We start from the raw sequence: 57,671 nt of genomic DNA on the forward strand, positions 1-57,671 counted from the left end.
GACGAGACATTTGCTGCAGGTAAGCTCGCGACCATCCTGCTGTTCGATCTCGACCGCTTCAAGGAGGTCAATGATACCCTTGGTCACTCAGCCGGCGTTGGCAGCCCTTCGACAACCGTCATCCTGGCATTATATTTGCCCTCGGCTGCGGTTTCAGAACCCAGGTAAAGGCCTTGGCCTTTGAAAGCATAGGATGTCGGCCTAGCTCACGCCCCTTGGAGGAAGCGCCATGTCCAGTAGGCCAGTTCAAGAAATCGATTTCGACGCGATATCGCGAGTCCTAGTCGCCTGGTTTCGGTTTTACGATGCCGAGCCAGAAGACAAGATGCTCGATACATTAACGCGTGCCGCCGGCGAACTCTATGCCGATGGGTATCAATCTCGAGACGACCTGGCGACATCGCTGATCGGCAGTTATGTGGGACCTTGGTCGCTGATGATTGACGCTGCGACGTCAGCCTCGATCCATTGAGTAAAGGTTCGACGGATTCGCATTAGAGATGCTCCGCGCCTCCTGTGGTGCCGTCCGGCTGACGAGGGGAGGGCAGGGGCCGGCAGTCCTGCTTCTTTATGGCCACAATTACACGCACATGAACTTTGTCTTATATATTGCCGAGGGGCGCCACTGCGATTCTGGCGGCGTTTTTCAATACGAAACCGAACTCTGCTCGCAATTTGGAAATTGCGTAACTTTGCATGGTGATTTCTCACGCGATCCCATTATATTTTCGTTAAATCTCATACATGACCATCGATCGTATTCGGGCGTATGTCGCTCTATTAATACAAGGATGCCGTCGTGCGCTTTTTCAGAAATTTGAACATAAGATTTTTATTACCGCTCCTGTTTTCGCTCGTTACTGCGATCGCGATCGCGCAAGGATTGGTGGCTCTTCTGTCTTTGAGCATGCTGAAAGAGCAGATCGATCTTGTCGGCCGTGACAGAATGCCTCGTGTCCAGCTGATTAGCAAATTGGACCACACGATCACGACCATTCGCCGAAATTATGCGGACGTGCTTTTGGCCTCGACTCAAGACGAGATCCAGGCAGGAGAAGAAAGTCTCAAGACACAGATTGCAACTCGCAACGAGCTGATGAAACAATATGGTTCGCGATTTTTATCCACCGGGACAAATATCCAGTTCGACGCTGTCAGAACGGCGCTTGAGGCTTTTGATCGCGCAGGGGATGCCCTTGTAACACAAGTCCGTGGCAATGAAGCCAATGCGGCGATGGCGACGTATCGCGGCCCGATGCGTAATGCCGCCCGTGCGGTCACATCTGCCCTCGATACAATGACCGCGCGTAACTATGAAATCGCAGACGCGGCGGTCGGTACAGGTGATCAAGTTTATTCGCAATCTCAATTTGAACTTGGCGTTGCCATTGTAATTGGCGTCGTTCTTGCTCTGGTTGCCGCCTTCGCTAGCTACGTGAGGATCGCGAAGCCGATCACGAGAATAACAGCAGCGATGTCATTGCTGGCCCACGGAGAAAATGGCCGCCAGATACCATACATCGATCGCCGCGATGAAATCGGCGCGATGGCCGCAGCTGTAGAGATTTTTCGTGGCAATGCCATCGAACGCCTTCGTCTCGAAGACGAAGCAGAAGCGAACCGCAGCGTATCTGAAACCGAGCGCTTAACTCGGGAGCGCCACAAGGCGCAGGAGGCTGCCGAAATCAAAGCGGCGGTCGAAGGTTTGTCAGCCGGCCTTTCCAGCCTTTCCGACGGCGACATCACCTATCGCTTATCCTCGCCATTCGTCGGTGATCTTGATGTGCTGCGGCAGGATTTCAACGCTTCTATGCAGAAGCTCCAAGACACACTGCTAGCGGTCGGCGAAAATGCTGGGATGATCGATGCCGGTGCGAACGAAATTCGAAGCGCGGCTGAGGATTTGTCGAGAAGGACCGAGCAGCAAGCGGCCTCGGTCGAAGAGACGGCGGCAGCATTGGAACAGGTGACGACGGCCGTCAAGGATGCGGCGCTGAGCGCTGACGAAGCGGGCCGTCTTGTTGCCGGAACGCGCGATAACGCGGAGCGTTCTGGCACGATCGTCACCAGTGCTGTCACCGCCATGCAGGAGATTGAGAAATCGTCCGCCGAAATCAGCAACATCATCGGTGTCATCGACGATATTGCATTCCAGACCAACCTGCTGGCCTTGAATGCAGGCGTCGAAGCAGCGCGAGCCGGCGAGGCAGGCAAGGGTTTTGCGGTAGTTGCACAGGAGGTCCGCGAACTTGCCCAGCGATCTGCGCATGCGGCAAAGGAGATCAAGACCTTGATTACCACCTCCAGCGGGCAGGTCCGCCGAGGCGTGAGCCTTGTCGATGAGACCGGCAGGGTATTGAGTGCGATGCTGTCTGAGGTCGGCAAGATCGATGGCAACGTCACAGCGATCGTAACGACGTCACGCGAACAATCAAACGGGCTGAGCGAGATCAATGTTGCGGTCAACCAGATCGATCAGGGGACGCAGCAAAATGCGGCAATGGTAGAGCAGACGACGGCTGCGACCCATAGCCTTGCCAAGCAGGCTGAGGCTTTGACTGCGCTGCTCTCCCAGTTCAAACTGCAGGGGGGGAATTCTGCCGGCCTCGTCCAACAAAACCAGACCGGGGTGCCAGGCCTGGAGCGCGCCAAAGCTGGCTCGTTGAAAAGAAGCGGTAACAATATCGCGGCTTAAAAGCTTGGATTACGTATCTTCGTATCAATCTCTAACTCTGCACCACGGTGGAATTCATTCCGCCGTGGTGCAGCCATCGAGCGCAGTATAAAGAGATGCCGCATACAAGGTCCCTGAACATCTGTGAACACCCCCGTACGTGCAAGAAGATTTTCCGGCAAAATGTATGCGCTTAGTCGGGTGCTGACATCTGTCCGGCCTCTGATGCGATCGGTAGATATCGCGGGCTTGTATGGGAGTTCGCGGATCGGCTCCAAATCATTGAAGCGTGCTTTAAGCCACTTCGTTCAGGTCTGGTTTTCCAATCCCGTCTCGACCGGTCGTGCGCCATACTGTCCTTTACACCCTCCTACAAATCGGAGTGGCGCTTCGGTCAAGCAAATGTTCCACCGGCGAGGCGTCGCCCGCATCCTGATCCGTTATGACGTTTGCAATGATGTTGCCACTATCGGCATCTAGCGCCAAGTGCAACTAACGGCAATTTCGCGGGATCTTGCACCGTGCTTCTCTTCCGGCCACTAGCCCGCACCGTATATCTGCAAGCCCATGCTATCGACCAGATAGCCTCCGATCGCATCGTCAACGCGAACCCCGATAATGGCGCACTCGCGAGGATGCGATTGCTGGCCAATCGCGGTCAGCTTGATTCTAAATTACTATTCTTGATTTTTGGGGGCGCGCATCACGGGCTGACGGGTTATGTGAGGTGGTAAACCGCGAATAATAATTCCTCGAAGCGGCGGTCTTGTCGGCGGTTAGAAATTTAACGACTGGAGAATACGTAAAGATTCAAATAAACAAAGCCGCGCTGGCCGAACGTGTTTTTGACACCACCGCCGCCCCGGGCACACGTCGCGGGCAGGAAGCGAGAAGATTTGGTTTTTGATATGAGCGGCAACTGGGACCTCTACGTGCTGGAATATGCGGTCTCGCATGAACCTTGGGTCGGCCTGGTCAACGGCACTTATGACGAAGGAATGGTCGACCTGCCATTTTCCTTCGTGCTCGCGACAAACGAAGACAAAAAAATCCTGATCGACACGGGCTTCATGCAGACCGGGTGCCGATCTGAATTCTCGTTGAAATTCGAGGTGACCAAGTGGATATCGCCGCTGCGCATGCTCGCAGAGTTTGACGTCGCGCCGGATGACGTCACCGACATCGTCATCACACACGCCCACTTCGACCACATGGGATCGATCGCCGAGTTTCCGCGGGCACATATCCATATCCAGAAAAGTGAGCTCCTGTCTTGGTACGAGGCGATCACGCTGCCCAAGCGGTTCAACTACCTGACGAAAATCATCGATCCTGAAAATCTCCGCGCAGCCCTGGAGGCGTCGATCGAAAAGCGGGTGTTCCTGATCGACGGGGACAAGGACGACCTTTTGCCCGGTATTCATGTTCGGCTGGGCAGCGGTCACACGATCGGACAGCAGTTCGTCTTGGTCGAAACCGCCGCCGGCCGCCGGGTCATTTCCGGTGACTGCGTCTATTCCGGGAGCCAGATCGCCGGTCGGGACGGAGATGGCATTTACGTTCCTCTCAACAACGCTGTCGGTAGCGTCTGGGAGCAGTTGAAGACCATCGACCGTATGAATGATGAAATCGGAGGCGACATTTCCAAGCTGGTGATTCTTCACGACGTCGAGCGGTGGAAGAACTCGCCGGTCGTTCGCGAACTTGAGGGGTTTCGGATCGTCCAGATTGCCTGACGGATTTTGCTCCAGCGAGCGTCTCCCAATCCTTTTTCAAAAATAATGCCCCTGTCGTCGGGGTGCTGCCCGGCACGTCTTGTTCCACAGCGGCTGGGCTGTTTGAATGAGTTCGGCTTCGATCGGTGTCATTTCCGTCAACGAAATTCGCATGATTTTTGCGAACACCTGCACCTCTTTGCCGGACAATACGCTTGAGGCGAGTTGGAAATACACGTCCTCGGTATCATGACGTGAGAACTTGAACGCCCACGCTCCATAATCTCGGAGTTTTCGATCCAAAAATCCGCTCTTGCCCACGAAGACGATCTCGCCATCAATGGCGAAAGCATAAAGCCCGGGCTGGTGCTTCAGCCACTCCGCGCGATCCGGCCGATCATACACATCGCGCCATGATCCGGCCAACCTGAAACCTTTGTCAACAAGTTCGGATGCCAACATACCTTGGCCGCTCAAATCACGATCTACTTATATAGCCAGAATCTCGCTGGAAAATACAGTGCGGCGATGGCGATCCCGCATCGGCGCTCAAGAAGCATATCGGGATTGGTGTTGTTTGGTGCAAGTGGTGCGCGGTGTTCAAAGCAACTCGCTGTAAAGCATGGTGATCCAGAGAACGCTCCCGAGAAGCCAGACCAGCCCAAGCCACATCAGCTTGCGGCTGTTTTCGGTTCTCATCGCAAACAGAGCGATCGCGGTCCCAGCCACGAGACGCACGAGGTACCAGACACCAAGCGTGGCAAAATGCTCTTTCCCCATGATAAGGGTATCGACGAGATCGAAGGCGAAGGAAATAGCAAAGAGGGCGAAGAATGCGTGCCTTCTTCTGATGAAAAAAACCTCTCTGCCACCATGGTCCTGAAGATGGTCGGGATAGAGGAGAGTAGACATCAGGAAAAACAGCGAGGCGTAGGCGAGTACAAATATGTAGAGCCAGAAATTCCATGTCTCGACCAGGCGAAGGGCGAACTCCCACCACCAAAAATGGACGGCACCCAACAGGAGTGCCAATGACCAAACGATCTGCGCGTGCATCCGATCGGTCTTTTCGGGCTCCTGCAGCCGACGAGAGAGACCAGACAGGATGCGGGTTATCGACAGCCCGAGGATCAGGCTAACTAGAATTCGCAAGTGCCCATATGCATCCATGGTTCAAACCCTCTCGCTTTATCGAGGCGTCATCGCCGTCTCTGCGGTAACCAGCGGATACGCCGGGTTGCTGTGGTGGCAAAGGTTCCGCGGCCATGTCGGATGCCATTGAGAGAAATCGCAAACAGCAGTCCTGCGCAGATCAGGAGCAGATATCCGCCAACTTCGCGATAGACGATCACGCCCAATATGCCGCCTACGAGAAAAGCCACGATCGTCCAGACATGCAGCTTGAGCCTCGTCCGGTTTTCGACCGCGTGGGCATCTGGTTCCTTGCTGCGCAAAATGTCGAATGCGATCCCGATTTCAATACCGATGTCGGTTGCCATGCCTGACACATGGGTCGTGCGGACGCGCGCATCCGAGATGCGTGTCACGGTGGCGTTTTGCAGTCCCATCAGGAAGGCAAGGCCGAGCGTGAGCAGGGGAGGGCGCCAGGTCGTCAGCAACCAGATATCGGCGGCTGCGAGGAGGGCAAGCAAAATGGCTTCGACAAGGATGCTGTAGGCGTAGATCCCGGCGATGCCTTGTCGTCGGCCCGCGTTGATCAGGATTGAGGACATTGCTGCACCGAAAATAAAGACCATCACCACCGCCAGGAAGAACACAGCTGATTCCCACTGAGCAGTCGCCACATGATCGGAAAGCGAGGACACATTGCCAGTCATGTTGGCAGAGAAAAACCCGACCGCATAAAAGGCTGCTGCATTCAATGCGCCGGCAATCATGGCTAGTGAGCAGGCAAGGTTGAGGTTGATGCGCTCATTTCGGGCAGCGCCCTGACTAATCAACATGGAGAAAATCCGGACGGTTCACGTAAGCAGACAAGTCAGACCGTCTTATCGTTCGTGTCATAGTCCGGCGGCCTTTGTGAGATTGACCTTGAACCTGTCCCGGCGACGCTGATATCGTCGGGTCATCTCGGCAGACGCATGGCCTAGCTGCTTTTGCACATATCGCTCGTCGACCTCGGCAGACGAGGCGAGGCCCGCGCGCAGAGAGTGCCCTGAGAATTTGAACTGCCGCTCGATCTCGGCCAGGTCGCCTCGAATGCCGGCAGCCATGGCTGTGCGCTTTACCAGGCGGGCGACCTCTTTGTCGTTCAAGCGCTCCGATCCCACGGATTTTCCCTGGTCGGTCACCCGCCGGAAGAGGGGACCATGGGCGAGCTTGGCGAACTTGATCCAGGTTTCGACGTTGGCGACAGGGCAGGTGGCGTCGGACGAGCCACGACCAATCTCGACCTCGCGCCAACCCGTCTTGCCTCGAAGCGTCACCAGCATGCCTTTGTCGAGGATCTCGATCCATCCGCGACCGTCCTCGGTCTGATCCGCCTTGAGATCAAGACCGACGATCTCGGAACGGCGAAGGCCCCCAGCGTAGCCGACCAGCAGCATGGCCCGGTCGCGCATGCCGCGCAGGGTGCCGCGATCGAGTGTTTCGAGCATGGCGATGATGTCGGCCGCCATGACCGCTTCCTTCTGGACCGGCGGGCGAGCATGGCTATTTCGGATGCCGGCCATGACAGTGGCAATATGCCGGTCCTTGCGATAAAGGCTCAGGCCGCGTTGCGCGTAATTCCAGGATATCGACGAGAGGCGGCGCTCGATCGTCGAAACAGAATTCGCGTTCATGCCGCGTTCGCCCGTGCCGGAAGCGCAGGCGGTGATGTAAAGTCCAACCGTCTGCGGCTGCGGGGGGAGGGGGGAAAGACCGGACCGCCGACACCAGGCGGAGAAATGCTTCCAGTCTGATGCGTATGCTTTACGGGTGTTAATCGAGCTGGCTGCTTCAACGTAACCGCGCGCTCGATCGTTGAGTTGCTGAAGGTGTCCTGGCAGATCGGAGCTTGGCGGCGGAACAGGGGAGGGGACGTCGGCTCCCGAAACCGGTGTTTCGTCTTCCTCAGCTTGGCTCTCGACGAACCCGTTCATCTCACACGTCCCATGGGTTGATCACAGCTGCGTCTGTGTCCTCAAAGTCTTTGACGCTGCGCGTGACGAGGATCAGGTCGTGGACGATCGCAGTGGCCGCGATCAGCCCGTCAATGTCGCCGCGGGGACGGACCGCAGCGATGCGGCCCCATTCGACCGCGATCTCATCGGTCACTGCTAGGATGCGATCACCATGATCGTGCCGCAGCTTGCGCAGCCATTCGGCAAGATGCGCTGCAGCCCTCGGATCTGATTTCTGCTTCAGAGCAATACCGCGCATGATCTCACCAATCGTCAGCGCGCTCAGATGTACGCTAAGCGGATCGACCGAGCGCAGCCACGATACCGCCTGTGGCGTGCCGCGCCTAGCCTCCGAGACAATGTTTGTATCTACCAGATACATCAGAATGCCACGTCGCGGCTTGAGACTTTGGACCGCGCGTCGACTGCATCGACAAAGGCATCGTCCCACGGGTCCCCGGAGAGCAGAGCGTCGACTAAAGTCGGTCGCCCCGCGCGCAAGGCATCATAGTCCTTGGCGGACAAGACAACGGCCGTGCGCTCTCCACGAACGGTGATTTCCTGCGGGCCTTCAAAACGGGCCTTCTGTACCACTTTCGAAAACTGGTTCTTCGCGTCCTGCAGCTGCCAATCCATAAGTCCGCTCCAATCTAGCTAGGCTGTCTAGCTACCAATAGCATTGTTTCTCACGACCTGAAAGCCGCTAATGTGCCGTCTTGAGATCGAAGTTTCGGGAGTCTAAGGCGCCTCCACGATTTTAACAATAACGTCCGATAATGCAAGATTATCGGACATTATTTGTTGCCAACGTGCCGTGCGGTTAAGCGCGATATTGCTGGCATAAACCGCGCACATGATCTACGCTGCTTTGTATGGATTCGCTCGCGCCCGCTGCTCCACGGACCCCGATCTGGTCGTCTCGTCTACCTAGCTGGGCGCGGCCGCGAGTTCACGACTTCACCGAAGCCGACGCTGCCTTCGCCGCCGGTATCGCCTGAAATCGCTCGACGATCTCATCCGTGCCAACCCGCCATGGGTGGGCTGCTGGCGCGATCGGCTTGCCCTCAAATCGGCCGCCGTCGCCGCCAGGATCCTCGGCCGGAACGAGGAGGAAACAGCCGTCCGAGACGCGGTTTTGTTGACGTCTGCAGGCGATGATCCGGGACCAGCTGGAAAGCTGTTTCTGGCTACACGAATGCTGACACGCCGATCCGGGACAATAACCACACCCTTCGTTAAGGAGCTTACCGCTCTGCTGGGGATGAAGTGGGACGACACCCTTGCCTCGATCCCCGACATGGTCGATTCTGCAAATCAGTCCGGGCGAGCAGCACCCTTCGCGGTGGCGGACCTGATAACGGCGATCTCTGCCGTTCGCCCGGACGTCGAGGTGATTGCGCTCGGCCTCGCCGAGGCCGTTTTGTCGGACAAGCTGAGCTGGTCCAAACCCGTGCCGCTGCTGCTGCCTGAGCGCTTCGGATCCGCCTTCCGCACGATCGGTGGTCGCGGTCGCGTTCGGCCGGGTTAGCCGGCCTATCCGAAAGCGATCTGCCTGGCGCTGGTCGACGGTGTTGAGGCAGCGCTGCGGTCCGCCGTCGAGATTGATCGCCGCGCCACGCGACTTCTGGCAGTGGCGCCGAAGGTGCGAACCAAGGGCGCCGAGCCGCTCATGCGCCGTTTGCTGACCGAGGATGCCGCGCCGGCATCCGCGCCTGGCAGCAATTTGTCTCGCTGGGCGGCTAAACGGCTGTTCGGGCGTCTGGAAAGTTTCGAGGCGGTGCGCGAGCTCTCCGGCCGCTCCGCTTTCCGGATCTTTGGATTATGACGATGGCCGGTTCACCTGCAGCCAAACCATCCCGCAGGAAGGCGAACGCCGCAGACGACCGTCTGTTTGATCGGGAGTTGGAGGATTTGCCGGCGGAGATGCGCTGGCGGGAATGGATGATGCGGGTTGAGGCGGTGATTTTTGCCTCGGCCGAGCCGGTCAGCCGCTAGACGCTAGCGCGCGTGGTGGGAAGAGACTGTAGTATCGAGCTGCTCATTGATGATCTGCGCGAGGAACTTAGTTCCCGGCCCTACGAGCTGGTATCGGTCGCCGGCGGCTGGCAGCATCGAACCCGACCGCGGTTCGCCGAGACGATCCGCGCTTCATCAGCGCCGACGCGGGGAGGGGCAGCAGCCCTCTCCAAGTTCGAGGCGATGGTGCTGATGGCGGTGGGATATTTCCAGCCGGTGACCCGCGGCGAGCTGTCGAAGATTTTTGGCAAGGAAGTCAGCCGCGACACCATCGGCAATCTGCGTGGCGCGGGTTTCATCGGCTCCGGGCCACGTAGCCCGACGCCCGGGGCGCCGTACACCTATGTGACGACGCCGCACTTCCTTTCGGCCTTCGGTATGGAGACGCTGCGCGACTTGCCAAACATCGAAGCGCTTGAGGATGCCGGGCTGCTCAGCCGACATGCGGTTCAAAACGAGATCGCCGCCTCGGAAGGCGGCGAAAGCGAGACGGACGAAGAAGCGTCCTTTATTGAATGATGCCTGTCGTCTGCAGCCGCTTCGTCATCGCGATCGGGCTACGAGCATCGCCGTCGAGGCAAGTGCTATCGAGAGGCCGAGCTTCATCGGGAACAGCAGCAACTGATCGAACAACTGGCTGTCGGAGTAGCCGGACGTCATGCTGCCGATAGACCGCTCGTACGACCGCCTCGGCGGCCTCTTGCACCTCTGCGCTGCTGACCGGCTCAATGCCGGAATGCCTGTTGGGATCGGTTCACCAAGCGTCAGGTCTGACACAGTCGCGTCCTTTCACGGTTGACGATCAATAAGTGCTGCAGCGAACAAAAGTTCCGCTTGGGCGTCCACCGCCGGACGTTTGACGCGCCACCGGTTCATGCGTCATTCCAGATCGAGCGACTGCTTGAGTTCATCGATCCGTTTTGAGGCCTCCGCCTTAGTCAAATCCTCGCCATAGGCCTCCGGCTGATGCGCCTGCTCCGACAAGGTCTTGAGATAGGAGCGTTGCGCGCCAGTCATCGGCTCGTCACCGCTGACCCAGTCGTCCGGGTCTTTCTGCGTGTTGGATGAGGTATCGGTTTTTGGGTTGTCACTCATAACGATCTCCTGAATTTGTTCTTCAAACGTTCTTGCCTCATTGATGGTTCCAGTGTCAGCTGGATCGGCAGCGTTTGGGGAAGGCAGGGGGGTAGATCTCAGCCTTAGTTGGGCCTATGAACTGGCAGTCGACAACCGTATGAAAGGCGATGCGGTGTTTTTCAATGTGAGCGGCAAGTTCTAACGGTCAAATCCCACGCCGGCCGTCTGCACCGGACCAAAATCATGCGCGATCTGTACAAGTGGCGCCCCAAGCGCTGAGGCGAGCGAAGGTTCGAAACGTCTGCTGGCGACAACCGACACCAGCATTTTGTCGAAATCCACATATTGTGTGCGCGCCTTTGCCAAGGCGGCCAGAAGTTGAGCTCTATCTGCTCCCAGCCGTTGCATAGCGGCAAGCTTTACCAATGTCGCGACCGGATCCGGCCTGGCCGCATCATCGACCCTCTGGATTGCAGTCTGAAGATTTCCGCGGCGATAGGCATCCAGCATAAGCACCAGGTTCGCTCCAACCGGCTTATAGACGCCGGCGTTGGAGAGGGCGGCATCTGCAAGGTTCAAGCCTTCGTCCCATCGACCAGTCAGATAGATGACGAGTGAAGCCTTGCTGAGCGTATCCGGATTTAGACCACCCAGCGATATGGCTCGTCTCGCCGCCGCGACCGCCTCATCCGCTCTTCCGGCCTGGTAATACGCACTCATCTGGCTAAGCGCTGCCCGTCCAGAGGTCGGCGATAGTTCGACAGCGCGGTTGGCGTGAGTAATCATGGCGCTCTGTTGCGTTGTTTCACCTGACAACCGGTTGAGAAACATCAGGACATTGGAAAGCACTGCATGGGCTTCGGCGCTATCCTCTCTTTGCTGCAAGCTTTGTTCGAGGCAGCCGGCGGATGATCTCAAAGCAGTGGCATTGCGGGACGCGATTGCCAGTTCGCCTCGCAAAACGCAGATATGACCAAGGTCGTCAGGAGACCATGCGGCAAGTTCTGAGGCGTGAAGCGGTCCTCCGGTGCCAGCGATCGCCACCGCGACGTTGTTCATGAGGTGCGCAAGGTCAGCCTGATCGGTTGTGTCGGCTGTCGCCTCGCCAGAGGCGGTGACCTCACCTATATCGGGCCGCGACAGGCGCCATCGAGCTATGATCCCGGCCGGGACTCGTTCGATGGTGATGCGCGCGTGGTATGCTGACCTGGCGCTCGCATTGCCATTACTCTCCAGCAGACGGACAGATTCCTGCTGGATGAGTGCGCGCTCAAACTGAGGACGGATCGCGTCGGCCGGCGCATTTACTTTGTCGTCCACCCCAAACTCTATCTGAAGGGTTGGGCGACCGGTCATCCAATGTTTGGGCGGAAAATTCGCATAGATTGCTGCGATAACTCCCATCGACAGGCTGAGAGCAATTGATGCAGAAATCAGAAGGCGCGGACGGGTTACCCCTGCGAGGGCCTGTGGGTAGTCCTGCTGTGCAATGATTTCTGTCGGAGCCGAGACTGGCACCTCGGCATGGGGTTCACATTGTACAAAAGTCGGAACGTAGGAGCCGCGTGGAAGGTCTATTGTGACGGCGCATCCACGGCACTGTGTGTTGTAGGCATGGAGCGATGATCGCAGGCGTGCGGCCTCGACTCTTACAATTGGGTCGGTGGAAGGATCAAAGGTAGGCGGTCTTCCCAGCAGATCGACCGCGATCCTGTAGGCTTTGATCCGATCGCTTCGGCCACCCAGACTTTCTTGAACAAGGTAGGAGAGGAGAGCCTTGGATCGATCCGAGGCCACGAAGCGCGGATCGGCCAACAGAGCATTAAGCGCAGCCACGGCCTCCTCTGCGCCTATCTCGACAGTCTCGTCCCCTACCTCGCTTGTCGGCATCATGGACCGGGTCCCCTAGCGTAGGGAAGTATCTAACCTTTCTCTAAATCACGCAATGGATTTTACAGATGATCATAAACGAACGTCGTTTCTGGGTCCGCTAGGCAAGTGTAGTTTGGCTCAGTCTGGGGCAGAGTTATGGGTGCCGGACAATATTTGCTTGAGTGTCGGCCACCCCGGTTCTAATGGCGCGCGGGAAAATGATGAGTTGCCAGAGCGCGCAGATAGCAAGAAACGCATAGATGGCTTGCTCCAAAGGCAAGGAAGTCCATCTGAACATCGTTGCGAAGATATCTAGACCAAACGCCCCGGAAATCCCCCATGCGAACCCGCTGACGATAAGGGCGACCAAGGTGATCAGATTGACAAAATGCATGCGTTTTGCTCCGGGCCAAAGTATCGTTATTAGAAATACGATCAAACACATTTGGTTCCCGCCAACAGCTTGCGATCCGAGGCTCCGGCGGAAGGGCCAGCCCTCCGAACTAATCTCTAGGCGATAACGGCAGCATTCTTACTAACGGCCTTGGAACAAGGCTCTCGATTTTGCGTTTGTCGCAGCCGCACTGGGCGGCATTCGGGGAGACCCTCATGAAACTTTACGCGCTGGCGTTGGCAAGCCTTGCACTCTCGTCCATTGCGACGCCGTCTTTTGCCCAAACGAGCAATGACGCCGCTGTGCAGGCCTGTAAATCGACGGGCTTGATTGCACTGAAAGAGCGGTCACCAGAAATCACTGATCTCGTGCTCGACATGGAAACACTGGCTGTCACCGCCGCCGATACCAAGGTTGAAGATGTTGCAGTCAAAACGGTAGTAATGGGCGATGCCTATATTGCTCGTGGTGGTCAGACGGGCAAACCCGACCGGTTCGTTTGCCTCCTCGGCACGAAAGGCAAAGTGCTGCTGACATTTTTTACGGCTCAATGACATCGTCAAAGCGATAGCGACCAAGAACGAGGACTGAGTATTCTAAGCATCTGACATATTTTTGAAATCACGTGACATGGAAGCGAAGCAAGAGCGGATCACAGGTTGGCATCCCGTCAAGAGCTAAGTCATTTGCCCCTATATGAATGCTACGCGAGGTGCGACGATGCGTTCTATTTCCTAATCGCCCTTTTCGAACGGGGCGAGCAGACTGCGCCCTCACGCTGTCAGCGCACGAAGCGGGGCGAGTGTCGAAGCCTGACTACTGGCGCGAGAAAGCTTGCGAATTTCCACGAGGCCGAGGAGATAGCAGACCACAGATTCGCCGCCTCTATTCTCATTGAGGCGCGTCGGATGCAGACCGTCGCGGCAGCTGCCTATTTCCGGATCCACGACCGGTAATGAGAGATCATTGCTGCCAAGGAACCAGGCGAATGCCTTTGCAGCCTCTTTTTTCCAGCTGATGTCGTGACCGACCCGCCACGCGGCGTGGCAGGCGGCGATCGTAGCGGTCGCCTCCAATGGCTGCTGATCGAAAAGCCTCACCTCTCTTGGCTGACCTGTAAATCCATCCGTACCGACAGGCCGGAACTGTCCATTCGGGTTTGTCTGAACCGTCGTGAGCCAGCGCAAGGACTTCAGGCCGGCCGCCACATAATCTTGGCGGTCAGCACTTGGCCCGGTCACAATCAGTGCCTGAGAAAGGCGAGCGTTGTCGTAGGACAGGCCTTCCTCGAACCAGGCCCAGCCCTTTTTCTCGACGCGATGGAAGATATCCATAAGCCTGTCGGCCAGGGTCGAGCGGATCTGATGCGCCTGCACGTCGCGGGGCGAAACCGCGCAGTAGCCGTCCAATCCCAGCAGCGCGAAGGCCCAGGCGCGTGGCGAGCCGAAGCTTTCAACTGTCGGCAATGCCTGTGAGAATAGGGCTGCGGCCCATGCGCGCCGGGATGGGCTTGCGTCGCCTCGGGCGCATTCCCCAAGAGCCCATAGCGTTCGGCCATGGCTGTCCTGAGAGCCCTTGTCTTCAAGCCAACGCCGGTCGAAACCCATGAAGTTTCGAAAATGCTTTTCTTCGGGGTTCCATGCGTGCTGCACGAAGGATGCGAATCGCGAGGTGAGTGCCTCAGGCAGGAGCCTTTCGCCGGCTTCGTTGAGAGCGGCTGAAAGAAGAAGCGCTCGGGCATTGTCGTCGACACAATAGCCATGCGAACGATCCGGAACCGAATAAACGGCATGCTGGAACAACCCCGTATCGTCGCACATCGACAGGAAGTAGCCGAGCTGTGGCTCGGGGAGGGGGCTGCCTACCACGACGTTGGAAGGCGTGGGTGGGCGAACAGAATTTCGTAAGGTCACCTCTAAGAATAATGCGAGATAGCGCTCGGCAGTCTTTTGCCACGTCATCGGTCGGCTGGTTTGATAAGCGCGCAGTCGCATCGCGTCGCGTCGTCTGTCATCGGTGAGAAGCGAAGCGATCTCGCGACCGATGGCTATCGAGTCACCGAAGGGAACGAGCACACCGCGGCCATCGGCCAGCAGTTCTCGCGCATGCCAGTAAGGCGTGGAGACGACGGCCCTGCCGAGGCCGAAGCTGTAAGCCAGAGTGCCCGATGTCATCTGAGCCTCGTTGAGATAGGGCGTAGCGTAGACATCGCACATGGAAATGAAGTCCAGCAGCGTTGCCTTGTCGACGAAGCGGTCGAGAAATACCACGCTGTCTTCGATGCCCAGGTCCTGCACCCGCTTTATCAGGCTCTCGCGATAGGCTTCTCCCTGGTCGCGCACGAGGTTGGGATGGGTTGCTCCGAGGACCACGTAGACCGCATCGGGGCGGCTCTTCAAAATCAAGGGCATGGCATCGATCATCACCTCGATGCCCTTGTTGGGAGAGAGCAGGCCGAATGTGTGGATCACCGAGCGCCCGTCAAACCCCAAGTCTGCTTTCGATATGGCAGGTTCCGAAAACGGCATATCGGGAATGCCGTGGGCAACGACCTCGATCTTGTCATCCGGCACATGATAGACTTCAGACAACAATGTCCTGCCCTTTTCGGCCATGACGACCACTTTGGCGGACCGATCAACGATCTTGTTCAGCACGCGCCGCTGGCCGGGGCTTGGCTCCGCCAGGACGGTATGCAGTGTGGTGACAATCGGCATCTTCAACCGCGACAGCAGCTCAACGATATGATCCCCGTCCTCGCCGCCAAAGATCCCGAATTCGTGCTGAAGGCAGGTGACGTCGAAATTGCCGGCGTTCAGTATATCCGCGGCGCGAATGTACTCATCGCGTTTATCATCGGCTATCGAGAGGCAGACCTCTGGCGGATATTCGTAGACATGGCCGTGATCCGTCATTGCTACGATTGCTGTGGCGACGTAGGCCTGAGCTTTCGAAACGGCCTGCTGCAGATCTGCCGTAAACGTAGCGATACCACAGCGACGCGGCAAGGAATTCCCGATGAATGCAATATTCTTGAGCTGTGTCATCGCGAAGCTCCCGATAGACGGAAGGGTATGTCCGTGTGCGGGATTGATGCCAAGAGCCCACGATTTCCACGACCCCATGGCTTGAGCGTCGTTATCCAACTGGCACGGTCAAAAGTCATCTAGGTCTCCTAATCTCACCGCTAAGATCGGGTTGACCTGAGATCGGGGTGTCTCGGTGGTGGCTCTCGTGATGTCGGCGGCGATTTTGAGGGACCGCAGACCTAACGGCCGTCTCTCCAAAATTCGGCTATCGCGGCCCGTTGTGCGTCACTAACTGGAGGAGTGTCGGATAGTTCCCTTCTGCCGCGCGTCGCTGCGGGGTAATTTGTTCTGGGAGAGCCTTGGGACGGTCCGATGACACAAATTGAGTGTTCGCGATCCACGCTTCCACCGATGAAGACGCAGCGTCTCGACCAACTGAAAATTCGCCTCTCGATGATCGTCCGCTGGTCGTCATACGTTAGCGCGGGCTTGGGATAGTTCTGCACGCAGGCGCTTTCAGCTTTGCGACGCCTCACTTCAGTGGGGAACGCGAGATGCTTTCATCAGTTCGAAGTCTAGACAGGAGCTTATTTGATGGACCGACGAGAAGAAGTAGGTGATGAATACGGCTCATCTGATGGGGCGACAGAATATGACGGTCAGGGCAAAAGGCACCGTAAACCGAGCTTTGGTCGCTCCGCGTGGTGTGTCGGCGTGATAGCACTCGGCGCGATGCTTTTTCTGGCCTGGCTATACACGACGTCCTCGACCACTAGCCTTACTCCGTGAACTCCACCCCGCGTCCTACAACAGGCAGTTCTTTTCATTGTGACGGTACTGCGCTGAGCCCGACTGCAGCCGTGGACGCTACTGTGATAACAGTCTGTTCTCAAGCAACGTCGAGGACGTATGTTATCCGCCTTGGACTCGTCAGCGTTACAATCCAGCCGCCCTGCAATCTGCACCGCGCCCATGAATTGTGGTGAGGATCACAATACGGATAAGTCGTACCGGATTCCAACGCTCAGCCTTGAAAATCTCAGCTAAAGGCGTCGCGAGGCGAAGCTGCGACGGCATCATTCGCGGCTGGCTTCGCCGCGCAACCATATGTTCGTCCAAAAAAATCTGACGCGGATGGAATAAAGCTTGCCGCCTCTTGTCTACGTCACTGCAACGAGAGGAAACGCTATGACACTTTCTCCGAAACTGACACGCCTGGCTATGGCGATGACGATAACAGCAGGGCTCGCGACATCGGCAGCCTTCTCCCACGATGGCGTTGTTCACGTCAACGCCTCTGATCCGCACGTGACCGGCCCGGAAGCCGCCTATCTGACCGATCAGAATGAGGCGATGACGAAAATGATGGCGTCGATGGATATCAAGCCGACGGGCGACATCGAGCGTGACTTTGTCGCGATGATGACCCCTCACCATCAGGGAGCGATCGATATGGCAACGGCGCTGCTTAAACACGGCAAGAACGAGCAGCTGAGGCGGATCGCTCAAGAGATCATCGTCGATCAGCAGCAGGAGCTGGCTGCGATGAGGCTGGCGGTTGGTGATCCCCTGCCGCCATCCCAGGCCGTCGCCACCCAGGTCGCTCCGTAAGAACCTGGCGCTGTTCCCCCGATATCTACGCGAAAGGATTTCTGATGTCTCGTTTGTCTATAGCCGCATTGCTTCTCACCAGCACCATTCTTGCCCCGATCTGCGCATTCGCCGGCCAGGCGCCCGTCGGCGCGGCGGACCCCGATATTCCGATCACCGGCAAGGATCGTCTCTACGCCGCCGAGCAGTTCTCCAACACGGTCTCGGTGAGCGATCCGTCGACCAACAAGCTTCTGGGCGTCATCAAGCTCGGCGATCCCCAGCCCGGCAACCTCAGCCCCCTCTACAAAGGCCAGGTTCTTGTCCACGGCATGGGCTTTTCGCCCGATCACAAGACCTTGGCAGTCGTGTCGATCGGCTCCAATTCCGTGACCTTCATCGATACGGCCACCAATGCCGTCAAACACACGACCTATATCGGACGCTCGCCGCATGAGGCGTTCTATACACCGGACGGCAAGGAACTGTGGGTGACCGTGAGAGGCGAGGACTACATTCCCGTCATCGACGCCGGTACCTACGAGGAGAAGACGCGCATCAAGGTGCCGGCCGGTCCCGGCATGCAGATTTTCTCGCCGGACGGCAAATACGGCTATATCTGCTCGTCCTTCAATCCGGAAACCGTGGTGGTCTCGGTCGCAGACCATCAGATCGTCGGGCACGTGAAGCAAGAAAGCCCATTCTGCCCCAACATTGCGGCCTCGCCCGATGGAAAGCAGGTGTGGTTCACCTTGAAGGATATCGGCAAAACGCAGGTGTTCAATGCGCAGGCGCCGTTCGAGCTGATCAAAACCATCGATACAGGACCGATCACCAACCACGTCAATCTGGTGACCAACAAGAAGGGTAGCTTTGCCTATGTGACGGTCGGTGGGCTGAACGAGGTGAAAGTGTTCCGGACCGATAGTTTTGAGCAGGTGGCCACCATTCCGGTTGGCAATCTCCCTCACGGCATCTGGCCGTCCGGCGACGGCACCCGCGTTTATGTCGGGCTCGAGAATGCCGACCAGTTTGCTGTCATCAATACGGTGACGAACAAAGTGATCGACACGATCCCGATCGGCCAGGCGCCACAGGCGGTGGCATACGTTCCAAATGCTGTTCTAGATGGCGATGGCCTGCAGAACCTGATGCCGCTCGGAAAGGCAAGCGAAGCTGCCCATCTTGTTCTTGCCGACAAAGGCGAGAAAACCAAAACATCGACAACTGTTACGCTCTTCGACCAGGGGCTGACACAGGTGCTTCAGGCTGCTGTCACGGGGCTTGAGCCGAAGAAGATGTATGTTCTGGCCCTGTCCGACAAGGCTGATGGCAGTGGTCAACTGCAGGGCCTGTCGAACTTCATGACCAATCCCGCCGGCTCGGCCATCGTCAATGCTGTCGGACCTATTCGTCAGATTGTCGAGGCCAGGCATAGCGATGAACGCCGCTATCTGGTCGTCGCCTCGGTCGCCGACGGGAAGCCGGGCAAGGTTCTGCAGGTGCAGGCTGCGAAGTAAGGCGACATGACGGCCCGCAGTCGTGGGCCGTCACTCCGGAGGGAAGACTATGGATGACATGCTTCGACAGGTCGAGCCGATGATCCCGGCGCTCAGGAGATATGCCCGGGGTCTGATACGGGACATGGATGCCGCCGACGATATCGTGCAAGATTGCCTTGAGAAGGTGATTTCCAACTGGGAGTGTCGCCGCGACGACAACCCGCGCTCCTGGGTTTTTGCCATTCTCCATAATCTGGCAATCAACAAGCTGAAGCAGGCCGCCCGCCGCGGCGGCACGGTTCCAATAGAGAACGCATCCGAGGATCTATCGGCGAGCCCTGCCGGTCAGGAGGATGTAGTTTACGGCCATGAGGTGATGACGGCGATCGAGCGCCTGCCTCCCGACCATCGCAGCATTCTGCTCCTCGTTTCGGTCGAAGACCTTTCCTATGCGGAGGCGGCCAAGGTACTGGATATCCCACTCGGCACGGTGATGTCGCGGCTATCGCGGGCACGGGAGCAGTTGAGAGTGATCCTTGAAACCAGACCGTCGGACAGCCACGCCGGTGGCCCCTATATCCGGAGGGTAAAATGAGCATGAGACCGATTACGGAAGACGATCTCCAGGCTTTCGTCGACGATGCCCTCAATGCTGAGCGGCATCGAGACGTGTCGGACTATCTGCAGGGCAATCCGGAAGCCGCCACTCGGGTCACGGCCTATCGAGCGCAGGCGTCTGCGCTCAAATCCGCGCTTGAGCCGGTTGCGCGGGAGCCCGTGCCGTCACGGCTCAATCTGACGACGATGGCAACGTCGAGGTCCCGCACCCGTCTTCAGCCAGTCCGTCTCGCTGCAGCGGCTGTGGTTTTGCTAGCTGTCGGGGCAACAGGCGGCTGGGTGACCAAGGGATACATGGGGGCGCCAATCGAAGGCGTGGCTGCGCTCGCACAGGAGGCATCGGCAAGCTTTGGAGCGTTTGGCCCTGATCGCCTTCGGCCCGTCGAGGTCAGGGCAGACGGAACTGACACTCTGCATCAGTTTGCCGCCAGGACGCTTGGCACTGATCCGTCCATTCCGAACCTCACGGCTGCGGGCTATCGGCTAATGGGCGGCCGTGTGATCCCGACGCCGCATGGCGTAGGCTTCATGCTGATGTATGACGACGACAAAGGGACCAGATTGGTCATGCTGACGCGCCGGATGGCCGTCGATCAGAACAGGCCGATGGTTGCCAGCCAGGACGGCGACATTCGCGGTTGGAGCTGGGCCAAAAACGGAATGGGCTATAGTCTTGTCGGGTCGCTGTCATCGGATGATCTTCACCCCATTGCCGACGCGGTCCGATCGCAAATTTGATCATGCGCTTCGGCAATAATGTGGTCCCAGGCCGGTTCAGCCGGAAACAACTCTCCGACAAAATCGAGGAAGGCCCGCACATTAGGATTGGCGCGTCTGCTTTCCGGCCAAAGTGCGGTGAAGTTGGATCGCGCGACGGAAAACTCCTTCAGGACGGGCACGAGTTCACCGCGATTAACATAGGTTGCCGCGACGTAAGTCGGCGAAATTCCGATACCTCCGCCGGCAGCGAGGATCGAGGCAACGCCATCGCTCGCATCGACCGTGACGCCGATATCCGGCGTCAGTTCAAAAGAGCGGCCGCCGTGCATAAACAGCCAGCGAAAAGCCTGGCCCGAGCTCTGGAACCGGAAATTCACACACTCGTGGCGAACGAGATCATCAGGATGGTGCGGCAGTCCTCTGCGCGCCAGGTAGTCGGGGGAGGCGACCGTACAGAGACGATGCGGCGCAAGCTGTCGCGACAGAAGTCGGGAGTCTGCCAGTTCACCGACGCGGATGGCGACATCGATGCCCTCCTCGATCATGTCGACCATCCGGTCGCCCAGCCGCAGATCGATCTTGAGTTTGGGATAGCGGTCACGAAACCGAGGAATGGCCGGACCAAGAATGTGGACGCCCACGGGGAGGGGCGCCGTCACGTAGAGCGTACCGGCCGGCTCCGCTCGCGCTGCGATCGCCGCTTGTTCGATGTCTTCGGCTTCGCGGATCAGCCGCAAGGCTCGCTCATGGAGATCGCGGCCTTCCGCCGTCAGGGTCAGCGACCGCGTGGTGCGCACGAACAAGGTGATGCCGAGTTGCTGTTCGAGGCGCTGAACGCTCTTGCTGATCGCCGAGGGCGAGACGCCGAGATTGCGCGCCGCGGCGGTGTAACTCCCGAGCGAAGCTGCCCGCGCGAACGCGATGATACCAGAAAGTCTTTCGATGCTGATTTGTGCCATGCAAGCACAAGTAAAGCGAACGTCAGCCCAATTATCAAGCGCCGAACCGCCGAATAGCGTCGGGATGCAAACAAAGCAAACCTTGGAGAAGTCTGATGAACGAAGCGCAGCCAACCGTCGGCGCCCTTGCAGATCAAACAGTTCTGATTGTCGGCGGAACATCGGGTATCGGACTTGCTGCCGCTGTGCAGGCGAAGGCGGTAGGCGCCGAAGTGATTGTCGTCGGCTCGGATGCTTCTCGCGCGCAACAGGCGGCGGAAGACCATGGTTTTGCCGGGTGGCGAGCTGCTGACGTGACCAAGCAGGAAGCGATCGACAGGGCGTTCAAAGATATAGGTCACGTCGATCATCTCGTATTGCTTGCTGGAAGCTTCGTTGTCGGTAAGGCGCTTGATGGCGATATCGACCATCTGCGTCGCGCCTTCGATGAGCGGGTGTGGGGCGCGGTCTATGCCTTGAGAGCGATTGGCGATCGCTTGGGTGAGAATGCCTCCGTCACATTTATCTCAGGGCGTTGGGTGATCGACCGAACGCGTTTGGCACCGCGCTGCTGGCGTCGGCCTCGGCGGCGATGGAAGCGCTGGCACGCGGACTGGCACTGGAACTTGCGCCGCGCAGGTTCAATACTCTTTCGCCCGGGCCGATCGATACGCCCCTGCTTGGCAAAGCTCTTGGGAGTGCCCGCGATGCCTATGTAGACGGTCTAAAAAAGACACTTCCGCTTCATCGATTAGGAACGGCCGAGGAGGCAGGTGCGGCAGTCGTGTTCCTGATGACCAATGGTTGGATGAACGGGGCGGTCCTTAATCTCGACGGCGGTTCGAGGCTTGTATGATGGCGGAAACCAAAGATCGCCGCGTTGCCTCGCTGTTCGATCCGATTACGATTGGCGCGATCAACGCTCCCAATCGCATCTTCATGGCACCGATGACCAGGGGGCGCGGGACCCGCGACCACGTGCCGACCGACATTATGGCCGAGTATTATTCCCAGCGCGCCTCAGCCGGACTGATCATCAGCGAAGCCATCGGCATCAGTCAGCAAGGTCTCGGCTGGCCCTATGCAACAGGGCTTTGGTCATCAGCACAGATTGCAGGCTGGCGTGAAATAACAGACGCCGTGCACCTGGCTGGTGGCAGAATTATCGCTCAGCTCTGGCATATGGGCCGCACCGTGCATCCCAGCTTTCCGGGTGGGGCACAACCCGTATCGGCATCAATCACGACCGCGCCCGGTCATGCGCATACCTATTCCGGCAAACAGCGATACGAAGCAGCAAGGGCCTTGGATCGTGCCGAAATTAGCCAGATCGTCACGGACTACCAAAACGCGAGCCGCAATGCCATGCAAGCGGGATTCGACGGCGTTCAGCTGCATGCTTCCAACGGCTATCTTATCGATCAGTTCTTACGTGACAGCGATAACTTCCGACAAGACGCGTACGGCGGATCGATTGCAAACCGATTCGATTTTTGCGGGAGGTTACGGAGGCGGTCGCAAAAGAAGTAGGGGTAGATCGCACAGGCGTCCGCCTTTCTCCAAACGGCGAAACGCAAGGAACGAGGGACAGCGATCCCGTGCCTCTATTCACCGCGGTTCTTGAGCAACTGTCTGAGATCGGCATTGCCCATGTCGAGCTGCGCGAGCCCCCGCTGGATGGCACGTTCGGTGTGGGATACCTGGCGCCACTCGCAGCGCAGCTGCGACCGTCATTTAATGGCGTGATGATCCTGAACTCCGATTTTGACTCCGGTCGGGCTCAGCACGATCTGCATGCAGGGGCCGGAGATGCAGTGTCGTTCGGCCGCCGCTTCATCGCCAATCCCGATCTATCAAACAGGCTCGAAAGGGCGCTACCACTCGCTGAAGATGACCCGACGACGTGGTTCACGAGGGGAGCGGATGGCTACACCGACTACCCGCTATCAAACGCTTCTGCCTCCGGTTAATGGCCGGCTTACTATTGCGGTTAGCGCAACGCATTCAAAATTTTTATTTCAATTGTTGGCGCCTACGTTTCCCGTCACATTCGCCGACAGATACCACGGAAGGGGCAATCCAATGTCAGACCATCAATTTACCATGACGCGCCGGGGCGCTCTGTTCGCAGCCGCATCCGCAGCGACCGCCCTTACGTTCCCGGCAGCACCTGCCGCTGCAAAGACCACTCCTACCACCAACAATAACGAAGGAAGCGAGACCATGAGCACCACGACCACCAAGGACGGCGTCGAAATCTTTTACAAAGACTGGGGCTCCAAGGGGGCCCAGCCGATCATGTTCCATCATGGTTGGCCGCTGTCTTCTGACGACTGGGACGCTCAAATGCTGTTCTTCGTCTCCAAGGGCTACCGGGTCATCGCCCATGACCGTCGGGGACACGGCCGCTCGGCTCAGGTTTCGGAGGGCCACGACATGGACCACTATGCGGCAGATGCCTTTGCAGTCGTTGAAGCACTCGACCTTAAGAACGTCGTTCATATCGGCCACTCGACTGGTGGCGGTGAGGTCGCGCGATACGTTGCCAAGCACGGCGAGCCGACCGGTCGTGTTGCAAAGGCTGTTTTGGTGTCTGCCGTCACTCCTCTTATGCTGAAAACCGACGCCAACCCGGAGGGATTGCCAATTGAGGTGTTAGACGGTTTACGCTCAGCTTTGGCCCAGAGCCGTGCCCAATTCTTCCGCGACCTGCCGTCGGGTCCTTTCTACGGCTTCAACCGCGACGGTGCGACAGTTCAGGAAGGTGTGATCCAGAACTGGTGGCGGCAGGGCATGATGGGCAGCGCCAAAGCTCATTATGAAGGTATCAAAGCCTTCTCGGAAACAGACCAGACCGCGGACCTGAAGTCGATTTCGGTACCGACCCTGGTTCTCCACGGCGAGGACGACCAGATCGTGCCGATCGCCGATGCTGCCCTCAAGTCCATCAAGCTGCTCAAGAACGGCACCCTGAAAACTTACCCCGGCTTCTCGCACGGGATGCTCACTGTCAATGCCGACGTCCTCAACGCCGACCTGCTGGACTTCATCCAGAACGGTTGACGCTCGCGCTCAGCATGGAGTGGCGGGGATACGGCCACTCCTCTTCCCCAAGACCCCATTCATTTCCCCGAATAGGATAAAACCCCATGTCAGCTACGCCTATTGAAGTCGCAACCGCTTTTTTCGACCATTGGAGCGCCAACCGTATTGAGGATGCCCTGTCGATGCTGTCGGAAAACGTTCTCTACGACAACGTTCCGTTCCCCGACATTATCGGCCGTGAAAACGTTCGCAAATTCCACGATGAGTTCGGCATTGGCAAAAGCTTCAAAGTTGACTGGAGGGTCACGAACATCGCATCATCCGGCAATGTCGTGTTGAACGAGCGCGTCGACATATTTATCCATGAGAATGGCGGGCGCATTACTCTACCTGTGATGGGGGCGGTAACCGTCGAGAAAGGCCAGATTACTGTCTGGCGCGACTACTTCGACCCGGCGGATTTTGATAAGCAGTTAGGTGCGATTGCTCGTTAGCAACGTCATTGTCTCGAGCGAGGAACAGAGCGTCTACCCGGTGTCGGCGCCCCTCGCGCGGCTTCTTCCATCTGAACATCAGCCAAATAAGCAGGTTATGGAACATGTCGCGTGTCGTCGGTTCAGATCCTTTCAAGGCTAATGAGCAGTGTGCCGTTTCTCTCACCAATTTCGAAGATCCGATCCGATAAATAACATGAGTTTATTGCTCTAGTATTGCCATCTCATTGATCTCACGATAACGACGCATGCTGCTGGTGGGCCTGGGTTGCGGTTGGGAGCTTCCTTTCCTAGCGCTGAATGACCGCTTGAAACGCCGAAAGAGGTTGCCGCGTGGGCGCGAGCTTCATCGACATATTCCTGAGCAACCGAAAGGCGCTGATCTGGACCGTCATGAGGATCGTCGGTGATCACCAGGCTGCGGAGGATGTGGCGCAAGAAGCCTACGTGCGTGTCAGTCGCGCGGTCGAAAACGGCTCTGTCGAGCATGTCGAGGCATTTCTCTTCCAGACAGCCCGCAATCTTGCTCTGAACCACAAGCGAAGCCGCCTGATCCGGGGAGCGGTGGAGCGCGACGATGTCTCCGACACGGATGTTGAAACGATCGCCTCGCCAACTCCCTGTCAGGAGGCAGAGATGATCCATCGCGAGCGTCTACGTCTGCTTGAGGAAGCAGTCTCAAGACTTCCGGAACGGGCGCAAAAGGTTTGGGTCCTGAGCAAGATCGAGAAATGGCCCTATCCGAGAATTGCGGAGCATCTGGGGGTTTCACCGAACACTGTTTTCAATGATCTTAAAATGGCCCACGCCCATTGCATGGACGCACTGGCCAAAATCGACCGGGGATGATGCGATGATCCTCATGGCAAGTAATTTTGTGAGATTTCCCGGCGAAAACTGTCTCCTGTGTGAGGCGACCGTTATCGCGGAACCCATGATGGGATGGAACTGAGTGGGACACGATCGATCACATTCCGCCGGCGACCGTGAGTTCGTTCATCCAGATCCGGTGACGGATGCTGCTCTGGATTGGTTCTTCCGGCTGCAGGCCGAGCCGGGCAATCCCGATCTAAACGCGCGTTTTGAGGCTTGGCGAACGGCGAACCCAGCTCATGAGACGGCGTTCGAAGCGGTTTCTCAAGCGTGGGAGATTCCTGAGGCAGAACAGGTCGCACGGCATGTTGCCGAGCGGATGGCTCGGCCAGAGGTGACCCGGCCGGCGAACGTCGTTGAGTTGCGGTCGCCCAGGCGCGCCCTTCTGCGCTGGATCGGCGCTGCGGCTGCGGCCATACTCCTGGCGATCGGTATCCAGCAATACCCGGCTTTGTGGATAAAGTGGGAGGCTGACTACATCACAGCCGCCGGTGCGCAGCGGGAAGTTCTGTTGCCCGATGGCTCGAAAGCTGTGTTGAACACCGATACCGCGATTGCACTCGACTTCGAAGGCACCAACAGATCCGTTCGACTGCTGAAGGGCGAGGCCTATTTTGATGTCGTGCACGATCCTTCGCGGCCCTTCGACGTCGCAGCCGCGTTTTCGCAGGTTGAGGTCAAAGGAACGGCATTCACAGTCCGGCGAGATGACGACGAGGATAGGGTCGCGCTCGAGCGAGGCCATGTCGAGGTGACGCGTCTGGCTGCTCCGAGCGAAAAAGCAGTGCTCGAGCCAGGACAAGCGATTGTTGCCACGGCGTCGTCGATCTCGACGGTGCGGTCCATCGATGGCTCGGTTGCATTCGCATGGCTTAAGGGCCAGATCGTCTTTCGAGACCAATCATTCAAATCCGTACTGCACGAGCTTGAGCGCTACTATGGCCAACCGATTGTCCGCGCCGGCACGGCGTTTGACGACATAAAGGTCAACGGTCGCTATCGCCTCGATAATCCGGAGCTTGCGATCCGGTCCCTGGCGACGACAGTCGGTGCGTCGGTGACGCGCTTGCCGGGCGGCATTCTAATCCTTCGATGAATAATCAACTTTTTTTGTGAGATCCGCGATTGCCGCGTGTCTCTGTTTCAGAGGTCGAGCTTCGACGTGGAGTTTCGGCCGCTTGAACTGTGTTGAGAGGGATATCTGAATGACGGGGCGTGGTCTTATGGGTGGTCGAGCGTTTGCAGTGAGGGCCGCGTCGAAGCCCAAGCTATCCCACCGAATTTTCCGTGTGTTAATTGCGTCGACGGTACTGGGGGCGATGTCGGCGTCATTGCCATATCAAGCCCATGCCCAGCAGGCCGTACAGGCTGTGAGGTTCAATATTCCCGCACAGTCGCTTTCTTCGGCACTGTCCGCCTTCATGAGGACCAGTGACTGGGATGTAGCATTCACGTCCGAGGCGGTCGCCGGCAAGCGCTCGGCGGCGGTCATTGGCCAGATGTCGCCGGACCGGGCTCTTCAAACCCTGCTTTCGGGAACGGGTGTATCTATTCGGATGGCTGGTGCCAAATCCGCGGCACTCGTTGTCGCTCTGTCGGGAAGTGCACAAGGCGGGCTTGATGCGGCGACTGCTCTTGAGCCCATCGTGATACAGGCGCAGGAAGCGACGACGGAGGGCTCTGGCTCCTACACGACCGGCCAGATGAGCATCTCGACAGGGCTCCCGCTCTCGATCAAGGAGACGCCGCAATCGGTGACCGTTGTGACCCGCGAGCGCATGAATGACCAGCAGTCAACGACGATTGCCGACGTGCTTGACAACACAACAGGTGTAAGCTCGCAGCGCTATGATAGTGATCGCACCGAATTTTTCGTGCGCGGTTTTGCCCTTACCGAATTCCAGTATGACGGCGTACCGGTGCAAACTGATGGCGTCTACGACTTCGGCCTCAGCAACGCCGACATGACGATTTATGATCGCGTCGAGGTGGTCAAGGGCGCGAACGGCCTGCTTCAAGGCGCCGGGAGTCCTGGTGCAGCCGTTAACTTCGTGCGCAAACGACCAACCGACGAGTTCCAGGCATCCGTTACCCAGGATTTCGGGTCCTGGCAGACATACCGGACTGAACTCGACGTCTCCGGGCCGTTGAATATCGATGGCTCGTTGCGTGGTCGTTTCGCGGGCTCATACGAGAATGGCAACTCCTACCTCGATCACTACGAGAAGAAGAAGTTCACGCTTTATGGCGTGCTGGAAGCCGACATCACCGATCAGACGACGCTGACGCTTGGTTCCGACTATCAGCGCAACCTGCCGCGCGGCACGTCCTGGACGGGGCTGCCGATGTTCTACAGTGACGGCACGATCACCGACTGGGATGTGTCGAAGAACCCGGCGACGGACTGGAGCCGTCGCAGCACCTACACGAACAATTATTTCGCTACGCTCGCCCACGAATTCGATAACGGCTGGAACCTGGATCTGACCTATAACCACCGCCGCAACGGACACGACAGCGTGCTCGGCTCGGCCGGCGGCGGCTGGCCGGACCCGGTCACCGGCGAAGGCGTGTCGCAATATGTCGGCAAATATGCCGGGCGCGTCGTTCAGAATACGATCGATGCCAAGCTTTCTGGCCAATTCGAACTCTTCGGGCGGGAACACGATCTGATCCTCGGTGCTTCTGCCTCACGCAGTACCGACAAGGGGCCATGGTATGGCTACGGCGGCATCGGCTATAATCCGACCGTGCCGGATTTCTTCTCCTGGGACGGGAACACTGAAGAGCCCGATTTCTCGTTGGATGGTGAGTACCGCAAGACCGTGACGCAATACGGCCTCTATGCCGCAACGCGCCTCAAGCCAACGGATGATCTCTCCTTCATCCTCGGCAGCCGTCTCAGCTGGTGGGATGGCGATGACAAAGGCACGCTGGACTACGCCTCCAATACTTGGAGCGGCGCAAACAGCTATTCCGCCAAGGGCAAGCTGACGCCCTATCTGGGCGTCGTCTACGATCTGAACGATAGCCACTCAGTCTACGGGAGCTATACGAGCATCTTCAAGCCGCAGGAGAACCAGGATGTCAACGGCAGCTATCTCGCTCCGGAGGAGGGTGACAGCTATGAGGCGGGGGTGAAGGGCAGCTATCTCGATGGCGCGCTCAACACCTCGGCTGCCCTGTTCATGACGAAACAGGACAACCTCGCCGAACAGGCCGGCTACGATGCGGTCACCGGAAACTACTATTACACCGCGGCCAAGGGTGTGACGACCAAGGGGTTCGAGCTTGAGGTTTCCGGCGAGGTTCTTCCTCACTGGAACATTTATGCGGGCTACACCCACTCCTATGCCCGAAAGGAAAATGGCGACAGGGTCTACTCGTTCATCCAGACCACCGCACCGGAAAACGTCGTGAAGCTTTTCACCACCTATCGCTTGCCTGGTGAGTGGGAAAACCTTCTGATCGGCGGAGGCGTTCGCTGGCAGGATGCGATCTACGGCTATGTCTGGAGCCCGGACAACGACTATAAGGATTTCAAACAGAAGAACTACGTGCTCGTCGATCTGATGGCCCGCTATTCGATCAATGAAAAGATCGACGTGACCTTCAACGTCAAGAATGTCTTCAACACGAAGTATTTCGCAGGTCTCGGCAATTTCGATACCGGCTTCTACGGAGAGCCGCGCAGCTTCAACATCTCGACGAAGTTCAAGTTCTGATGGGCGTGAAAATCCGGCCTACATGCGCCCCGCTGTTTTACGCGATGCGCTACCGCTACCATGACAGGCTGGCTTGATCGCATGGGCCGAATGACACGCCCTGCATGCACTTTCGGAAGACGGGCATTCCTAAAAGGTGCCGGAAGTGCATTGTTTACGCCGCTTCCGGCTTTCGCGGCAGCGGATGCCGATTATCCCGTGACGGTCGATCACGCCTTCGGATCGACCATGATATCGCGTCCGCCGAAAAGGGTCGTATCGGCGGGGTTCTGCGACGACGATAGCCTTTTGGCGCTCGGCACCCAGCCGATCGCCATGGTTCGGCGTGGGATGTTCGATAGCGGGATCGCTCCGTGGTGCAAACCGTTGCTGCGCGGCGAGGCGCCCGTTCTTCTGGACGGGGTTTCGGCGGATTATGAAGAAATTCTGGCACTGGAGCCGGATCTCATCGTCAATGTGTTCTCTGGCGCAGACGAACTCGCCCATGGCCGCCTTTCTTCCATTGCACCGACCGTGACCTATCGCAGCGGTCCGTGGCGCGCAGGTTGGCGCGAGCAGGTCGGGCAGATTGGGGCCGCCCTCGGTCAGCGAAGCGCTGCAGAAAAACTGGCCGAGCAAACGCGCATGTTCATCGCTGACCTTGCCAACGGCAATCCCGCTCTCGCCGGCAGGACGTTCACCTTCGGCACGCATTTTGCCGGATCCGGGGCAATGGTCGTCTACCTTCCCGGCGAGACACGTGTGGATTGGCTTATCGAGCTCGGCATGACCGTTTCACCGGGTATCGCTGAACTTGCCCGCACTCATCCGGGTCGCACCTCCTTGGATGTTAGTCTTGAGCTTCTCGAAACGGTTGCAGCCGATGTCCTCGTCATGTGGTACGAACAGGGTGCTCGATGGGCAATGGAAAGCCAACCGCTGTTCCAGATGTTTTCGCCCGTGCGCAAGCAGACCTATGTCGCGCTGGAGGATGCCAATTCTGTCTGGGCAGCATCCTGGCCGAGCGTCCTTTCCATCCCCTACGTCTTCCCAAAGCTGGTGCCGCGCCTTGTCGAGGCCGCGATACGCACTCGGCATTGATCCATGGAGCTTCGATGTATCACGAGGACTATTTCTTTGCCCACGTGCTGTCGGCGAAACATCTCACGCCATCCATGATCCGGGTTTGCCTGAAGGTTGAAGGCCATGATCGGTATCGGCCGAGCGATCATGCTGACGAATGGGTAAGGCTCGCCTTTTCGCCGGGCGACGGACTGCCGGTGACATTGCCGCAATTGCGGGACGGAAAATGGGGCCGTTTCGATGGCGCGCCCTATTGCCCCAACCGCCCTTACACAGTTCGACGGTGGGATGGCGAGATGGGCGAGATGATCGTCGATCTTGTGGCCCATGAAGGCGGTGTCGCTGCAAGCTGGGCGATTGGTGCAAAAGCCGGGAACCTTATCGGGATCTGCAATCCCGAAGGCCGCTATGAGCCTCCGGCAGACACCGAGTGGATCCTGCTGTTGGTCGATATCACCGGCTTGCCGGCCGTGGGGCGTATTCTCGAGGAACTCCCCGCCAGATCCAGGGCCCGCGTCCATGTGGAGGTTCCTTCCGACGCTGATCGCCAGCAGTTAGAAACCGCGGCGGATGTTTCGGTGACCTGGCATGCGTGTCACGGCTTGAGAGACGACAGATCAGGATATACCGAACTGCCGCGCATTGCCGGCGAGATCACCAGCCTGCCGGATGGACCGGGCTATATCTACATCGCCGGCGAGGCGAGGGCTGCTTCCGCATGCCGAAAGCATTTCCGTGATGTGCTTGGCTTCGACAAGACGCGCATCGACGCTGTCGGTTACTGGATCGAGGGGCAGGCCCGGGTATGAGCGAATGGATGGCGGCGGGATCTGCCGATGCGCGCCGGGCGCTGCAATCCCCGACATATCGGGTGTGGCTGCTGCTCATTTGCCTCTTGGCCATCGCCTTCACGTTCGGTGGCCTGATGATCGGAGCTCGCCCGATTGCCTTCTCCACCGTCATGGATGCGCTCATCGACTACGACGCTTCGTCTTCCGACCACATCATCGTTCACGATTACCGGCTTCCGCGAACTCTGCTCGGTTTGCTCTGTGGCGCTGCGTTCGGCGTCTCGGGGGCCTTGATCCAGGCGGCGACGAAAAATCCCTTGGCTGATCCCGGCATTCTCGGGGTCAATGCGGGGGCGGCCTTTTTCGTGACGTTGGCGATTGGCGTGTTCGGATTGCAGTCGATCGACGCCTATGTCTGGGCCGCGTTGTCCGGCGCCGTTATCGTAACATTGCTGGTCTATGCGCTCGGCTCTACAGGCCGTAATGGCACCGCGCCCGTGCGGATGGTATTGGCAGGCGTCGCCCTTTCGGCAGTGCTGGGCGGCATCGGCTCGTCGATCACGTTGTTGAACCCGCAGGCGTTCAACTCGATGCGGATATGGTCGGTTGGCTCGTTCGGCGGACGCGACATGGATGTGGTGCAAACCGTCGTCCCTTTTATCGGGGCTGGCCTCCTCGTCGCTTTTGCGGCTTCCCGCTCGTTGAATGCCGTGGTGCTTGGAGATGATCTGGCGCGTTCGCTGGGCGCCAGGCTTTTAGGCACCCGCGTGCTGGTTGTGATTGCCGTGACCTTGCTTGCCGGTGGCGCGACTGCGGCCATCGGTCCCATCGGCTTTCTCGGCCTGATTGTGCCGCATGTGGTGCGCTGGTTCGCAGGCCCCGATCAGCGGCGGATCATCGCCTTGACGGCGATAGCCTCGCCAGTCCTGCTATTGGGCGCCGATATTGCGGGACGGATCCTTGTCTTCCCCGGTGAGCTGGAGGCGGGCGTCATCACCGCCTTCATGGGCGCGCCGGTGCTGATCTTGCTGGCGCGCCGAAGCCGTGCGAGTGCGCCATGACGGCGGGTGATATAGCGGTCGAGCGGAAATCCCCGTCTCGAAAAATCGACTTCGGTCGCCATGTCTATGTGTTGCGGGGATTTCGAGGTCGTCTATCCGGTCAAATTGATATGCGCAGCCTAGTCGTCGGCATGGTTTTGTTGTGTCTCGTGGCCGGGGTGTCGTCGACATTGTTGATCGATGGCAAGTATCCGATACCCAAGGCCGATGTCATCAGTGCACTGTGGGGGCAAGAGTCCGACCTCATCCGCATGGTCGTGATTGAATGGCGCCTGCCGCGGGTGGCGCTCGCATTCCTGCTCGGCGCCTGTCTTGGCATGAGCGGGGCGATTTTCCAGTCGCTGACCCGCAATCCGCTCGGCTCTCCAGATATCATCGGCTTCTCCGCCGGATCCTATACCGGGGCACTCATCGTCATCCTGCTCTTCTCCGGTGGGTATTATGAGACGGCGGCGGGCGCATTGGTGGGGGGCATTGCCACCGCATCGCTGGTCTACCTTTTGGCGTGGCGCCAGGGTGTTCAAGGGTTTCGGCTGATCATCGTTGGAATTGGCGTTGCCGCCATGCTCGGCGCCTTCAATGCCTGGATGATCCGCGAGGCGGATCTGCAGGTCGCGATGTCGGCTGCGATCTGGGGGGCGGGCTCCCTCAATGGGCTTGGGGTTGAGCAACTGATCCCGGTCATGCTTGCGGCTTCCATTCTCGTGCCGGCGACACTTTTCCTCTCCCGGCCACTGCGGCAGCTGGAGATGGGTGATGACGTGGCACGTGCCTCAGGCGTCGATGCGAACCGCTCACGGCTCATCCTGATGGTGCTCGGTGTCGCATTGACGGCGATCGTCACCGCCGCCGCCGGGCCGATCTCCTTCATCGCACTTGTGGCCCCCCAGATCGCCCGCCGTCTCACACGATCCGCCGGCCCGGCAGTCGGCATCTCTGGCCTAATGGGCGGAATGCTTCTCCTGATCGCCGATTGGGCAGCCCAGCATGCGCTTGGTGTCCAGCTTCCGGTCGGTGTGATGACCGTCAGCATCGGCGGGCTCTATTTCCTCTTTCTTCTGTTACGCGAGGGTCGCAAATGACCGATATAGGCTGCCCATCACCCCCTGATCGGCTGCAGGCCGCTGCGCTGACGTTGCGCTATGACCAGCGAACGATCTCAAGAAATCTGTCCGTATCGATCCCCGATGGCGGGTTCACTGTCATCGTCGGGCCGAATGCCTGTGGCAAGTCGACCTTGCTCAAGGCCCTGTCACGCCTGATCCGCCCCTCCGAAGGCAAGGTGATCCTCGACGGCCATGATATCCATCGCATGGCAGCAAAAGACGTGGCCCGGCGCCTTGGCCTTCTGCCGCAGAGTGCCATTGCACCGGACGGTATCACCGTCGCCGATCTTGTCGCGCGCGGCCGCTATCCACATCAATCCTTCCTGCGACAATGGTCAGGCGCCGACGAGGCGGCGGTCGAGAAGGCAATGGCGGCAACCGGTGTCACGGATCTGTCTAGCCGGCTCGTCGACGAACTCTCCGGCGGACAGCGGCAACGGGTCTGGGTGGCGATGGTGCTGGCGCAGGAAACGCCGATCCTGCTCCTCGACGAACCGACGACGTTCCTGGACATCGTCCATCAGATCGAGTTGCTCGATCTTCTCGCCGATCTGAACGACGAAGGTCGCACCATTGTCGCCGTCTTGCATGATCTCAATCACGCCTGCCGCTACGCCTCACATCTTGTCGTGATGAGGGATGGCGCGATCGTTGCCAGCGGAAAATCGATAGAGATCGTAACCGCCGACCTCGTCCAGACCGTCTTCAATCTCCCCTCGATCGTTATGTCGGACCCGATGATGGGCACGCCGATGATCGTGCCGAAGGGACGCCGGTCAACTGGGGGCCAAAAACAGTGCCTGACCACCGATGGTGCAGGTAGCTCAATGGCTTAGGATTTTTCATATGAAAGGTCGAAGGTTCGAATCCCGTCAAGAGTAGAAGATTGCATGCTTGACCAAAGGCATCAGCGGCCGATCGAATCAATAACCTTTGTGCTGACGTTGGAAATAGCGTCTTGCCACTGGAATAGAGTTTCCCGGTCGTGGATAGTACGACGTACGGCTGGCGATGCGGCGAACAATAGAGCACTGTCGGCGCCCAGCGTCCATCGCGTCTGCAGATCCACAGGTCGCTTGCCGCTTCCGCCATAAACGATATCCTCGCTCGACCAAACCAGCGACCATTGGCATCCGGCCGGTGGCGAAAGCAAAGGCTCAGCGCGGCTCGTCATCGACAGGTCGGGACCAAGATTGACGAATAGTAAGCGCTCGTCTTGAGGCTCGTCGGCGAAGAAACGCAGCAAAAATGCTGAAGCATCCAGCACACTGCCGTCCTGGCCACGCCGGCATTCGCTGCCAAAAATTGCTTTGGTCTGGGCTCGAAGAGCGAGCAGGTCCTTGTGAAGAGCAACGGCTTGTGAATTCCTTTCCCGCTCATCCCAATCAAGTCTAGAACGCTCGAAGGTCGAACGGTCCGCCGGCGTCGGCATCCACTCGGCGAATGCCGGATCCTTGAGGCTTGGAAACTGCTTCAGAAAGTCGATACGACCGTTGCGGACAATGTCGACGAGGTCGCCCGACTGATCCGCGAAATAATAAAATGGGCTGGATGCGCCGAATTCCTGGCCCTGAAACAGCATAGGCGTCTGCGGCCCTAGCAATAGCAGCGCGGTCAAAGCTCGCACTCTCGCCGGTGAAGCAAGCTTGTCCATGCGAACGCCGGTTCCGGAATTCGCGATCTGATCGTGGTTCTGCAGGAAATGGATGAAGTTGCCAGGCACCAAGTCGAAGCCAGGCTGGCCGCGCGGCGCGTCCTGCCAATCGTATCGCTGTCCCTGGAACAGGTAGCCGTATTTTGTTGAGGAGACGAACTCCTGCGCGCGGCCGAGATGGTCGTGGTAATAGGCCTCGTTGCGTCCGGTGAGCGCAACCATCGCCGAATGATGGAAATCATCGTTCCACAGCGCGTCGAGACCGTAGCCGGATTGCTCCAAGCCACGCACGAGGCGCGTATCCTGCGGTTCGTTCTCCGCCACAAGGTAGATATGCCTTTTGCCAGCCGCGGCGCGAGCCTCCCTGGCGATCTCAGCCATAATGTGCTCGTCGCTGCTGTCGTAAAGCGCCTGCGTGGCGTCCAGCCGTAGCCCGTCGAAATGATATTCGTCGATCCAGTAGGCGGCGCTCTTGGCGAAGAACTCGCGAACCCCAGCACTGTTGTCGCCATCGAAATTGATCGAGCTGCCCCACTCGTTCCAGTAACGCTCGGTGAAATAGTCGGGCGTGAAATCGCGAAACCGGTCGCCAACGCCAAAATGATTGTAGACGACATCAAGGATAACGCCGATCCCAAGTCGGTGCGCAGTATCGATGAATTCGCGAAGGTCGTCGGGATTGCCATAGAGCCGTGTCGGCGCGTAGGGCAGGACCCCGTCATAGCCCCACCCGAACGTGCCGCAGAATTCATTGAGCGGCATCACTTCCAAGCAGGTGATGCCGATTTCTTTCAGGAAGGGCAGCTTCTCGGCCGCAGCCCGATAGGTTCCCTCCGGTGTAAACGTGCCGATGTGCATCTCGTAGAGTACCTGGCCGTTCGGCGTGATGCCCGGCCAGTCATGGTCCTGCCATGGGAAACTCTCAGGGTCGATCACCATGGAGAAGCCCGGTGGCCCGTCTGGCTGGAAGCGAGAGGCGGGATCGGCGGCAAACTCTGCGCTGTCTTCGAGCTTGAATCTGTAAAGTGCGCCGGCCGCAAGTCCCTCGACATCAATGCGAAAATATCCCGCCTCCTGTGGGTTCATGATGTGTTCGCTGCCGTCGTTTAATACAAGCGATACGCTTCCTTGCGCCGGTGCCCAGACCCGAAACGACACGCCGCCGCCCAGGATTTCGGCGCCGACCGGATACCGTCTTGCGGTTTTGGACGACTCGGGAGAAGGCGGCGCGAGGCTATGGAGGCTCATGGTTCATCCTGCTGCTTGAGAGAAGTCCACGAGCAATGTGCGCGGGTGCTTTCGAAAACACGGCCTTAATGTTTTTGTTCCGTTTGTCAGTCAGCAGCTGCTAAAATTGCAAAGGCTTCATAAGGTCGAAGGTCGACAATTCCGTCTAGCCGGTCGATCTGCCGATAGTTGCTGATTAAACAACGGCCGGATGCTTGCAGCTCGTCAGGGAGGTCCAGCGACATCTCTTTTGACGAGAAGTTGGCAATGACGACGAGGCGTTCACCGTCTAACGTCCTCGTATAGACGAAGACGTCGGGGTGTTGATCGAGGAACGATTGGTACCGGCCGTAGACGATGACCGGATGCTCTTTTCTGAGCGCGATCAGCTTGCGATAGTGGTTCCAGATCGAGTGCTCGTCGGAGATAGCGATCTCTGCATTGATTATCGTATAGTTCTCGTTGACCTCGATCCACGGGATGCCGGTCGTGAAGCCGGCATTCGCCTCCGCCGTCCACTGCATCGGCGTGCGGGCGTTGTCGCGGCCATTGTCGTTTGCGCCTCTGATGAAATCCTCCGGCGAAAGTCCCGCCTCCAGATGCAGACGGTGCATGTTGAGCGTTTCGATGTCCCTGTACTGCTCGATCTTGCTGAATGGCACATTGGTCATGCCGATCTCCTCACCCTGGTAAACGAAGGGTGTGCCTTTGAGGAGATGGAGGACGGTGGCCAGCATTTTGGCGGACTCAACCGGGTAGCCTTTGGCATCGCCATATTTCGAGACGGCGCGCGGCAGGTCGTGGTTGCCCCAGAAGAGCGAATTCCAGCCGTCGTCGGCAAGAGCATATTGCCACTTGCTGAGGACGGACTTCAGCTTGACGAGATCGAATGGCCGCGACCGCCACTTTCCGTAGACCTCGTCCCACTGTTGCGTTACATGCTCGAACTGGAAGACCATTGACAGTTCGCCTCGATCACGGCCGGAGTAGAGCAGCGCAGAGCCTGGTGTCGCGCTCCAGGTCTCACCGACCGTCAAAACGTCGCGGGTTCCAAAGGTCTCGCGGTGCATCTCCTTCAGATAGTCGTGCAAGTGGGCGCCGTCGGTGACGACGCCCTGGTCGACCTGTTTGCCGATATAGTCGATGACGTCCATGCGGAAGCCGGCAATGCCGCGCTCAAGCCACCAGTTCATCATCTTGTAGATTTCCGCACGTACTCTGGGATTTTCCCAGTTCAGGTCGGGCTGGCGACGGGAGAACAGGTGTAGGTAGTACTCGCCCGTCAGAGGATCGAGTGTCCAGGCCGGGCCACCGAAAGAGGACGTCAATGTGTTGGGAAGGCCCCCGTCCTCGGCTGGTTTCCGCCAGACGTAAAAGTCGCGGTAGGGATTGTCGGTGGACTTGCGGGCCTCGACGAACCATGGATGCTCGTCTGACGTATGATTGACCACAAGGTCGAGGACGATGCCGATTCCACGGCTCTTTGCTTCAGTCACCAGCCCGTCGAAGTCGGCAAGCGTGCCAAACTCCGGCGCGATGTCCTGGTAGTTCGAGATGTCGTAGCCGTTGTCGTCCATCGGCGAGGCGTAAATCGGCGACAGCCAGATAATGTCAATGCCGAGGGACTTCACGTATTCGAGCTTTGAAATGATGCCCTCAATGTCACCGACCCCGTCGCCATTGCTGTCAGCAAAGCTGCGAGGGTAAATCTGGTAAAACGTCGATCGGTGCCACCATTCTCGCCGCTTGTTGATATCGTCTGCCATCAACGCTCCCCCGAAACTTCTGTCTTTCCACACCAGCAGAACTGCGCATCTCAGCAATGAAGGGCGCTTTAAAAAGTTCCAGTTCAGTCGGATAGGGGCTCGGCTGAGTGCGAAGATGAAATCGCTTTCGATCTTTCATTGCTCGCTTGATCGCACAGGTCCCACCGGCCCGCGATGCAACCTATCGTTCTGCGGGTCGCCGATCTGGCTTTGGTCAAAAAGAGAGTGTCTAAAATCATGGGCTCGAAAGCCGATGATTTGAACTACCCGACGATGAGCCCTGAAGTTAGATTCGTTTGAATGATGCGGCTACCACTCAATCGCTTCGCCATTGTATGAGAAGAACCCGCCCGACTGCAGCGGGCGAAGATTTGCAATGACGTCCAGGAGCAGCACGGCCGCATGATCAGGCTCGACGGTCTGATGGTCTTTCGAAAACGATTGCGGCAATTGCGTCGCAACTGTGCCCGGATGAAGGGCCACGACGATCGCGTCCGGATGCGTCCGGGCGATCTCAAGTGCTGCGGTCTTGATGATTTGGTTCTGGGCCGCCTTGGCGGCGCGGTAGGAGATCCATCCGCCCAGGCGATTATCGCCGATCGAGCCAACGCGTGCCGACAGAGAGGCAAATACGCTTCGTGACTTTCGAGGCAGCAGTGGATGAAAGTGTTTGAGCAGAAGTGCTGGCCCAATCGCGTTGACACGAAACTGCGCCATCATCGCGTCGGCACTGATGGCCTTGATTGCCTTCTCCGGTGAGTGACCGTCGACCATCAGCGCTCCGGTAGCATTGATGATCAAATCGAATTCCCCGTACCATTCACCCAGATTGTGGGCCGCTTGCGCGATCGAAGCCTCGTCACAGAGGTCGAACCCATCTTCGCTTAGGGAAAGTGTTGCGATGGTATCAAAACCAGGGTCGAGCCGTAGACGCGCCGCAAGCGCTTGGCCAATACCGCCGGACGATCCGATCACCAAGGCTCTCACAATCCCTCTCCTAATTTAAGCAAAAGATCGCGGCATTCAGCGACGTCGCATAGACGAGCCAAAGCGCATAAGGCGCGAAACACCATCGTGCAAATCGGTCCCGGACCGTTATTATGAAGGCGAAAACGATCGCCAAGAGGCAGACGATCACAACAAGGCCTAACCCAATCTGGTGAAACCCGAAAAATACAGGCGTCCAGGTCCAGTTCAAAAGCATCTGCACCATCCAAAGCCGGAAGGTGGTCGAATTAAACCCTTCAATGGTCGTGACCCGCCAGCCTGCAATAGCGATCAAGATGTAAACAAGCGTCCAAGCCGGCGCAAACAGCCAATTCGGCGGCGTAAACCATGGCTTCGCCAGCGATTGATACCACTCGCCCGGCCGGATCGTCAGGCCGATGGTGAAGCCAACAGCCAGTACCAGCACCAGAAAGAGGAACAGGGCGGTATAGCTCCCGCGCGACACACTCATTTCGAATATCACTCCTGTTTGATGACCCGAACCAGCTTTGTCATAGATTCCGGCATTCGTCGTGGGTCATGACCGTGACGCTTTTCCCTAACTAAGGTCAGCCAGGAAGATCTCGGCCTGCTTTCGTATCTCGTGGCGTGTGTCATCATTCATTCTGGCCCAGGTGGCGTAGGGCTGGGCGAGACGGCCGTTCGATTTCAGCTTTGTCTGATTGCGTGCAAGAAAATCCCAATACAAGGCGTTGAAGGGACAGGCATTCTCGCCGATGCGCTGCTTCGGATGATACCGGCACGAAGTGCAGTAGTCCGACATGCGGTCGATGTAATTGCCGCTCGCCGCATACGGCTTGGTCCCGAGAAAGCCGCCATCGGCAAACTGGCTCATGCCGATGACGTTTGGAAGCTCGACCCACTCATAGGCGTCGGCATAGACCTCGAGATACCATTGATGTACTGCCTTAGGATCGATGCCGGCAAGCAGCGCAAAGTTGCCGGTGATCATCAGCCGCTGGATGTGGTGCGCGTAGGCGTTTTCGATCGTTTCGGTGATGACGGTCGCCAGACAATTCATCCCAGTTTTGCCCGACCAGTAGAACGACGGAAGCGGCCGCGTGTTGTCGAAAAAGTTGCTATCGACATAGTCGGGTCCGGCAAGCCAGTAAATTCCGCGCATGTATTCTCGCCAGCCGATGATCTGGCGAATGAAGCCTTCGACAGCATTAAGCGGTGCGTTTCCTTCCAGATAGGCGCCCTCAGCGGCACGACAGACCGTGAGCGCGTCGAGAAGTCCGATGTTGATGTAAAACGAAAGGAGAGAGTGGTTGAGGTACGGATCGTCCCGCAACATCGCGTCCTGCGTCGCGCCGAAGTTCGGCAGAAACTCCACTATGAATTCTTGCAAGACCTGTTCAGCATCGGGCCGCCGGACGGCGAAGCCAAAATGTTCGAGAGTGCCGAAATTGTCCGGAAACAGGTAGGTGACGGTTTCGATCACCTTCTTGGTCGCCTCATCCGGCGGAAACATTGTGTGAGTCGGGCGGAACAGGTCCGGTTTGGCGGGTTGACGGTTCTCAGTGTCGAAATTCCATCGTCCGCCGACCGGCTCACCTCCGTTCATCAACAAGCCGGTCTTGCGGCGCACGTCGCGATAGAAATACTCCATCGTCAGCGCCTTTCGACGCCCGGCCCACGATTTGAATTCGTCGTGGGACACCAGGAAACGTCGATCCGCTCGGATATCAACGTCGATGTCGAATCGGGCAGCCCATGTCTCCATCTCCAGGCGGACGCGCCACTCAGCAGCCTCCGTCACGCAGATTGCCGAAGGACCGAGGTCGTCTACCGCTCGTTTCACCTCAGCGCTGAAGGAGCCAGCGTTATCGTCATCGTCGATAGGTGTGTAACGCACCCGATAGCCGTGGGCGCGCAACTCATCAGCGAAGTGACGCATAGCCGAGAAAACAAAGGCGATCTTCTTCTTGTGATGCCCGACATAGGTCGCCTCGGCCATCACCTCGCACATCAGGATTGTATCATGCTGCGCGTCAGCGCCTTCCAGCGACGAGATGTTTAAAGACAGCTGGTCGCCGAGGATGAGGATAACTTTTGACATCGTGCCTATTTACGCAACCGGGATGACATCGGATTTTCCGCGCTGTAAAACGATAGAGGAGCGACAACCTCAATCGTCGAGCAAGGCTGTGATCCGTGCGCGCGGAGCCAGCGCAATTGACACCGGCTTGTATGAAAGAGATTAGACCCTGGGCCTGTCGGGCACGCGTCGGCCAGCACCGGCACGAATTGGCCCGAAGCGATCTCGTCGGCGACGTCATGCTCGATATAGCCATGCCCTGCCTTGCACGCGCGCCACCGCGGGTAGATCGCCGTCGTCGTTAGAAACCAGAGGGCAAGTATTTGGATTTTGATCTCGCTGCCGTCCTTTTCGAACTCCAGTGGCAAAGGTCCACTCGAGGCGCCAGCCGGTAGCCGATACAGGCTTGGCGATCAAGATCGTGGGAGTGGTCGGCTTACGGGGATAAGCTAGAAACGCAGGATGTACCCACGACAACGGTGCACAAGTCCGAGCCGAGTTTAACCGCTATCATATCATGCGCGACTGTCTCACCCAGCCTGATGCCGACGTCGAAGCCCCCGGCGAAGGTATCCGTAAAGCCGTCATCGATATACTTCGACGCGCATGTCGGGATGTCTGCGTCCCGAGGAATCCCAGTCGAGCCGGTTTCCCGCACTGTTATTCCTAGGCTAAGGCACATCTAGGAGGTGTTACCGAAAGCAACGATGCTCGGAACCCGTGGGTTTGCCGACACGATCTGCTCTAGCGGGCTGGCGTTTCGATAAAGAATGCCTATTTAACACCCGCGACCGCAGTTTCGAGATTGGCGGCAATAACGGCAACGTTTTACGTAATGTCCCAAGGATCATGTTCTGACGGGAGTGTTGCCCTAAAGGAGAGCGACATGAGTCAGAATACAACGGGGATGTCCAGGGAGCGTCTTTATGCTTCCATCGTAGATAGCGCCATCGACTACGCCATCATATCCATGGACCGCAAAGGCCTTGTGATGACCTGGAACGAGGGTGCGCGTCGCGTTCTCGGTTGGCAGGAAAACGAGATGACCGGTAAGCCCGCCGACGTGTTCTTCACCGTGGAAGACCGGAAAGCCGACATACCGCAGAAGGAGATGTCGGCCGCCTTGGCAAAGGGGCGAGGCAACGATGAGCGCTGGCATCTGCGCAAGGACGGGACGCGGTTCTGGGCGTCAGGCGAAATGATGGCTCTTCGCGACGACGAAGGCGAGGTTCACGGCTTTATCAAAGTGCTGCGGGACCGAACTCAGCAGCGGTTGGACGAGGAGCGCCAACGCGCAGACAAAGAGTTCATGGAAAAGGTACTCTCCGCCTCTGACGATTGCATCAAAGTTCTCGATCTCGACGCCACTCTTACTTTTATGAGCGAAGGGGGCATGCGTGTGATGGAGATCGATGACTTCAATAAAGTCGCGGGCTGCCCTTGGCCCGATTTCTGGAAGCTGGAAGGCAACGTGGCCGCGAAAGCTGCGGTCGCCGCCGCGAGAAAGGGCGAGAGCGCCCGTTTCACCGGATATGCCGCGACATTCAAAGGCAGCGGCAAATGGTGGGATGTTCAGGTTTCGCCGATGTTCGGGGCCGATGGGATGCCGGAGCGTATCTTGTCGGTGTCGCGCGATATCACGGCGACCAAGACCGCCGAAGACACGCAGCGGATGCTGATGCAAGAACTGGCGCACCGAATGAAGAACAGCCTCGCGTTCATTCAGTCCATCGCCGTGCAGACATTGAGAAACGCCACGAGCCTACAGGATGCGGGCGCCAAACTGCAATCGCGCATCGGAGCATACGCCAAGGCGCACGACGTGCTGATGCAAAAAGACTGGGTCAGCGCTTCGCTTCGCGAGGTTGTTCAAACGACCGCCGCGAACGTCGGCATGGATGGAAGCGACCGCCTGCGCGTGTCGGGTCCGGAGGTTTCGCTGTCGCCGCAGGCGACGCTTTCGTTCGGTTTGGTCGTCCACGAACTGCTGACCAACGCCGTCAAGTACGGCTCGCTTTCCACGCCTGCCGGGCGTGTCGACATCTCCTGGAAAGTCGTCGAGCCTGACGGTATCGCGCAGCTCGTACTAACCTGGCAAGAGTCCGGCGGCCCGATCGTCGCGATTCCAGAGCGTACGGGGTTCGGATCAAAACTAGTAAAGGCTACCCTTGGTAGCCTCGGGTCGGTCGATCTGCGCTATGCGCCGACCGGTTTGCAAGTCGTGTTCACAGGTGCGTTGTCAGGGATCGAGATCGAACCGTCAAGCGCCTTGAACCACGCAGGCTGACGCTTGAGCTCGATCCAAAGACGACGAGCTACGAGCTGATGTTCCGCTTGAGGGGCGAGACCCTTCAAGCGAGAGATTTTAGGCGATTTTTACCAGACAAATGTATTGAACTGCCCGCAAACGATAAATTAGTGAACGTGAATGTAAAGTTCTGCGTGGCCTGTCATCGCACTTGATGGTCGCCGTCGCTCGAAAATGTTCACGTTCTTCGCTAATTCCAGGACTTAATGGAAAACACCCTTGGAGTGCCATGCAATGCAATCCCGGTCAGATGCTTCCGTAAGCCCAAAGGCTATGATCAAGCTGCTCGATTACGCATTCGAGCACGCGCCGATCGCGATCGCTGTCGTCGATAGTTCAGGTCGCATTCTCCGTGGTAATGCGCGCCTCATGTCGTTGTTCGGACTTACGGACGAAAGCTTGCCACAGGTTTCGGTGAAACAGATGACCCACCCGGAGGACCTTCTGAGAGATCTCGGTCTGGCGGCGGAGATTATCGAGGGAAAGCGTGACAGTTACACCGTTGAAAAACGTTACATCAGACCGGATGGTATCCTTATTCAGGCTAGAACAACGGTCATAGCAATGCTCGATCCGGACGGGGGCGGTTTTCGCTATGTTTCGCAGATCGAGGACATTTCTCGTGAGCTCCGCTCCGAGCAGGAACTTGCCGAGCGCGCGGCGCAGCTTGAGCTTGCTATGGAAGCGGTACAGGGCGGGTTCTGGCATATGGATGTGCCGCTGGAAAGGTTCGAGACGTCCGACCGCCTTGCTCGTTTCATCGGGGGAGAACGTGCCGGGCGGCTTGATCTGCAAACCTATGTCGAAAAAATCAATGTTGCTGACAGCGCGAGCGCCGACTTGACGCCTCTAGTTCAAGGAACGGTCGACCAATCCGTGGCCGAATATCGATTAATGACCGTCAACGGGGAGCGTTGGATGCGGTGTGACCGCCGGCTTTTGCGGGGCGAAGATGGTAGGCCAAAGCGCATCGTTGGCGTCGCAATCGATTTCACCGAGGAAAAACACCAGTTGCAAAGGTTGGCACAGAGCGCCGAAACGGACGCGCTGACTGGCCTTTTGAACCGACGAGGGCTTGCGAAGGGGTTTGCTGCGATGTCGGCACTCGACGGTTACGCCGTCATACTGGTGGATCTCGACGGGTTCAAAGGCATAAACGACACATATGGCCATGGGGTCGGTGACCTTGTCCTGGTTGAAACGTCGAGGCGGCTGACCGAGCTTATCCGCCAGAACGACCTCGTATGTCGAACTGGCGGAGACGAATTCGTGCTTGTCGTGGCGACGGATCTGGACGGTGCTGATGCTCTTTCCCGAAAGATCGTTAAGCGCGTCAGGGAAGCGATCACCATGTCAGTCGGAGAATTGTCGGTCCACGCGTCAGTCGGAGCGACCTTCAGTCGAGCGAAGCATCCCGATCTCACGGCGCTTTTGTCGGAAGCCGATCGTCAGCTTTATCGCGCCAAAAATGCTGGGAAAAATGCAAATTACATTTCCCAATTCGCGGAATAGCGGTTCGTCGACAAAAGTGCGCCGGCCGCCGGTGTCGAGGTGGACCGTTTCCGTTTTATAAACCATGCCGCTAATATGCATGAAACCAACGGCTTATTGTTACGTTTTGATACAGCGTCACGGGGGCATTCCCATGCATGTATCAGAGCAAAAGCTTCGTATCGATTACATCGATCTGCTTGAAATCATCAAATCCTATGAGCGTCTGCTCGACGCCAAGACGGGTCCGGATCGGCGGATCCTCGAACTCAATCTCATGTCTCACCGTATGCGTTTGCAGGATATCGAGACTTATTTGCTGGAGCGCTTCCCCCAGTCGAAACGGCGATCGGAGTCTGCGTGAAGTGTGCAGTTCATCTAGCTCAGTCGAACGTCCCCAAGGAACAATATACATTAGCGAACCTTATAACACATGGAAGCAAAAGAATTCGCAAATCTCAGTCGGCCCATTGCTCTTTTGGTCGATGATGAACCGCTGATCCTCATGGACACATCTGACATTCTGTCAGACGAGGGTTTTTCGATTATCGAGGCGCAAACCGCTGATCAGGCGCTCGAATTTCTTGATCGCCACTCGTCCCTGCAGTTGGTGTTCACCGACATACAGATGCCTGGCGATCTGAATGGGATCGACCTTGCTCGCACCATTGGTCAACGGTGGCCCAACATAAAGGTGATTATCGCCTCTGGAGCCGTCACGCCGCAGCCTGGTGACCTTCCCGTCAATGCGACATTTCTTTCGAAACCCATCTCTGCAGAGTTTGTTCACCGGGTCCTGAGGGACAGTTTCAGTTCGCCTTCTGCGTTATGATCGCTTCGCACGCTTCAGCCGATCTGCGGCGGGTGCCGCGGTTGCAAATCTTTATGCCCAGTGGCATTGAGAGACGTGTGAAATATCTGTGGCTCAATGATTGAAACTCAAAATTCTGACGATCGCCGATCGATGATCGTCCATTTGCAAGAGCTGGTAACACGTCGCCGATCGAACGCTTTTCGTTGGATGTTCGCGACGTTACTTTTCGTGCTTGCTTTGGTCGTGCGCCTCCTCATCAACGATGAGTTGCCGTCGGGATTTCCTTACCTGACATTTTTTCCAGCGGTCATCATCACGACATTGCTGTGCGGTCTTTGGCCAGGCATCGTCAGTGCACTGCTAGGCGGGCTGTCTGCGTGGTACTTTTTCATTGCCCCGGCTTACACATTCGAACTGACCCCCGGGTCTATTCTCGCTCTTCTCTTTTATGCTGCCATAGTTGGCGTCGACATCTTCATTATCCACACCATCACGGTCACTTCCGCCTCCTTGAGGACAGAGCGGCAGGCTTTGGCGGCGCTTGCCGAACGGAAACAGAACGAAAATGTCAAACTTCTGGAAAATGAAGCCTTTCAGAAAGAAATGAGCCACGAGCTCGCCCATCGCATGAAGAATCAGTTGGCGCTCGTCCAGGCGATCATCGCCCAGACGATGAGATCAGAGCAGGACGTTCGAGCAGTATCGAAGGTTCTAAGCGGTCGGATCGGTGCTCTGGCAAAAGCGCATGATATCCTCGTCAACGGTTTAAGCGGACAAGCCAGCGTTGCAGACATCGTGCGCAACTCGTTGGACCATTATGACCCTGCTCGCTTCACCAGTTCAGGCCCGGTCGTCGATATCTCCCCTCGATCCGCACTCTCGCTCTCGCTCGTCCTTCATGAGCTTGGCACGAATGCCGCGAAATATGGCTCTTTCTCGACAACCACCGGCTTCGTCGAAATCCGATGGAACGTCTCCAATGACCGAGAGCCCGTCTTTGAACTGATCTGGCAGGAGTCTGGCGGCCCGGAGGTGGTGAAGCCTGAAAAGCGCGGAGCCGGTTCCCGCCTGATCATGGCCGGGATCGGGACGGGAAGCCTTGTCACGATTGAACACAAGCCGTCCGGCCTACGTTGCAGGGTCGAGGCGCCGTTGAAACAGCTGAAGATGGACTCATAACAACTGGTTGCCTTCTTATTGAACGCAATTCCCGTCGTCCAACGCCTTGCAAAGATGGTTTGCCCGCTTCTTGCCGGTGGACGATTATAGGAAGCCGCCTATTTCCATCACAAATCAGGCTCGCCGCGGGCGAGCCTCCTTTCAGACTGCCCCGTCGTACAGCGTTGGGCAAACTTGGCGCTCGTAACGACTGGAGCAACGAATTGACGATATCGAACGCGGGGATTGTGGTGCTCATCGTTGAAGATGAGGCACTTATTCGTATGGACGTGGCGGACTATATCTCCGGGCCAAACGTCACCACCCTGGAAGCCGCGAATGCCGATGAGGCCTTGCGGATCCTCTTGGAACGCACCGATGTGGATGTCATTTTCACAGACGTCAACATGCCAGGCTCGATGGATGGGCTGCAGCTTGCCGAGCGTGTGAGAGAACTCAGGTCCGAGATCGGCATCATCATCGCCTCTGGCATGGTGCGTGTTTCTCGATCTGGATTACCGAGCAACGCCGTCTTTTACGAGAAGCCCTACGATCTTGAAGCGGTCTCTGCCTCGATCAGAAAGCTGGCTCACGCGGTATGACGCTTAAACCCTGACCTTCGGCCTTGATCGATCGAATGAAACATTCTTAACGATTATCAGTTCTTTAGTGGTGTCTGCCAGACAGATGCGATTCAGCGGGGAGGGAGCCGCTTAAGGATATGGGTCGAGTGAATGTTTGAGAGGAAGCTTTCGAAGCGCCGGCAAAAAAACCATAGTGCCGCACGCCTCGCAGCAATCGTCGATTCATCCTTCGACGCCATTATCAGCAACGATCTCACCGGGACAATTGCCAGTTGGAACAAGGCGGCGGAGCGTCTATTCGGACTGTCTGCCGATGAGGCCATTGGTCAACCGATCTATATCATTATCCCCGAAGACCGCCACGATGAGGAAGTCGACATCGTCCGGCGACTGAAGCTCGGAGAAAAGATCGAGACATTTGAAACCGTGCGAAAAAAGAGTACCGGTGAACTCATTCAGGTTTCGATCACCGTGTCCCCGATCTCTGACAAGCGCGGAAAGATCGTCGGAGCTTCTAAGATCGCCAGAGACCTTTCCGAGGCCAAGGAGAACGAGCGCCGACTGCGTCTGCTGATGCGCGAGATCAATCACCGGGTTAAAAACCAGTATGCCGTGATCCTGTCGGTAATTTCTCAAACCGCGGCTCGGAGCCATGACATTCAGGGGTTTGAGCGACGTGTGCGAGAGCGCATCATGGGCCTGTCACATTCCCATGATCTTCTCTCCTCTGTGGACTGGGCGGGTGTTGAGTTGCGGTCTCTGGTTTCCCATCAGGTGAAGCCGTTTAATGGAGCCGGCGAGTTTTCGCTGTCAGGGCCAGACATGCTTCTCGACGCCAATGCGGTGCTGAACGTTGGGATGGCGCTTCACGAGCTGATCATGAACCGTGTTCAGTTTGCAGATCTCGATCGATCAAGCGTCGATGTGACCTGGGAAGCCCGTCAGGGCGACACAGCGGACGAGCCGATATTCCACTTTATCTGGAAAGAAACAGCGATACGAAATCCTGACCTTCTGTCACACGGCAATGGCTTCGGCTCGCTAGTCCTAAAGCGGATCGTAGCCTCTGCCCTCGGAGGTGTCAGCGAGTGGAAGGTCAATGATGACGTCTTGATTTGGACGTTGGCAGCTCCGTTGTCGAAAGTGAAGGTCAGGACCGCCTGAGCTAATCTTAAAGGACATACGAGGCTTTAACCGATCCAGAGCTAGTAGTGTGACACAGATTGACACAGGCGAAAAACTGTGGGACGAGCATCCATGGCCAAACGTCTCACGCGCAATTTTTCGCTGACCCCTGAACTTGAGGGTTTCATCTCCGACTGCCTGACCTCCGGCGACTACGGTAACGCTAGCGAGGTCGTCCGATCGGGGCTGCGGCTGCTGCGTGACGGGGTCAAACCGGCGGCGATGCTGGCGCAGGCCTGGCCGATCGGCGGCGGAGAATGCGGCAAGATCATTCGGGAAAAGGACTGGGCGGCCACCGCACTCGGCGCTATGAGCACCTGGTCGGTCGAGTTGCGCACCACCGTCGCCAACATCGTCAATTCGCCGGTCGCGAAGGTGCTGATGTGGGGGCCGGCTCACGTGATGCTCTACAACGACACCTATGCCCGGATCGTGTCGGACAAGCATTCCGCTGCGCTCGGCAGCAATGTCGCGGAAATCTGGCCGGAAATCTGGGACTGGAACCGTGAGATGATCGAGGCCGGTCTTCGCGGCGAGCTTCGTTCCTACCATGATCAGAGAATGACACTGATGCGGGATGGTCTGCCTCAGGAATTTATCTTCGATCTTTTCTACACGCCCGTTTACGAAGCAGACGGCAAGATCGGCGGCGTGATGTGCACGGTCGTTGATAACAGCGACCGTGTCGCCATGGAAAAGCGACTTGGCGACAGCGAAGCTGATCTCCGCCGTGTCACTGATGCGGTGCCTATGCTGATCTCCTATGTCGATCGAAACCACGTCTATCGGTTTGCCAACGGTGCCTACGAGGAATGGTTCGGCGCAAAGCCAGAGGAAATGATCGGGAAGCCTGTCATCGATGTCGTTGGCAAGGCCGCTTACGAAGATCGCCGCGCAGACATCGACAGAGCGCTTGCCGGTGAGACTGTCACGGCCGAGACGGACATGCCGAAGCGGGGGGATTCACCCCGTCGCCTCGAAATCCGCTATGTCCCGCACGTCGAACCAGACGGGTCCGTGCCGGGTGTTTACATTCTCGGTATCGATATCGAAGAACGAGCGGTTCGCGAAGCCGAGCTCGAAATCAGCAACGCTCGCTTCCATACTGCGATGAACGCCGTACACGGCGTTCTCTGGACCAATAGCGCCAACGGCCGCATGGTCGGAGAACAGCCTGGCTGGGCAGCGTTGACCGGTCAGACATTCGATCAGTATCAGGGCTTCGGGTGGGCGGAGGCCGTGCATCCCGACGACATGGATGCCTCGGTCGCAACCTGGAATGCCGCTGTCGAAGCCAGGTCGATGTATGTCCACGAGCATCGTGTCCGTCGGCATGATGGGGCCTGGCGCCAGTTCGCTATCCGTGCGCTTCCGATCATCGGCTCGAAGGACAATATTGTCGAATGGGTGGGTGTCCATACGGATATCACCCATCAGCGCGCGGCAGAGGCAGCGCTGCGCGAACAGGCGGAAGCTCTCTCTCGGCAGGTCCGTCATCGCGAACGCGCCGAAGATCAACTGAAACAGCTCAACGAGAATCTTGAGGTGCGGGTTATCTCGGAAATCGCCGAGCGTCGCCAGGCCGAGACCAAGCTGGCCCAAGCCCAGAAGATGGAAACCGTTGGCAAGCTGACCGGCGGGGTGGCGCACGACTTCAACAACTTGCTTCAGGTGGTGTCCGGCAATCTCCAGCTTCTGTCAAAGGAGGTCGCAGGCAACCAGCGGGCTGAAGCAAAGATTGCCAACGCCATGGCCGGTGTATCGCGCGGTTCCAAGCTCGCCAGCCAACTGCTCGCTTTCGGCCGGCGCCAGGCGCTCGAGCCCAAGGTTGTCAACATCAGCCGCTTTGTTCGTGACATGGACGATATGATCCGCCGGGCAATTGGCGAGGCGATCGAGGTCGAAACCGTCGTCGGCGGAGGGCTGTGGAATACGTTCATCGACCCGACGCAGATCGAGAACGCGTTGCTGAACCTCGCCATCAACGCACGCGACGCGATGGAAGGGCAGGGCAAGCTGACGATCGAACTGTCGAATGCGCATCTCGATGACGCCTACGCCCGCACACATGACGAAGTGACTGCAGGTCAGTACGTCATGATGGCCGTCACCGATACGGGTTCCGGCATGGCCCCAGAGATCATCGAGAAGGTGTTCGAGCCTTTCTTCTCCACCAAGGCTGAAGGCAAGGGTTCGGGTCTGGGTCTGTCGATGGTCTACGGCTTCGTGAAACAGTCCGGTGGCCACGTTAAAATCTATTCGGAAGTCGGCCATGGTACGACGATCAAGCTCTACCTTCCGCGTGCAATCGAGGCGGAAGACGTCGAAGTTGTCGTCGATAACGGCCCGATCGTCGGCGGCACGGAAACCGTGCTCGTCGTTGAGGACGACGCGGAAGTCCGGGAAACGGTCATCGCGCTACTGACCGATCTTGGATACCGCACGCTGAAAGCCGTTGATGCAGGGAGTGCGCTGACGGTGATCGATAGTGGGATCCCGATCGACATCCTGTTCACCGATGTCGTGATGCCGGGCACGCTGAAAAGCCCGGAACTCGCCCGTAAGGCGAAAGAGCGGCTGCCGAATATCGCAGTACTATTCACGTCCGGTTACACAGAAAACTCGATTGTCCACGGCGGCAAGCTTGATGCCGGCGTCGAACTCTTGTCGAAGCCTTACACGCGGGAGGCTTTGGCTCGCAAGTTCAGGCATGTCCTTGCCAACCAGTCGCAGCGGTCGAATGTAAAAAACAAGCGTTCTTCGGCCGAGCCTTCGGAGAAGGTAGTCGAGAATAATACGGCGACCGAAACCTTGGCGTCAAATATACATAAAGTCGGACGTCAGACTGTGCTGCTGGTCGAGGACGATGCGCTCATCCGCATGAACACCGCTGAGATGCTGCAAGATGCCGGATTGATCGTCGTGGAAGCGGGCAGTGCCGAGGAGGCCAAAGCTGCGCTCCAGACGATGGCTGTCGATGTTCTTGTGACCGACCTCAACCTGCCCGGCGCCTCCGGTTCGGAACTTGCTGCCGAAGCGAGGGCGCTCCGGCCGTCAACGCTGATTGTCTATGCCACAGGCGATCCGACCTCGGTTCGAAACGAGACAGACGCAATTGTCGTGTCAAAACCTTACGACGCGTCGAAACTCGCCAACGCTATTGCGGGCGCTGGGACAGGTGAGCCTATGGAGGCGAAAGTTGCCCGTAGCGAGAAGAACGGCGAGGAGGAAGAGGTCTAGCCGATCCGATTGGAAAACGATTTTAATTGAAACGATGCCCAGGGCGATGCAATCGCCATTTGAAAAGAGGGAAAAGGGTTTGCATGAGCGCGCGTGAAAAAGCGAAACTGGGTGTCGTTGGTCTCGATGACGTGTTAGGGGGCGGTTTAACAAAAGAGAATGTTTTTCTGCTCGAGGGCAATCCGGGAACTGGCAAAACGACGATTGCATTGCAGTTTTTGATCGAGGGCGACAAACTCGGAGAACAATGCCTCTATATTACCCTCTCCGAGACCGAACAGGAGCTGAGGGAAGGAGCCCGGTCGCACGGCATGGTGCTTGGCGACCATATCAAAGTGTTCGAACTAGTACCGCCGGAAAGCCTGCTTGATGCCGATCATCAACAGAGCCTGCTCTATTCGTCAGACCTGGAGCTTGGAGAAACCACGAAACTGATCTTTGAGGCGTTCGAACGCGTGAAGCCTAAGCGCGTCGTCCTCGATAGCCTCTCGGAAATACGCCTGCTTGCCCAAAGCTCATTGCGATATCGCAGACAGATACTCGCACTGAAGCACTATTTTGCTCGACAGGGGACGACAGTTCTGCTTCTCGACGACCTGACTGCCGATGTTCTCGATAAGACTGTTCACAGCGTCGTCCATGGCGTCATTCATCTGGAGGAGCTGGCACCAGAGTACGGTGCCGAGCGTCGCCGCCTCCGCATTGTCAAGTATCGTGGCCAGTCCTACCGCGGCGGATATCACGACTTCAAGATCGAGACGGGCGGCGTTGCGGTGTACCCGCGGCTGCGCGCCGGCGAACACCACACGTCCTACGACCGTGTCCAGGCCAAGAGCGGGATTGCCAAACTCGACGCTCTTCTGGGCGGGGGCATTGAGCAGGGCTCCAGCACACTCGTCCTCGGCCCTGCCGGGACGGGAAAAACGACATTCACATCACAGTTTGTTGCGGCGGCCGTCGAACGTGGAGAAAAGGCGGCAGTCTTTGTGTTCGACGAAGAGCTCGGTCTGTTCTTTAACCGGATGCGCGGCATCGGCATCGACATCGAGGCCATGCGTGACAGCGGCATGGTGCACATCGAGCAGCTCGATGCGGCTGAATTGTCGCCGGGCGAATTCGCCCATCGCGTCCGCGCACGCGCTGATGAAGCGCAGGCGAAGATCATCGTTATCGACAGCATCAACGGGTACCAGGCGAGCATGCCTCAGGAAAACCAGTTGATCCTGCACATCCATGAGCTCCTTCAATATCTGAACCGGCAGGGCGCCAACACTTTCCTGACCGTCGCTCAGCATGGGTTGGTCGGAGACATGAAGTCGCCTATCGATTTGACCTATCTGGCCGATACCGTCGTCCTGTTGCGGTACTTCGAAGCCACTGGGCAGGTACGGCGTGCCGTATCGATCGTCAAGAAGCGGACTGGATCGCACGAATCGACGATCAGAGAATATGAAATCGGCAAGGGGGGCCTGACGCTCGGAGCACCTCTGACAGGATTTCAGGGTGTCCTACGGGGCGTCCCATCTTTTGTCGGCGATCAGAGCCTGATGCTGGATGGCGGGAGCGACGACAATTCCTGACCGTGATAGCGTAGCCCTTGTCTTTGCGCCCAACGGCCGCGACGGCGCGGTGGCGGCCGCGCTGCTGTCCGAGTGTGGTATCGCGTCAGAGCCTATCTCGAGCACTGCCGAGTTGGCGGACAGCCTCGGCGACCGTGTGCTGTTCGTGATCGTCGTCGAAGAGGCACTTAGATCCAGTAATCTCCAGGCTGTTAACGCCTGGGTCCAATCCCAACCGAGCTGGTCTGATCTGCCCTTTATTGTTCTGACCCACAAGGGCGCGGGCCCGGAGCGCAATCCCGCGGCGGCACGGGTTGCCGAAACACTTGGAAACGTCTCGTTTATCGAGCGCCCGTTTCATCCGACCACATTTGTAAGCGTCGTTGACAGCGCGCGCAAAAACCGGCGCCGGCAATTTGAGGCCCGCAACAGGATCGCTGAGCTCGCTGAAGGGGCACTGAGCCTCCAGACTGCGCTGTTGGCCGGCCGTCTTGGGACGTGGTCGATCGACCTGCAAGACTGGACACTTAGGTCGTCAGGTGAGTTTCGGCAAATATTCGGCCGAAAATCAGTTGAAGACCTATCCTACGGCGATTTGGTCGCGTCGATCCACCCAGACGATCGCCAGCCGATGCATGATGGTGTCGCGCACACCGTCAGCAGCGGCGAGGATTATGTGATCGAATATCGAACAATCTGGCCCGATCAGAGCCAACATTGGGCGGAGTTGCGTGGTCGTTTGGTCAAGGATGAGAAGGGGCGCGCCATGAAGCTGACCGGCGTCGCCTCGGACGTCACATCCCGAAAACATGCCGAAGCCTCCTTGCGCTCGATGAACGAAACACTCGAGCGCCGTGTTGAAGAACGGACGGAAGCGCTTCGTAGTGAAAGCGCGCAACGCGAGAGCGCCGAAGCGAAGCTACGGCAGTCGCAGAAGCTGGAAGCGATCGGTCAATTGACCGGTGGCGTCGCGCACGACTTCAACAACCTGCTGATGGCTGTTCTCGGCAACCTCGATCTTCTGCGAAAGCATCTCCTCAACGACCCGAAAGCTACGAGGTTGATCGACGGTGCGCTACAAGGCGCTCGGCGTGGCGCCTCGCTGACCCAGCGCTTGCTTGCCTTCGCGCGGCGGCAGGACCTGGCGGTTGAGCCCACTGATCTCGCTAAGCTTGTCGACGACATGCAGGAGCTACTGCTACGCTCTGTCGGGTCTAGCGTTCCTATCACGACGGAGATCGTGGCAGAGCTACCGCTGGTGCTTGTCGACGGCAACCAGGTCGAACTGGCTCTCTTGAACCTTGTGGTCAATGCGCGTGATGCAATGCCTAACGGAGGTTCAATCACAATCAGTGTGCGGCATGAGTCAGACATCATTCCGGCCGAAGGGATGACTCGCGGTGCCTATCTGTGCCTCAGCGTCCGCGACACCGGAACAGGGATGGATAGCGTGACCTTGGCAAAAGCCGTCGATCCCTTCTTTTCCACGAAGGAACTTGGGAAAGGCACTGGCCTGGGCCTGTCGATGATCCACGGACTTGCGGTGCAGCTGGACGGTGCACTTAAGCTCTCCAGTGAAGTCGGGGTGGGAACATTGGCAGAGCTGTGGTTGCCTGTGACGGGTGAGGCGCTCCGTAGCGCTGATGAGCTAGTAAATATTGAGGTAAAAATGATAGGCCCAGCGACAATCCTATTGGTCGACGATGATGCCCTCATTGCCATGAGTTCTGTCGATATGCTCGAGGATCTCGGCCATCGTGTGTTCGAGGCGAACTCCGGCAAGCAGGCGCTCGAGATGCTGGCCACCGAACCAAGTATTGAGCTTGTCATCACCGATTTTTCCATGCCGGGCATGAATGGCGCAGAACTGGCTAAAGCTGCGCGAGTTATGAGGCCCGAACTGCCGGTTTTGGTTGCGACCGGCTATGCCGATCTGCCGCCAGGCACAGGCATGGATCTTCCGCGTCTCGGGAAACCCTATACGCAGGAACAGCTTGATCAGGAGATCAGAAAAATACTGAAGTAACTTTTTCCACGAAATGGCAACCTGATGCACGCGCGGCCCTTTACGGCCGTCATTGCGACGTCGCCGTATCGAGTTGTGCGGTAAAACGGTAGACCACACCGTCAGGATTGTAGTCTACCGATACTCCGCTTCCTTCGCCGCCACAAAGGCCCATCGATATCAGCCGTGTGCCAAATCCCTTACGGGTCGGTTGCCAAACAGCGGGTCCGCCGCTCTCTCTCCACTCAACGATAAGCTTGTCCAGCGAGGGTTCGCTGCGGTCGATCTCGGAGGTCACCACGACGGCTCCTGCGCCAACTGACAGGGCGCCGTATTTAACCGCGTTGGTCGCGAGCTCGTGCACGATGAGCGCGAACGACAACGCCGTCTTTGGACCAAGTGAAACGTCCTGCCCCAGCACTTCGATCTGACCAACGTTGTCATGAGGTTCAGACACGGCACGGATGATCGCTTTAAGCGATGCCGAGTCCGTGTGACCGGACAAAAGGAGCTCATGCGCGCCCGCGAGCGTCTGTATGCGCGACAGCAGGACAGCGCGCGCCGCATCCACATCGGTAGCCGCTCTCAGCGTTTGCGTGATGATGGAGGACACGACGGCCAGTGTATTTTTGAGCCGGTGCGACATTTCCTGATTGAGGAGTATGCCCTGCTGTTCTGCGGCGACTCGTTGTGATAAGTCCCGAGCGGCGCCGATCAAGCGCCTGATGACCTGATCTTCGTCGCGCATTGCCCGGGCGTTGACCAGCACATGGCGCTCTACGCCATCCTCAATGCCGATTACTCGGTATTGGAGTGTGAGAAACTCAGCTCGACCCTCCGCAAGTCCAGCGAGTTCAAACTCTACATTGGCCCTGTCCTCGACATGGATGGCGTTGAACGCACCCTCCATGTCGACGGGATGTCCATCGAAAACGCCGTTGAGCATCTTCATACGGTCGTCGAGGGTGAGTGTCGACGTTTCAAGGTCAAGGTCCCAAAGGCCGACCTCGCCTGTCTCCGTCGCGACCCTGCGGCGCTCCTCATCGTCCATTCGATCCCGCTCTTCGTCTTTGCGATCGGTGACGTCAAGCGAGACGCCGGACATGGAAATTGGTTGTCCCTCATGACTGTAGGTGACCTTCGCCGTGATTTCGATCCACCGGCGGCTACCATCAGGGCAGTTGATCCGATACTCGATCTGTAGCTCGCTGTTCGTTGAAAGGCAGCTGGCGACGGTTTCTTTCCACCGGGCCAAATCCGCTGGTTAAATGCTGTTTTGCAAATCCAGATAAGAGAAGGCGTCGTCGGGCTTTCGGCCGAAATTGCGCTTGCAACCTTCCGATACAAGCAATTCTCCGCTAACGAGATCAAGCGTCCAGACACCGATACGAGCGGAATTGAGTAATTCCTTGAGGGCAGCGTCGCCAGGCCAGAACGTTTTGCCGTCAACCACTGCTAAATCCTAACCCTCGACACGATACCAAACCTCCCCGCCATTCAAAGCCTCATTTTCCGTCTCTTTCAAGTCTCGTTTGAATGGGCAAGTGGCCGGATGAGGGCGGCTTAAAAGAGGCAAGCTAGAATAGCTTAGCATCTAAGCTCGCGTTCAAGGTGAATAACGAGCGCGCGAGAATAATTCTTCAGTCAGCCTGCTCTCGACGATAAGTTTTTGCGCGCAGTGCTATCGGATGTCTGTACATCTACCTGGAAACGCAAATTGACAGCGCGGAACTTACGAACGTTCGAAGGCAGATGACTACGGGTCACCGGTCCGAATCCCTTCAAGAGCGTCCCAGTCACATTCTACCAAGCTGACCACCAGCGCACCGCTCGTCTCTTTTCGAGGAACCGAACCGGAGCTTAACAAATGGCGAGCGAATCAGGAAGGATCATCGGGCCAAGTTGCGGAAAGATAGCCTTTTGCCAATTTGCCGCTCTCTATTAAATCTAACGCCCGCACTCTACTATGGCGGTTTTCGCCCATTCCTAAACCTGAAGATGGATACGTGAGGACGTAGAGCTCGCATCAGACACCACGTTAAAATGTGTTGAAATATCATATTTTTGCAATTAGAGATATATATGCCCCCGCTGAGGGCATATCGGAGGGTGGCCGATGCTGGAGACTACGAACGCATATGGAATAACAAGTCTCGCGGACGACAGAAGACGTCTCGTCTTCCAGAAAATGATCGAGGAGGTGC

General features: G+C 57.7%; 49 protein-coding genes and 5 pseudogenes. 34 read left to right on the forward strand and 20 right to left on the reverse strand.

Translation table 11 applies throughout. The features are described from left to right. The 3 genes from AC2GXZ_RS29465 to AC2GXZ_RS29475 form a co-directional block, all read left to right on the forward strand. Positions 1-168 (forward strand): diguanylate cyclase domain-containing protein (locus AC2GXZ_RS29465; protein ID WP_483762880.1); only part of this gene is annotated, 168 nt, incomplete at its 5' end. A gap of 157 nt (positions 169-325) precedes the next feature. Beyond that, entirely contained in the window at positions 326-472 is a 147-nt protein-coding gene (locus tag AC2GXZ_RS29470; RefSeq protein ID WP_483762824.1) for a hypothetical protein, read from the forward strand. 327 nt (positions 473-799) lie between these two features. Continuing rightward, the gene (locus tag AC2GXZ_RS29475; RefSeq protein WP_483762825.1) at positions 800-2,695 is read left to right on the forward strand and encodes a methyl-accepting chemotaxis protein; all 1,896 of its coding nucleotides are present in this window, start codon (positions 800-802) and stop codon (positions 2,693-2,695) included. A gap of 369 nt (positions 2,696-3,064) precedes the next feature. Here the strand turns inward: AC2GXZ_RS29475 and AC2GXZ_RS29480 are convergent. After that, positions 3,065-3,255: pseudogene (locus tag AC2GXZ_RS29480) on the reverse strand (transposase); the annotation flags it as partial. A gap of 264 nt (positions 3,256-3,519) precedes the next feature. Between AC2GXZ_RS29480 and AC2GXZ_RS29485 the strand changes: the two are divergent. Continuing rightward, a complete protein-coding gene (locus AC2GXZ_RS29485; protein ID WP_483762826.1) occupies positions 3,520-4,410 on the forward strand; it encodes an N-acyl homoserine lactonase family protein in 891 nt (296 codons plus the stop codon). Between the two features lie 36 nt (positions 4,411-4,446). Here AC2GXZ_RS29485 and AC2GXZ_RS29490 read toward each other — a convergent pair whose 3' ends face one another. From AC2GXZ_RS29490 to AC2GXZ_RS29515, 6 genes are all read right to left on the reverse strand, one after another. Next, entirely contained in the window at positions 4,447-4,848 is a 402-nt protein-coding gene (locus AC2GXZ_RS29490; RefSeq protein WP_483762827.1) for a GIY-YIG nuclease family protein, read from the reverse strand. A 141-nt stretch (positions 4,849-4,989) separates the two neighbouring features. Continuing rightward, positions 4,990-5,559 carry a hypothetical protein gene (locus AC2GXZ_RS29495; protein ID WP_483762828.1) on the reverse strand — a complete coding sequence of 190 codons (570 nt, stop codon included), beginning with the start codon at positions 5,557-5,559 and terminating at the stop codon, positions 4,990-4,992. A 29-nt stretch (positions 5,560-5,588) separates the two neighbouring features. Continuing rightward, positions 5,589-6,353 (reverse strand): YoaK family protein, encoded by a 765-nt coding sequence (locus AC2GXZ_RS29500; RefSeq protein WP_483762829.1) that lies wholly within the window; start codon positions 6,351-6,353, stop codon positions 5,589-5,591. A gap of 57 nt (positions 6,354-6,410) precedes the next feature. Next, positions 6,411-7,493 carry a site-specific integrase gene (locus AC2GXZ_RS29505; protein WP_483762830.1) on the reverse strand — a complete coding sequence of 361 codons (1,083 nt, stop codon included), beginning with the start codon at positions 7,491-7,493 and terminating at the stop codon, positions 6,411-6,413. A 1-nt stretch (position 7,494) separates the two neighbouring features. Continuing rightward, entirely contained in the window at positions 7,495-7,896 is a 402-nt protein-coding gene (locus AC2GXZ_RS29510) for a PIN domain-containing protein (RefSeq protein WP_483762831.1), read from the reverse strand. Beyond that, on the reverse strand, positions 7,896-8,150 hold the full coding sequence (locus tag AC2GXZ_RS29515; RefSeq protein ID WP_483762832.1) for a type II toxin-antitoxin system Phd/YefM family antitoxin: 255 nt from the start codon (positions 8,148-8,150) through the stop codon (positions 7,896-7,898). The genes AC2GXZ_RS29510 and AC2GXZ_RS29515 overlap by 1 nt, the downstream gene beginning before the upstream one ends. A 236-nt stretch (positions 8,151-8,386) precedes the next feature. Between AC2GXZ_RS29515 and AC2GXZ_RS29520 the strand changes: the two are divergent. Together AC2GXZ_RS29520 and scpB are read left to right on the forward strand one after the other, a co-directional pair. After that, positions 8,387-9,339: pseudogene (locus AC2GXZ_RS29520) on the forward strand (DUF1403 family protein). A 2-nt stretch (positions 9,340-9,341) separates the two neighbouring features. After that, positions 9,342-10,049, forward strand: a pseudogene (scpB, locus tag AC2GXZ_RS29525) (SMC-Scp complex subunit ScpB). 360 nt (positions 10,050-10,409) lie between these two features. On the opposite strand, the gene AC2GXZ_RS29530 reads toward scpB, so the two are convergent. The 3 genes from AC2GXZ_RS29530 to AC2GXZ_RS29540 all read right to left on the reverse strand — a co-directional run bounded on the left by AC2GXZ_RS29530 (position 10,410) and on the right by AC2GXZ_RS29540 (position 12,873). Further along, a complete protein-coding gene (locus tag AC2GXZ_RS29530; protein WP_483762833.1) occupies positions 10,410-10,625 on the reverse strand; it encodes a DUF3072 domain-containing protein in 216 nt (71 codons plus the stop codon). 180 nt (positions 10,626-10,805) lie between these two features. Next, positions 10,806-12,500 (reverse strand): tetratricopeptide repeat protein, encoded by a 1,695-nt coding sequence (locus AC2GXZ_RS29535; RefSeq protein ID WP_483762834.1) that lies wholly within the window; start codon positions 12,498-12,500, stop codon positions 10,806-10,808. A gap of 133 nt (positions 12,501-12,633) precedes the next feature. Next, positions 12,634-12,873 (reverse strand): DUF378 domain-containing protein, encoded by a 240-nt coding sequence (locus AC2GXZ_RS29540; RefSeq protein WP_483762835.1) that lies wholly within the window; start codon positions 12,871-12,873, stop codon positions 12,634-12,636. Between the two features lie 215 nt (positions 12,874-13,088). On the opposite strand from AC2GXZ_RS29540, the gene AC2GXZ_RS29545 reads away from it, so the two are divergent. Further along, on the forward strand, positions 13,089-13,427 hold the full coding sequence (locus AC2GXZ_RS29545; RefSeq protein WP_483762836.1) for a hypothetical protein: 339 nt from the start codon (positions 13,089-13,091) through the stop codon (positions 13,425-13,427). Positions 13,428-13,646: 219 nt separating this feature from the next. On the opposite strand, the gene AC2GXZ_RS29550 is transcribed toward AC2GXZ_RS29545, so the two are convergent. Beyond that, positions 13,647-15,920: a glycosyltransferase family 4 protein gene (locus AC2GXZ_RS29550; RefSeq protein ID WP_483762881.1), complete on the reverse strand. Its 2,274-nt coding sequence runs from the start codon at positions 15,918-15,920 to the stop codon at positions 13,647-13,649. Between the two features lie 1,170 nt (positions 15,921-17,090). Between AC2GXZ_RS29550 and AC2GXZ_RS29555 the strand changes: the two genes are divergently transcribed. The 4 genes from AC2GXZ_RS29555 to AC2GXZ_RS29570 are packed head-to-tail and all read left to right on the forward strand — an operon-like array spanning position 17,091 to position 20,350. Then, entirely contained in the window at positions 17,091-17,513 is a 423-nt protein-coding gene (locus AC2GXZ_RS29555; RefSeq protein ID WP_483762837.1) for a DUF305 domain-containing protein, read from the forward strand. Between the two features lie 44 nt (positions 17,514-17,557). Then, positions 17,558-19,012, forward strand: a complete 1,455-nt coding sequence (locus tag AC2GXZ_RS29560; protein WP_483762838.1) for a YncE family protein — start codon at positions 17,558-17,560, stop codon at positions 19,010-19,012. A gap of 49 nt (positions 19,013-19,061) precedes the next feature. Continuing rightward, on the forward strand, positions 19,062-19,589 hold the full coding sequence (locus AC2GXZ_RS29565; protein WP_483762839.1) for an RNA polymerase sigma factor: 528 nt from the start codon (positions 19,062-19,064) through the stop codon (positions 19,587-19,589). Continuing rightward, positions 19,586-20,350, forward strand: a complete 765-nt coding sequence (locus AC2GXZ_RS29570; protein ID WP_483762840.1) for an anti-sigma factor family protein — start codon at positions 19,586-19,588, stop codon at positions 20,348-20,350. The genes AC2GXZ_RS29565 and AC2GXZ_RS29570 overlap by 4 nt, the downstream gene beginning before the upstream one ends. Here the strand turns inward: AC2GXZ_RS29570 and AC2GXZ_RS29575 are convergent. Continuing rightward, positions 20,314-21,291 (reverse strand): LysR family transcriptional regulator, encoded by a 978-nt coding sequence (locus AC2GXZ_RS29575; RefSeq protein ID WP_483762841.1) that lies wholly within the window; start codon positions 21,289-21,291, stop codon positions 20,314-20,316. The two genes, AC2GXZ_RS29570 and AC2GXZ_RS29575, sit on opposite strands and share 37 nt — an antisense overlap. A gap of 95 nt (positions 21,292-21,386) precedes the next feature. Between AC2GXZ_RS29575 and AC2GXZ_RS29580 the strand changes: the two genes are divergently transcribed. The 13 genes and pseudogenes from AC2GXZ_RS29580 (at position 21,387) to AC2GXZ_RS29640 (ending at position 34,263) form a co-directional block, all read left to right on the forward strand. Continuing rightward, positions 21,387-21,989, forward strand: a complete 603-nt coding sequence (locus tag AC2GXZ_RS29580) for an SDR family NAD(P)-dependent oxidoreductase (RefSeq protein ID WP_483762842.1) — start codon at positions 21,387-21,389, stop codon at positions 21,987-21,989. Further along, entirely contained in the window at positions 21,890-22,126 is a 237-nt protein-coding gene (locus AC2GXZ_RS29585) for an SDR family oxidoreductase (RefSeq protein WP_483762882.1), read from the forward strand. The genes AC2GXZ_RS29580 and AC2GXZ_RS29585 overlap by 100 nt, the downstream gene beginning before the upstream one ends. Positions 22,127-22,209: 83 nt before the next feature. After that, positions 22,210-23,240 (forward strand): annotated as a pseudogene (locus AC2GXZ_RS29590) (alkene reductase). A gap of 253 nt (positions 23,241-23,493) precedes the next feature. Then, complete coding sequence (locus tag AC2GXZ_RS29595) at positions 23,494-24,333, forward strand: alpha/beta fold hydrolase (protein WP_483762843.1); 840 nt, start codon at positions 23,494-23,496, stop codon at positions 24,331-24,333. An 86-nt stretch (positions 24,334-24,419) separates the two neighbouring features. Next, the gene (locus AC2GXZ_RS29600; RefSeq protein WP_483762844.1) at positions 24,420-24,809 is read left to right on the forward strand and encodes a limonene-1,2-epoxide hydrolase family protein; all 390 of its coding nucleotides are present in this window, start codon (positions 24,420-24,422) and stop codon (positions 24,807-24,809) included. Positions 24,810-25,202: 393 nt separating this feature from the next. Continuing rightward, entirely contained in the window at positions 25,203-25,658 is a 456-nt protein-coding gene (locus AC2GXZ_RS29605; RefSeq protein WP_483762883.1) for an RNA polymerase sigma factor, read from the forward strand. A gap of 103 nt (positions 25,659-25,761) precedes the next feature. Continuing rightward, positions 25,762-26,778, forward strand: a complete 1,017-nt coding sequence (locus tag AC2GXZ_RS29610) for a FecR family protein (protein ID WP_483762845.1) — start codon at positions 25,762-25,764, stop codon at positions 26,776-26,778. A 235-nt stretch (positions 26,779-27,013) separates the two neighbouring features. After that, positions 27,014-29,407: a TonB-dependent siderophore receptor gene (locus AC2GXZ_RS29615; RefSeq protein ID WP_483762846.1), complete on the forward strand. Its 2,394-nt coding sequence runs from the start codon at positions 27,014-27,016 to the stop codon at positions 29,405-29,407. Positions 29,408-29,557: 150 nt separating this feature from the next. Then, positions 29,558-30,487 carry an ABC transporter substrate-binding protein gene (locus AC2GXZ_RS29620; protein ID WP_483762847.1) on the forward strand — a complete coding sequence of 310 codons (930 nt, stop codon included), beginning with the start codon at positions 29,558-29,560 and terminating at the stop codon, positions 30,485-30,487. Between the two features lie 14 nt (positions 30,488-30,501). After that, entirely contained in the window at positions 30,502-31,278 is a 777-nt protein-coding gene (locus tag AC2GXZ_RS29625; protein ID WP_483762848.1) for a siderophore-interacting protein, read from the forward strand. Further along, a complete protein-coding gene (locus AC2GXZ_RS29630; protein WP_483762849.1) occupies positions 31,275-32,321 on the forward strand; it encodes a FecCD family ABC transporter permease in 1,047 nt (348 codons plus the stop codon). The genes AC2GXZ_RS29625 and AC2GXZ_RS29630 overlap by 4 nt, the downstream gene beginning before the upstream one ends. A gap of 110 nt (positions 32,322-32,431) precedes the next feature. After that, the gene (locus tag AC2GXZ_RS29635) at positions 32,432-33,403 is read left to right on the forward strand and encodes a FecCD family ABC transporter permease (protein WP_483762850.1); all 972 of its coding nucleotides are present in this window, start codon (positions 32,432-32,434) and stop codon (positions 33,401-33,403) included. Beyond that, positions 33,400-34,263 carry an ABC transporter ATP-binding protein gene (locus AC2GXZ_RS29640; RefSeq protein ID WP_483762851.1) on the forward strand — a complete coding sequence of 288 codons (864 nt, stop codon included), beginning with the start codon at positions 33,400-33,402 and terminating at the stop codon, positions 34,261-34,263. The genes AC2GXZ_RS29635 and AC2GXZ_RS29640 overlap by 4 nt, the downstream gene beginning before the upstream one ends. Positions 34,264-34,334: 71 nt before the next feature. Here AC2GXZ_RS29640 and treZ read toward each other — a convergent pair whose 3' ends face one another. The 5 genes from treZ to phrB form a co-directional block, all read right to left on the reverse strand. After that, entirely contained in the window at positions 34,335-36,329 is a 1,995-nt protein-coding gene (treZ, locus tag AC2GXZ_RS29645; protein WP_483762852.1) for a malto-oligosyltrehalose trehalohydrolase, read from the reverse strand. Positions 36,330-36,415: 86 nt separating this feature from the next. Next, positions 36,416-38,074, reverse strand: coding sequence for a glycoside hydrolase family 13 protein (locus AC2GXZ_RS29650; RefSeq protein WP_483762853.1), 1,659 nt, complete (start codon positions 38,072-38,074; stop codon positions 36,416-36,418). 309 nt (positions 38,075-38,383) lie between these two features. Further along, positions 38,384-39,061, reverse strand: coding sequence for an SDR family NAD(P)-dependent oxidoreductase (locus AC2GXZ_RS29655; protein ID WP_483762854.1), 678 nt, complete (start codon positions 39,059-39,061; stop codon positions 38,384-38,386). A 10-nt stretch (positions 39,062-39,071) separates the two neighbouring features. Further along, entirely contained in the window at positions 39,072-39,533 is a 462-nt protein-coding gene (locus AC2GXZ_RS29660) for a TspO/MBR family protein (RefSeq protein ID WP_483762855.1), read from the reverse strand. Between the two features lie 87 nt (positions 39,534-39,620). After that, the gene (gene phrB, locus AC2GXZ_RS29665) at positions 39,621-41,144 is read right to left on the reverse strand and encodes a (6-4)DNA photolyase (protein WP_483762856.1); all 1,524 of its coding nucleotides are present in this window, start codon (positions 41,142-41,144) and stop codon (positions 39,621-39,623) included. An 865-nt stretch (positions 41,145-42,009) separates the two neighbouring features. On the opposite strand from phrB, the gene AC2GXZ_RS29670 reads away from it, so the two are divergent. From AC2GXZ_RS29670 to AC2GXZ_RS29715, 10 genes are all read left to right on the forward strand, one after another. Next, the gene (locus AC2GXZ_RS29670) at positions 42,010-43,410 is read left to right on the forward strand and encodes a sensor histidine kinase (RefSeq protein ID WP_483762857.1); all 1,401 of its coding nucleotides are present in this window, start codon (positions 42,010-42,012) and stop codon (positions 43,408-43,410) included. A gap of 294 nt (positions 43,411-43,704) precedes the next feature. Continuing rightward, positions 43,705-44,943 carry a diguanylate cyclase gene (locus AC2GXZ_RS29675; RefSeq protein WP_483762858.1) on the forward strand — a complete coding sequence of 413 codons (1,239 nt, stop codon included), beginning with the start codon at positions 43,705-43,707 and terminating at the stop codon, positions 44,941-44,943. A 133-nt stretch (positions 44,944-45,076) separates the two neighbouring features. Beyond that, on the forward strand, positions 45,077-45,286 hold the full coding sequence (locus AC2GXZ_RS29680) for a hypothetical protein (RefSeq protein WP_483762859.1): 210 nt from the start codon (positions 45,077-45,079) through the stop codon (positions 45,284-45,286). Positions 45,287-45,355: 69 nt separating this feature from the next. Beyond that, complete coding sequence (locus AC2GXZ_RS29685; RefSeq protein ID WP_483762860.1) at positions 45,356-45,754, forward strand: response regulator; 399 nt, start codon at positions 45,356-45,358, stop codon at positions 45,752-45,754. Positions 45,755-45,886: 132 nt separating this feature from the next. Then, positions 45,887-46,915, forward strand: coding sequence for an HWE histidine kinase domain-containing protein (locus AC2GXZ_RS29690; protein ID WP_483762861.1), 1,029 nt, complete (start codon positions 45,887-45,889; stop codon positions 46,913-46,915). Between the two features lie 203 nt (positions 46,916-47,118). Beyond that, a complete protein-coding gene (locus tag AC2GXZ_RS29695; protein ID WP_483762862.1) occupies positions 47,119-47,496 on the forward strand; it encodes a response regulator transcription factor in 378 nt (125 codons plus the stop codon). Between the two features lie 132 nt (positions 47,497-47,628). Next, positions 47,629-48,642 (forward strand): sensor histidine kinase, encoded by a 1,014-nt coding sequence (locus AC2GXZ_RS29700; protein WP_483762863.1) that lies wholly within the window; start codon positions 47,629-47,631, stop codon positions 48,640-48,642. Positions 48,643-48,735: 93 nt separating this feature from the next. After that, the gene (locus tag AC2GXZ_RS29705) at positions 48,736-51,903 is read left to right on the forward strand and encodes a type II toxin-antitoxin system ParD family antitoxin (protein WP_483762864.1); all 3,168 of its coding nucleotides are present in this window, start codon (positions 48,736-48,738) and stop codon (positions 51,901-51,903) included. Positions 51,904-51,986: 83 nt separating this feature from the next. After that, a complete protein-coding gene (locus AC2GXZ_RS29710; RefSeq protein WP_483762865.1) occupies positions 51,987-53,483 on the forward strand; it encodes an ATPase domain-containing protein in 1,497 nt (498 codons plus the stop codon). Beyond that, the gene (locus AC2GXZ_RS29715) at positions 53,458-55,488 is read left to right on the forward strand and encodes an ATP-binding protein (RefSeq protein WP_483762866.1); all 2,031 of its coding nucleotides are present in this window, start codon (positions 53,458-53,460) and stop codon (positions 55,486-55,488) included. Before AC2GXZ_RS29710 ends, AC2GXZ_RS29715 begins: the two co-directional genes overlap by 26 nt. Positions 55,489-55,537: 49 nt before the next feature. Here AC2GXZ_RS29715 and AC2GXZ_RS29720 read toward each other — a convergent pair whose 3' ends face one another. The 3 genes and pseudogenes from AC2GXZ_RS29720 to AC2GXZ_RS29730 form a co-directional block, all read right to left on the reverse strand. After that, a complete protein-coding gene (locus AC2GXZ_RS29720; RefSeq protein ID WP_483762884.1) occupies positions 55,538-56,572 on the reverse strand; it encodes a sensor histidine kinase in 1,035 nt (344 codons plus the stop codon). After that, positions 56,573-56,722, reverse strand: a pseudogene (locus AC2GXZ_RS29725) (PAS domain-containing protein); the annotation flags it as partial. A gap of 9 nt (positions 56,723-56,731) precedes the next feature. Then, positions 56,732-56,920 (reverse strand): hypothetical protein, encoded by a 189-nt coding sequence (locus tag AC2GXZ_RS29730; RefSeq protein ID WP_483762867.1) that lies wholly within the window; start codon positions 56,918-56,920, stop codon positions 56,732-56,734. Positions 56,921-57,671: the final 751 nt, after the last annotated feature.

The sequence above is a fragment of the Aliirhizobium sp. YIM B11859 genome (assembly GCF_057163345.1).

What these genes read in the sequence shown, in the direction of transcription:
- AC2GXZ_RS29470 (WP_483762824.1), top strand. Translation starts at nt 326, where the DNA reads ATGCTCGATACATTAACGCGTGCCGCCGGCGAACTCTATGCCGATGGG.
- AC2GXZ_RS29495 (WP_483762828.1), bottom strand. Translation starts at nt 5,559, where the DNA reads ATGGATGCATATGGGCACTTGCGAATTCTAGTTAGCCTGATCCTCGGG.
- AC2GXZ_RS29500 (WP_483762829.1), bottom strand. Translation starts at nt 6,353, where the DNA reads ATGTTGATTAGTCAGGGCGCTGCCCGAAATGAGCGCATCAACCTCAAC.
- AC2GXZ_RS29505 (WP_483762830.1), bottom strand. Translation starts at nt 7,493, where the DNA reads ATGAACGGGTTCGTCGAGAGCCAAGCTGAGGAAGACGAAACACCGGTT.
- AC2GXZ_RS29510 (WP_483762831.1), bottom strand. Translation starts at nt 7,896, where the DNA reads ATGTATCTGGTAGATACAAACATTGTCTCGGAGGCTAGGCGCGGCACG.
- AC2GXZ_RS29515 (WP_483762832.1), bottom strand. Translation starts at nt 8,150, where the DNA reads ATGGATTGGCAGCTGCAGGACGCGAAGAACCAGTTTTCGAAAGTGGTA.
- AC2GXZ_RS29530 (WP_483762833.1), bottom strand. Translation starts at nt 10,625, where the DNA reads ATGAGTGACAACCCAAAAACCGATACCTCATCCAACACGCAGAAAGAC.
- AC2GXZ_RS29535 (WP_483762834.1), bottom strand. Translation starts at nt 12,500, where the DNA reads ATGATGCCGACAAGCGAGGTAGGGGACGAGACTGTCGAGATAGGCGCA.
- AC2GXZ_RS29540 (WP_483762835.1), bottom strand. Translation starts at nt 12,873, where the DNA reads ATGCATTTTGTCAATCTGATCACCTTGGTCGCCCTTATCGTCAGCGGG.
- AC2GXZ_RS29545 (WP_483762836.1), top strand. Translation starts at nt 13,089, where the DNA reads ATGAAACTTTACGCGCTGGCGTTGGCAAGCCTTGCACTCTCGTCCATT.
- AC2GXZ_RS29550 (WP_483762881.1), bottom strand. Translation starts at nt 15,920, where the DNA reads ATGACACAGCTCAAGAATATTGCATTCATCGGGAATTCCTTGCCGCGT.
- AC2GXZ_RS29555 (WP_483762837.1), top strand. Translation starts at nt 17,091, where the DNA reads ATGACACTTTCTCCGAAACTGACACGCCTGGCTATGGCGATGACGATA.
- AC2GXZ_RS29560 (WP_483762838.1), top strand. Translation starts at nt 17,558, where the DNA reads ATGTCTCGTTTGTCTATAGCCGCATTGCTTCTCACCAGCACCATTCTT.
- AC2GXZ_RS29565 (WP_483762839.1), top strand. Translation starts at nt 19,062, where the DNA reads ATGGATGACATGCTTCGACAGGTCGAGCCGATGATCCCGGCGCTCAGG.
- AC2GXZ_RS29570 (WP_483762840.1), top strand. Translation starts at nt 19,586, where the DNA reads ATGAGCATGAGACCGATTACGGAAGACGATCTCCAGGCTTTCGTCGAC.
- AC2GXZ_RS29575 (WP_483762841.1), bottom strand. Translation starts at nt 21,291, where the DNA reads ATGGCACAAATCAGCATCGAAAGACTTTCTGGTATCATCGCGTTCGCG.
- AC2GXZ_RS29580 (WP_483762842.1), top strand. Translation starts at nt 21,387, where the DNA reads ATGAACGAAGCGCAGCCAACCGTCGGCGCCCTTGCAGATCAAACAGTT.
- AC2GXZ_RS29595 (WP_483762843.1), top strand. Translation starts at nt 23,494, where the DNA reads ATGAGCACCACGACCACCAAGGACGGCGTCGAAATCTTTTACAAAGAC.
- AC2GXZ_RS29600 (WP_483762844.1), top strand. Translation starts at nt 24,420, where the DNA reads ATGTCAGCTACGCCTATTGAAGTCGCAACCGCTTTTTTCGACCATTGG.
- AC2GXZ_RS29605 (WP_483762883.1), top strand. Translation starts at nt 25,203, where the DNA reads ATGAGGATCGTCGGTGATCACCAGGCTGCGGAGGATGTGGCGCAAGAA.
- AC2GXZ_RS29625 (WP_483762848.1), top strand. Translation starts at nt 30,502, where the DNA reads ATGTATCACGAGGACTATTTCTTTGCCCACGTGCTGTCGGCGAAACAT.
- AC2GXZ_RS29630 (WP_483762849.1), top strand. Translation starts at nt 31,275, where the DNA reads ATGAGCGAATGGATGGCGGCGGGATCTGCCGATGCGCGCCGGGCGCTG.
- AC2GXZ_RS29635 (WP_483762850.1), top strand. Translation starts at nt 32,432, where the DNA reads ATGCGCAGCCTAGTCGTCGGCATGGTTTTGTTGTGTCTCGTGGCCGGG.
- AC2GXZ_RS29640 (WP_483762851.1), top strand. Translation starts at nt 33,400, where the DNA reads ATGACCGATATAGGCTGCCCATCACCCCCTGATCGGCTGCAGGCCGCT.
- treZ (WP_483762852.1), bottom strand. Translation starts at nt 36,329, where the DNA reads ATGAGCCTCCATAGCCTCGCGCCGCCTTCTCCCGAGTCGTCCAAAACC.
- AC2GXZ_RS29650 (WP_483762853.1), bottom strand. Translation starts at nt 38,074, where the DNA reads ATGGCAGACGATATCAACAAGCGGCGAGAATGGTGGCACCGATCGACG.
- AC2GXZ_RS29660 (WP_483762855.1), bottom strand. Translation starts at nt 39,533, where the DNA reads ATGAGTGTGTCGCGCGGGAGCTATACCGCCCTGTTCCTCTTTCTGGTG.
- phrB (WP_483762856.1), bottom strand. Translation starts at nt 41,144, where the DNA reads ATGTCAAAAGTTATCCTCATCCTCGGCGACCAGCTGTCTTTAAACATC.
- AC2GXZ_RS29670 (WP_483762857.1), top strand. Translation starts at nt 42,010, where the DNA reads ATGAGTCAGAATACAACGGGGATGTCCAGGGAGCGTCTTTATGCTTCC.
- AC2GXZ_RS29675 (WP_483762858.1), top strand. Translation starts at nt 43,705, where the DNA reads ATGATCAAGCTGCTCGATTACGCATTCGAGCACGCGCCGATCGCGATC.
- AC2GXZ_RS29680 (WP_483762859.1), top strand. Translation starts at nt 45,077, where the DNA reads ATGCATGTATCAGAGCAAAAGCTTCGTATCGATTACATCGATCTGCTT.
- AC2GXZ_RS29685 (WP_483762860.1), top strand. Translation starts at nt 45,356, where the DNA reads ATGGAAGCAAAAGAATTCGCAAATCTCAGTCGGCCCATTGCTCTTTTG.
- AC2GXZ_RS29690 (WP_483762861.1), top strand. Translation starts at nt 45,887, where the DNA reads ATGATCGTCCATTTGCAAGAGCTGGTAACACGTCGCCGATCGAACGCT.
- AC2GXZ_RS29700 (WP_483762863.1), top strand. Translation starts at nt 47,629, where the DNA reads ATGTTTGAGAGGAAGCTTTCGAAGCGCCGGCAAAAAAACCATAGTGCC.
- AC2GXZ_RS29705 (WP_483762864.1), top strand. Translation starts at nt 48,736, where the DNA reads ATGGCCAAACGTCTCACGCGCAATTTTTCGCTGACCCCTGAACTTGAG.
- AC2GXZ_RS29710 (WP_483762865.1), top strand. Translation starts at nt 51,987, where the DNA reads ATGAGCGCGCGTGAAAAAGCGAAACTGGGTGTCGTTGGTCTCGATGAC.
- AC2GXZ_RS29715 (WP_483762866.1), top strand. Translation starts at nt 53,458, where the DNA reads ATGGCGGGAGCGACGACAATTCCTGACCGTGATAGCGTAGCCCTTGTC.
- AC2GXZ_RS29720 (WP_483762884.1), bottom strand. Translation starts at nt 56,572, where the DNA reads ATGTCCGGCGTCTCGCTTGACGTCACCGATCGCAAAGACGAAGAGCGG.